We start from the raw sequence: 56,713 nt of genomic DNA, 5'->3' as shown, positions 1-56,713 counted from the left end.
CCTGATTTGCCTGAGAACTCGCGAGAGCCGGTGACCCGGCTCTCCGTTTTATCTACTCAGTTACCGATTAGCCGCGGAACAGCGACAGGATCGACTGGTTCGACGAGTTGGCAATCGACAGAGCCTGAACGCCGAGCTGCTGCTGAACCTGGAGAGCCGACAGACGTGCCGATTCCTTGTTCATGTCAGCGTCAACGAGCGTGCCAACGCCCTTTTCGATGGAGTCCTGAAGACCGGACAGGAAGCTCTTCTGGCTGTCGATCTGCGACTTCGCTGCACCGAGCGTTGCTGCACCGGTTGCAAGGCTCGCGAGAGCCGTTTCAACCGTGCCCAGAGCCGTCGTGATAGCAGCGTCGTCCGTAGTGGACGTGAAGAAGCCCGCGGCAACGATCGAGGCAACCATGGTCTTCGCATCGGTGTCGCCAGAAGCGACGGTGATCTTGTCAACCGTAACGGTGGCGCCGGAACGGTTGTACGAAGCAACAACTTCGAGATCGTCCGTCGGTCCGTTCAGCAGGTTGGAACCAGCGTAGTTGGCGTTGCTCAGAGCCGAGTTGATGTTGGCAACGATCGACTTGATTTCGGTTTCGATCTTGCCCTTGTCTTCTTCGCTTGCACCAAGAGCCGAAACCAGCTTAGTCTTGATATCGTCAACGGATTCACGGATCTTGTTGATCGCGGAATAAGCGGTGTCAACCTTGCCAGCGCCGAGGCCGAGAGCGTCCTGAACGGCCGAGTTGGCCTTGTTGTCGGACTTCATCGACGTAGCGATGGACCAGTACGAAGCGTTGTCGGAAGCTTCACCGATACGCAGGCCAGTCGAAATGCGGTTCTGCGTTGCTTCCAGCGACTTGTTGGTCGAAGAAAGGGTCTGAAGAGCAGTCAGAGCTGCCGAGTTGGTCAGAATGCTAGCCATTATTTTGCCCCTTGGGAAAAATCATACAGAGGGACAGGCCGGACTTACCGGCATAGTGGAGCGGCATCATGCCTGTCTCCGCTCTCGCAGAGACCCACCATGTGCCGACGTTTAAAACCCAAATATTAAAGTAATGCTAATTTATTTTGCCGAATTTTACCGATCTCTCAGATTTTGACGCCGAATTTTGCCGGACGCTTTGGCAACTGTTCCAAATCGGGTCAGGAGAACGAGCGAATCAGGCTTCCGACCAGAATATTCCAGCCGTCGATCAGCACGAAGAACAGAATCTTGAACGGCAGCGAAATCACTGTCGGCGGCAGCATCATCATGCCCATGGACATGGTGAGCGTGGCCACGACCAGATCGATCACCAGAAACGGCAGCACGATCAGGAAGCCGATTTCAAAGCCGCGACGAAGCTCCGAAATCATGAAGGCCGGGACCAGCACGCGGAAATCCACAACACCGTCCTCGCCGGTGCGGAAAGACGGATCGGCAAGGTCTTCGAACAGGCGCAGATCCTTGTCACGCACCTGACCCATCATGAATTCGCGAAAGGGCTGCGAAATCTCGGTCAAGGCTGCCTGTTGCGTTATCTCGTTACGCATCAGCGGCTGCAAGCCATTGTTCCAGGCGCGGTCGAAGGCGGGCGCCATGACATAGAAGGTCATGAACAGAGCGAGCGAGATCATCACCATGCTGGCAGGCGCGGTCTGGAGACCAAGACCCGAGCGAAGCAGGGAAAAGGCTATGGCGAAGCGCGTAAAGCTCGTCACCATGATCAAAAGGCCGGGCGCGATGGACAGTACGGTCAAAAGACCGAAGAGCTGGACAATCTGGCCGCTGGCCGCACCGCTGCCTGCGGGTAGCAGATTATCCAGCGTCAAGGCCTGTTGGGCCTGTGCCGAAACGGTGAGTGCGAGCGTCAGGAGAACGCTTGTACCAAGGAGTTTTTTCATTCTACGACCAGTGCCGAAATAAAGACCCGGTCCACCGCGCCTTCCGAGCGCAGGCGGGCGCGTTCTTCGAGATCGGCGCGCAGATAGGCAAGCCCTGCCGCGCCTTGCAATTGCATGAGATTGACACTGCGCAGGAAGCTCAGAAAATCATCGCCGACACTGGCCGCCATGGCCGCCGGTATTTCATGACCGGGCTTGGCGACCAGCGAAGCTTCCAGCCGTACCCAAGTGTTCTGCGGAATGCCGAGATTGGTGATGATCGGCTTTAGCGGCACAACCGCGCCGATGGAGCGCGATTCGAAATCGCCCGGCTTCGGCTTGTCTTCCTTGGCCGTGGTCTTGGCAAGCGCCTGCTGGTCGGCGGAAATCATACCGCCCAGATACCAGCCGCCACCGGCGGCGATAGCGGTAAGAGCAACGACCGCCGCCAAAAGCCCCATCATGGAGCCTTTGGCCTTGCCGTCTTTCTTGTCCAGTGCCGTGTCGCTCATCGATGCTCAGCTTTAAAAAGGAGAAACCTGATCGAGAATTTGCTGGCCGTATGGCGGCTGCTGCACCTCGCTCAACCGTCCACGACCACCATAGGAAATGCGGGCTTCGGCGATCTTGTCGTAGGAAATGGTGTTGGAACCGGAAATATCCCGCGGACGCACGACACCGGCGACATTCAGCACACGCAACTCATTGTTCACGCGCACCTCCTGCGAGCCGCGAATGATCATGTTGCCGTTCGGGAGCGTGTTGGTGACGATGGCCGCAACCTGTAGGCTGATATCCTCGCTGCGCTTGATTGTGCCCTTGCCCTTGGACGAGCTGTCCGAATGGGTGTTGATGGAACCGTCCATGTCGCCGCCAGCACCGGCGCCCGTGCTGCTGCTGGTCGCGAACGAGCCGCCCGCGCCATAAATGCCTTTCGACACCCGCTCGCGATCGGTCTTGTTGTCGAGATTGGCGCGGTCATTGATGGAAATGATGACGGTGAGCACATCACCCGGCTCGGCCGCGCGCGGGTCCTTGAAGAAATTGGTCGAGCGCTGGTTCCAGAGCGAATAATCCGGCTTGGCCGGACGCGACGGATAACCATTATATTGCGGATTGTTGTTCATGCCGAGATTGGCGGCAACCGGCGACAGGTCCGGCGCACGACCGATTTCTTCCGGCTTCATGGCGCAACCGGCCAGAAGCGCCAGAGCGGTGGCGGCGAAAATGGTCTTGTTCATGCGTCCTGTCATTGCACCGTATTCCCGGTTTGCGCCTGAGCGCGCTGGTCCTTCACCGCCGGTGGCGTTGCGCCCGTGCGCTGCGATCCGACGATGATGCGTGCGAGCTTTGCTGCCTTTTCCGGCGGCATTTCATTCAGAATGATGCTCGAAACACGCGGGTTGAGCTTGAGGATCAGGGCTGCCGCCGCCTCATCGCCGATCATGGCCATCTGGGCTGCCGCTGCATCCGGCTTCATCTTGGAAATGATGTCGACCAGCGAATCCTGCGCCTTGCTGACGAACTCGTCGCGGCGCTTCAGCCACATCTCGTATTCCTTGCGCTTTTCTTCCAGCGCCTGCATCCGCTCGTCCACCTCGGCCTTGAGGTCGGTGAGCTGCTTGGCCTGCAACGAATAGCGGGCGTCTGCGGCCTGATTGTCGATATTGCCGCAGAACTTGCGGATTTCATCCAGATTGCCGAGGTTCGCAGGTGGCGCGGAAACAGGAACCGCCGCCGTTGGGGCCACAGTTGGCGCTTGCGGTGCAGGCGATGCCACCTCCTGCGCCAATCCCGGCAAGGCGCTGGCAAAAAGCAGCGCCAAAGCCGAACCGGTGCGGATTGCCAGTTTCACGATCATGTCTGCTGTCATCCCCGGCCTCATCATTGCACTACCAGTTCTGCGTGAAGCGCGCCGGAAGATTTGATCGCCTGCAGGATGGCGATGATGCCGGTCGGCTTCACACCCATCTGGTTGAGGCCCTTGACCAGATTTTCCAGGTTGGCGCCGGTCAGAATCCCGATCTTGGCATTGGGCTGGTTGACGGCGATATCGGTGTTCGGCTCCATCGCCGTCACGCCGTCACTGAACGGTTCAGGCTGCACGACCATCGGCGTTTCCGTCACGCGCACCGTCAGGCTGCCATGGCTGATTGCCACTTTGGAAATGCGTACTTTCGAACCGATGACCACCGTGCCGGTACGCTCATCCACCACCACGCGCGCCACCTCATCCGTGATGATCGGAAGGCCCTCCAGCTCCGCGAGAAAGCGGGCGGCGGGCACATTTTTCGGACGGGACAGGCGGATGGTCTTGGCATCGCGGGCAATCGCCACACCGCGCCCATAGCGGCGCTTGGCGAAGATATTGATCGTATCGGCGGTACGCACGGCAGTCGTGAAATCGGGATCGCGCAGCTCCACGATCATCTCGCTGTCCTTGCCGAAGTTTCCGGCAACCTCGCGCTCGACCAGCGCACCGTTTGGAATGCGGCCCGATGTCGGCACACCCTGCGTCACGGTGGCTGCATCGCCTTCGGCGGTAAAGCCGGACACAATCATATTGCCCTGCGCAACTGCATAAATCTGGTTGTCGGCGCCCATCAGCTGCGTCATGACCAGCGTGCCACCCTGCAAGGAGGTGGCGTCGCCGATGGACGAAACCGTCACATCGATGCGTGAGCCGGAACCGGCAAAGGCGGGCAGATTGGCGGTCACGATGACCGCTGCCGTGTTCTTCGAACGCGTGGAATTGCGCGGCGCATTGATGCCGAGATTATCGAGCATGGCGCGCATGGACTGTTCGGTGAAAGGCGAGTTGCGCAGGCTGTCACCCGTGCCCTTAAGGCCGATCACCAGACCGTAACCAACGAGCTGGTTTTCACGCACGCCCTGAATGGTCGCGATATCCTTGAGGCGTGCCACAGCGCTGCCACGACCAAGCTCAGCATAGGCCATCTTGGACGGATCGCCGCCTGCACCCAGCCAGTCGGCGTCCGCTTCGACGGCGGTGCCGAAATCCTTCACATTCTTGGCCGACTCATCCGCCAGAACCGCAACAGGTTGAAGCGCGAGAGCCAGAACGGTGATCAGCGTTGCCCAGGTTTTTCTCACCGCATCCCCACTTGAACACGGCCATCGGCCAGTATCGTGCCGGGCACGATGACGCCGCTGTCGCTGTTGCGTACCTTGATGAAATCGCCTGCCGCCCCGGACTCGAGCGGTATGCCGACGGCTGTGATCGTCATGACACCGGTGGAGAACACCATCGTCACCGGCTCGCCACGCTTGACCAGCGACGGCTCCGAGAGGGCGGCGACGAGGATCGGCTTACCCGCGATCAGCGTCTTGCGCGCGACCTTGCCGTCAGCCTGATCCACCGACAGCACATATTGCTGCGCGGCGGGCGCACTGATGTAGAACTTCTTCTCGACCAGCGCGACATTGCTGACGACCTGTCCGGGATAAACGGTCGCCGAAGGCACAACGAAAGCGATGCGGTCGGTGGCCGAAGCCCCCGAGACCGCAGCAGTGGCAAAACCGGCCACTGCGGCAGCAGCCAGTGCGGCGCGTCTGAACCGTGAACGGGCTTTGATGTCGTTTCCTTGGGCGCGTTTCATGGCGATCACCGTCAGCGCATGTTCTTCGATACGGTCGCCGCCATTTCGTCGGCGGCCTGAATGACCTTGGAATTCATTTCATAGGCGCGCTGCGCCGTAATCAGATCGGTGATTTCTTTCACCGGATCGACATTTGATGCTTCGAGATAGCCCTGCTTGACCGAACCGAAACCTGGATCGCCCGGATCGCCGACCAGCGGCCCGCCGGAGGCTTCCGTTTCGCGATAGAGATTGTCGCCCAGCGGTTCGAGACCGGCTTCATTGGTGAAATTCGCAAGCTGAAGCTGGCCGAGCGGGGTGATCTGGATGCCGTTCTGTTCCTGAATCTTTGCAAAGACCTGCCCGGTATCGCTGACGGTTACTTCAAGCGCATTTTCAGGAACCACGATGCCCGGCTGGACAATATTTCCGTCGAGCGTCACCAGCTGGCCATCGGCATTCTTGTTGAATGCGCCAGCGCGGGTATAGAGCGTTTCGCCGGTCGGGCTCTGGATCTGGAACCAGCCCTGCCCGGTCAGCGCCAGATCGAATGGATTTCCGGTCTGGTTGAAGCTGCCCTGAATATGCAGGTTGCGCACCGCCGCCGTCTGGACGCCAAGGCCGACCAGCGCGCCTTCGGGCACAATGCTCTCATTGGCCTGATTGGGAACGCCTGCCGTGCGCTCGGACTGATAGAGTAGGTCCGAAAACTCGGCACGCGCGCGCTTGAAGCCCGTTGTATTGATATTGGCAATATTGTTGGCGATCACTTCCAGATTGAGCTGCTGGGCGTTCATGCCGGTTGCGGCAATCGTCAGGGCTTTCATGGCGCTTCCTTGATCTGCTGGGCGTATGCGGGATGAGAGCGGCTCAGTTAAAACGGTATTGTCGAAGCCGCTCTAACCATTTGTTTTTGCGCATTATCCTACGCAAAACCACTTCGCACTTTTGCTGGAAATGCTTTAAATCGACATGCGGCTGATCTCGAGATACGCTTGCACGATCTTGTCGCGGATCGCGATTGCGGTCTGGAGCGACTGTTCAGCTTCCATGACGGAGCTGACCACCTCATTCACCGGCGCATCGCCCTTGATGCCCTGAATGGAGGTGGCTTCCGCCGCCTGCAATTTCTGGCCGACCGAATCCGTCATCTGCGACAGGACTTCACCAAAGGATGCGCCCGGCGTTGCGGGAACAGCCTGTGGAGCCGCCGTGGAAGCGGCAGAACCGACGCCATTCCCGGCGACGGTTTCGGAAAGGCGCGACAGCGCATTGCGCGCCGAAATGCTCATGATCGAGTCGTACATTATGTGCTCCTCAGGAGATCGATGGTCATCGAGATCAGCTCACGCGCCTGCCTGACGACCTGCAAATTGGCTTCATAAGAACGGTTGGCTTCACGCATGTCCGCCATTTCGACGACCATGTTGACGTTCGGGTAACGGACATAGCCGCGCGCGTCGGCGGCGGGGTGGCTCGGATCATATTGCTCGACGAAGGGCGAGGTATCCTTGCCCACTTCGGCCACGCGCACTTCTGCGGCACCCGTGCCATGCTCCAGCTCGGTGCGGAAGGAAACGGTCTTGCGGCGATAGGGATCGTCGGTCGCCGTCTGGCCCGTCGACTGGGCATTGGCGATGTTTTCCGAAACGATACGCAGACGTGTCGATTGGGCCGAAAGGCCGGAGGCTGCGATCTTCAGGGAATTCTGCAAGGCGTCGGAAGACATGGATTATCCCTTCGCGACCGACAGCATCATGCGGTGGAACGCTTTGACGATGCTGGTGTTGAGCGAATATTCGCGGGAAATCTCGCCTGCCTTCATCATTTCCTGTTCGACATCGACGGTATTGCCGGAATGGGTTTGCTCGGTGATGTCGTCGGGACGCAGGCGTGCGCCTGCGATGCCGTTTGCCTCGAATTCCAGATGCTGCGGACTCGTCGCAGCCATGGTGAGCTGCGTCTTGTCCAGCACATCGGTGAAGGGTTGAACGTCGCGCGCCTTGAAATCCGGCGTGTTCGCATTGGCGACATTGCCAGCGACGGTGGCCTGTCGGACCGACAGCCACTGCACTTGCCTTGCGGCCAGATCGAAAAGATGAATGGAGCTCATGGAGTTTCCCGCCTTTACCGTTGGTTAACTTACGGGGCGGAACTTGCGTCAAGCTTGCGAAGGTTAAGGGAGTAGGGGAATAGGGCAGTAAGGGAATATGTTTTTGGGGAATGGTATATCGTAGTTTCCAAGAGAGCGCTGATCGCGCAAGGCCAACATACTCCCCTATTCCCTTACTGCCCTACTCCCCTATCTCCGCATTTCAATCACGTCGCCTGACGACGTGGTCAATTGCCAGGTTCCCGACCCCCGACCGATGGAAACAAGGCGACTGCCATCGGGCAACAGAGATCCTTTTTCCACGAACCAGTAGCCGGACGTATCCTCGATCATTGCCATCCCGCCGACGACCTCGCGCAGCGCGAAGACCGGCTTCGGGAAAGCCTGTCCATCGCCGCCGCCTGCGCCGCCAGTGCCAGCGCCAGTTCCCGGCAGGCCCTTGCCGTTGGACATGACCGAACCGGTCATGGTGTTATCGATATCCGCACTGGGGGAAACGCGATCCGACGGGCGGAAGGACGGAAAGCGGCGCACCGTTTTCTGCTCCGAACGGTCCAGCGGATCGATGATCTTGCGTTCCGCCTTTTCGGCAGGCGCAAGCTCCATGCGCTGGAGATAGGTGATGAAGGGCAGCATCGCGCAGCCAGCCGCCAGCGTGACCGCCGCAATCTTCAGATAGCGGTCAACCTTGCTGTGGGGTTTCTTGCCACCTTCCTGTGCGGCGGCGGCGCTCACTTCCGCTTCCAGATCGGCCAATAGCTTTTCTTCGGCGTTTTTGCGTCGGTTCTTGTTGCCCGTCATCATGGATTGGATGCCTGTTTTTCCCCGCGCAAGGCGGCGGCGAGTTTCTGATAGGGATCGTCTGAACGCGGTGTCTCTGGGGACTGCTGCAAGGCATCATAGATGCGCGGAACGAGATCCACCGCCTGATCCAGAATCCCGTCATGCCCCTTTTGATACGCGCCGATGGCGCGCAGATCGCGCGTTTCCTCGAAGCGGGCCACCATGCTGCGAAGCTGGCTGACAAGCTTGCGCTGTTCCGCCGTCCAGTTGTGCTTGGCGAGGCGTGAAACCGAACCCGGAACATCGACCGCCGGAAAGCGCCCCAGCGCCGCAATCGTCCGGTCGAGCACGATGTGCCCGTCCAGCGTGCCGCGAATGGTGTCGGAAACCGGGTCATTGTGGTCATCGCCATCGACGAGCACCGAGTAGATGCCGGTAATACTGCCGCCTGAATCGGCGCTGCCCGGCCCCGCCCGCTCCAGAAGGCGTGGCAACTGGCTGAACACGCTCGGCGGATAACCGCGCGAAACCGGCGGCTCTTCCGCCGCAATCGCCACCTCGCGCGCCGCATGGGCAAAGCGCGTGACGGAATCGACAATCAGCAGCACATTCTGGCCGAGATCGCGGAAATATTCCGCAATGGCCGTCGCGGTATTGGGCGCAAGACGGCGCATCATCGGGCTTTCATCGCCGGTTGCAACGACAGTGATGGTCTTGTCGAGATGGCCAACCATGGTTTCTTCCAGCATCTCGCGCACTTCACGTCCGCGCTCGCCGGTCAGCGCCAGCACCACCGTGTCGAAATCGGCGGCGCGCGTCATCATGGCGAGCAGCGTGGATTTGCCGACGCCGGAACCGGCAAAAATGCCGATGCGCTGGCCAAAGCAGAGCGGCGTGAAAATGTCGATCACGTCAACGCCGGTGCGAAGCCCGCGATCCACGCGCCCCCGGCGCAGCGCGGCTGGTGCCAGATTTTCGGATGCCATCGGGCGTGGACCGGGCAAAAGCGCACCCCTGCCGTCAATCGGCTGCCCCAGCGCATTGATCACCCGCCCGCGCCATTCGAGCGCCGGACGGATGCTGAGCGGTCCTTCTTCGAAGACCGCTGCACCCAATGAGGGAATGATCCGGTCGTCGAAAGGTTTGACGAGAACCTGCCTGTCGGCAACGCGAATGATTTCCGCCAGACTGGTGCCGCCCACAGCCCTTATCGCCACCGCATCGCCAAGCCGCGCATCGCGTGACAGCCCGCGCACGGCAATCGCCGAGCGCGACACGTCGCTGACCGTGCCGCCGATACCGGACACGGGCTTCGGCTCTACGGCCTGTTGACGGGCAAAGGCGGCAAGCCGCGCGAGCGGTAGGTCTGGCGTCATCCGTTTTTGGAGCCCAGCGTCTTGATCGCTTCAGACACGGTCGCTTCCTGCTGGGTCAAAAGATTATTGACCTGCTCAAAGGCCCGGCTGACGCTGATGAGACGCGTCATCTCGGTCATGGCGTCGACATTCGAGCCTTCGATCATGCCCTGCACAACGCCGATGCTGTTATCGTCGAAGATCGGCGCCGCAGCCTTGTTTGGGATCACACCGGAATTGCCTGCATATTTCAGCTCGGCATCGGCGGGAATGGAGTAAAGCCCGAGAGCGCCGATCTGCGCGCCATTCTGATAGACCGCGCCATCGGCGGAAATCTTCGGCGCGCCACCATCCGGATTGAGCATGATCGGCGCGCCGCCGACATCGAGCACCGAATAGCCCATCATTGAAACCAGCTCGCCGGTCGCCAGCATCTTCATACGCCCGTCGCGGGTGAAAATTTGACCCTGCGGTGTGTTGAGCGACAGCCACGCATCGCCCTTGACCGCAATATCAAGCGGGTTGTCCGTCTTGACCAGCGGGCCGGGTTCGGTGCGGATATAGCTCTTGCCGGCGCTGGCAAAGCTCACATCGTCGCTTGCCTTTTTAGAGACAATCGAATCGAACTTGGTGCCCTCGCCCCGGAAACCGACCGTCGAGACATTGGCGACATTCTGGGCAATCGAATCCATTCGCCGTTCAAGCGTAATGAGCGAGGAAAGCCCGACATAGATCGAATTATTCTGCATGGATCAGCGACCGCCCGGCTTGAAGCTTTGCAAGGTGGTAAGAATATCGGTCGAGATGCCAACCGAAGACGCGCTGCCGAGCAGCAGCGAGGCGATGGATGCCGGGCTGCTTGAGGTCGGGTTGTTCATTTCATACATGGCCGTGAAACGCGAAATGAGTTTCGAGACATAATCGGGATCGGACATTTTGGAAAAGTCGATCTTGGCCTCAAGCATCTTGGCCTGCTTGTCCACATCGGCATTGGACATGGCCGCAGGCCAGCTGAATATCGTCTGCACCGTGGTCAGCAAGGCCTTGTCGCCGAGGATTTCATAGGCATTGGTGATCTTCGAAGCCTTGCGCTCGAAATAGAGCGCCAGACGCACGCCTTCGTTCTGGCCACCGGCTTCGGTTTCCAGCGTCTGGCGCAAATATTTGTCCACCACACCCTGCTGCGCCTCGGTGCTTTGGGTAGCCTCGGCGCCCTTGCCCGCAAAGTCGAAGACGGTCGCGAATTCCTTGTAGCGCTTGTCGGTCAGCTTGTTGGCCATGGCGTCGTCGCTCGTGACGCCTTCCGTCAGAATCTTGCGCACGAAAGCCTTTGCATAGGCCATGTCTTCCAGACCGAACGCCTTCATCGCATAATTGTAAAGGCGGCTGTCGGACATGAAATCGTCAATCGATTTCACATTGCCGATGTTTTCCTGGAAATAGGCCGTTTCGCGCGACACCAAAGGTTCTTTCGAAACGCGCTGCAAAGACCGCGTCATATCCGACGCGATCAGGCGATAGCTCGTCATCGTATCGACCATAGGCATGACCCCCTGCTGATAGTTGCGCCCTTTATGCGCGATCAAGCTTGTCCGAAGCTGATGGCGCCCAATAGTCCTCGGGCGACCTCGGCAAGCTTCGCGCAAGCCGCGCTGCCTATGTTCGGCTCAAAGAACTATTCTGCGGGAGTCTCGGGCTTTGGGCATTATCATCGGTCTCGCCATCACACTGGGCTGTATGCTGGGCGGTTTCATCGCCATGGGCGGACATGTGAGCGTGCTCATCCAGCCTTGGGAATTCGTCATCATTCTGGGCGCAGCGCTTGGCACGTTCTTCGTCGCCAATCCGTTTTCGCTGGTGAAGGATACCGGTCGCGCCTGCATGGAGGCGTTCAGCAACGCCGTGCCCAAGCAGCGCGATTATCTCGATCTTCTGGGCCTGCTCTACAGCCTGATGCGCGAATTGCGCGCCAAGTCGCGCAATGAAGTCGAAGTCCATATCGACAATCCCAAGGAATCGCCGATCTTTCAGGCCTATCCGAGCGTTCTGAAAAACGAAGACCTCACCCATTTCATCTGCGATTACTGCCGCCTCATCATCGTCGGCAATGTGCGCTCGCACGAGATCGAAGCGCTGATGGACGAGGAAATCCACACCATCGCCCGCGACAAGCTGAAGCCCTATCAGGCCATGGTCACCATTTCGGAAGCCCTGCCTGCGCTCGGGATCGTCGCCGCTGTTCTCGGCGTGATCAAGGCCATGGGCGCGCTGGACCAGTCGCCGGAAGTGCTCGGTCATCTGATCGGTGCAGCCCTTGTCGGCACCTTCGCCGGTATCTTCTTTTCCTATGGCGTTGTCGGTCCCATCGCGACCAAGATCAAATCGACCCGCGAAAAGAAGAACCGTCTCTATGTCGTCGTGAAGCAGACGCTGCTTGCCTATATGAACGGCTCGCTGCCGCAGATCGCCGTGGAATATGGGCGCAAGACCATCTCCGCTTATGACCGCCCGACCATCGATGTGGTGGAGCAGGAAACCATGGCCAGCGCGCCCACGCAGCAGGCCGCATAAGATGACGACGCCCGAAACCACCCCTGAAACGTCGGTTGAAACGACCATGGCGGAACAACACCGCAAGAATAACGTGCTGGCCGACAATCTGCTGCGCGCAGCCGGATTGTCCGGCGACGATCTGAAGTCGCTTGCCCATGTGTTCAAGGATGCCTCCACGCATTTCTGCGAGCGGCTGAAACATGGTTGCGCGGCGGCTTTCGAAGTGGAAGCCGGTGCGGTGGAAAGCACCGATGACGCGGGTTTCGCCGCCATTCTCGACAGCGCCGCCATCATCGCGCCGCTTAAAGTCGAACGCTGGGGCTCGACGCTTTATCTGACCGTCGATGCGCCGCTGGTCTTCTTGATCATCGAGGCCATGTATGGCGCGCAGGGTAATCTGGGCCAAGTCGATGTCGAGCGCCCGTTCGGCATGGTCGAACACAAGATTTCCGCCCTTCTTTCCGGCCATCTCGCCGGTGCGCTGGATCAGGTTTTCAACGCCGGTTCCCTATCGGGCTGGGTGGCAAATGCGCAGTCGATGTTCGTTGCCGGTGAATGCATCGATATCGCCGAATTCGACCGCACCGATTTCGAACGGTCGCGGCTTTTCGCTTGCCGGATCGATGTGACGGCGGCGGGCAAGACCGGACAAGTCCACCTTCTGCTGCCCCGCAGCACCCATAAGCCAATGCAGGATGCCGTCGCCGCTTTTCTGCGCCGCCCCATGAACCAGGCCGATCCGAGCTGGGCCAAGAAGCTGCGTCAGGAAGTCAGCCGCGCCCGTATCGAGCTTGAAGGCTTCATCCAGCAAGGTTCGATGACGCTGGATGCGCTGTCGAAACTCGAGATCGGACAGGTGTTGAAGCTGCCTGCCGACGCCATGGAGCAGGTGCGTCTGCGCTCGGGCAACCAGCAGCTTTTCAAATGCTCGCTCGGCAAGTCGGGCATTCATTTCACCGTCAAGGTCGGCGACCCGGTCAATCAGGAAGAGGATTTTATCGATGAGCTTGTTGCTGGCTAATATTCTTTCCACGCTGATGGCCCTTGTTTCGCTGGGCGCGCTGATCGTGGTCGGGCGCAAGGCCAACGAAACGATCAAGCTTGGCAAGGTGCTTGCGCTGCGCGTCGCGGCTGCCTCCAACGGTCTGGAACGCGCCGTGAAGGCGATCCAGAGCGAGCGCACCGATCTTGTCGATGAAAATGTAAAACTCGAAGCCCGCCTTGGCGAAACCCAGCGCGTGCGCCGCGAGATGGAAGAAGCCATCGAGGAACTGAACCGCTTGCGCAAGGCGCTGACCCGCGACATGCGCGAAGCGCGCACCGTTGCCGACAGTGCCGTTCGCACCCGCGAACCGATTGTCGAGCAGAAAGAAAAGAATGCGCTGCCGGTGTTCGTGCATCGCGCGGTCCGCAAGGCAACCGTTGATATTGCGGGGCAGGCATGAGCGCTGACAACAAGGACAAGAACATGCAGCAGGAACTGGACGAAGCCATCGAGGAACTGCGCGAGGAAAAGCCGCGCAGCGCGCAGAAAGGCGCTTCCAAGCCTAATCTCGAACTCATCATGGGCATTCCCGTCGATGTGCAGGTGGTTCTCGGCGGCACGACTATGCCGGTGGCCAATCTGATGAAGCTCGGTCGCGGCGCGGTTATCACCCTCGACAAGCAGATCGGCGATCCGGTCGATATCGTCGTCAACGGTCGCGTGATCGCTCGCGGCGAAGTCATCGTACTCGAAGATGATTCTTCGCGTTTCGGCGTCAGCCTCACCGAAATCATCGGCAAATAACGGATCGGCCCGGATATCTCCATGACCGAAAAAGAGCAGCAGGCCATCACTGAAGAAAGCGCGAGCGGCATCATCGATACGCTGAGCGGCGCACAAAAGGCGGCAGCCATTCTCGTGGCTATTGGCCGTCCGGCTGCGTCACGCCTTCTCAAGCATTTCAGCGCCGAGGACCTGCGCAAGCTTGCCGGTCATTCCCGCACGCTGGACCCGATCTCGCCGCTCGATTTCGAACAGCTGGTGAAGGAATTCGAGGATTCATTTGCCGAGGGCGCGCCCGTTTCGGAAGCCGCCCAGCGCTTCGAAGGTCTGCTGCGCGATACGCTGCCGCAGGAAGAAGTGGATGCCGTGTTCGAAGAACGCGTGCAGCCGCAGCTGGTGCAGGAATCGGTCTGGGTGCAGCTCGGTCGCCTGCCGGTTGACAGCCTGCAAGCCTATCTGGCCGACCAGCATCCGCAGATCATCGCCTATATCGTCTCCAAACTGCCGTCGGACCTTGCCGCGCGCCTGTTCGTCGCCCTGCCGCCGCAGCTGCGCAATGCCGTCGTGCAGCGCTCGCTGCATATCGGCAATGTCGCGCCCGCCGCAGCCGAACTGCTGGAAGATGTGCTGCGCCGCGATCTGCTTGGCCGCAGCGATTCCGGCCCGGTCAAAGCCCATCACGGCCAGATTGCCAATATCTTCAACCAGCTCGACAAGAACGAGATGGAAGAACTGATGGCGAGCCTTGAAGATCTCAATCGCGACGACCTCAACCGCATCAAGGCCAAGCTCTTCACCTTCGAAGATATCGAGCGCCTGTCGCAGCGCGCGCGTCTGCTGCTCTTCGATGAAGTGCAGACCGAACAGATCGCAACCGCGCTGCGTGGTGCAGACGCCAGGCTTCAGGAACTCGTTTTGTCCTCGCTCTCCACCCGTGGCCGCCGCATGGTGGAAACGGAGCTTGGCGCCGAGCAGGGCAATATCACCGCCCAGAATATCGCAGACGCACGCCGCACGATTTCGCGCATCGCCATCGACCTTTCCGAGCGGGGCATCATCACCCTCGACGCCAACGAAGCCTCTGCGTGAGTGCGCGTGTGACGCATGGCGGACGATACCGATAAGGAAAGCAAAACAGAAGAAGCGACCGAGCAGAAGATCCGCGACGCCTTGGAAAAGGGCAATATGCCTTTCTCCCGCGAAACGCCGATACTCGCTGGCGTCGCCTCGTTTCTGGTCATCGCCGTGTTTGTCGCCGCACCCGCCACGACAAAGCTCGCAGTCTTCCTGCGCGAACTGATCGACCGTCCCGAGGACTGGGTTCTCAACAGCGCCGAGGATGCTAGCCGCCTGTTCAGCGTGCTGGCGCTGGCGGTTGGCGCAGCCCTTGTGCCGGTCTTCATCATCATTCCGCTGGCAGGCATAGCCTCGTCCGCCTTCCAGAACGCGCCGCGCATTGTGGGCGAGCGCATTCGTCCACAGGCTTCGCGCATTTCGCCGCTCAAGGGGTGGCAGCGCATTTTCGGGCGCTCAGGTCAGGTGGAATTCCTGAAATCGGTGGCGAAGTTTCTCGCCGCCAGCCTCATCGTCTTCATCGTGTTCTTTCAGGGCAACAGCCTGTTCACGGATGCAATTGCGACCGAGCCGAGCGCGCTGCCGGAATTTCTGCGCGAGAACATGGTGCGCCTTCTGGTCGCCAATGTGCTGGCGATCACCGCCATCGCGGCTTTCGACCTTGCCTGGTCGCGCATCCACTGGCGTCAGGAACTGCGCATGACGCGGCAGGAAGTCAAAGACGAGCTGAAGCAATCGGAAGGCGATCCGCTGGTCAAATCGCGCCTGCGCTCGCTCGGACGTGACCGCGCGCGCCGCCGCATGATCAGCGCCGTGCCGACCGCCACCCTGATTGTCGCAAATCCGACTCATTTCTCCGTAGCACTGCGTTACAAGCCGAATGAAGACGCCGCTCCGGTCGTCGTTGCGAAGGGACAGGATCTGATCGCGCTCAAGATAAGAGAAGTCGCCGCCCAGCACTCGATACCAGTCTTCGAGGACGTGCCCCTGGCACGTGCACTTTATAAGCAGGTGAATGTCGACCAGATGATCGCACCGGAATTCTATAAAGCCGTTGCCGAACTCATCCGCATCATCAATACGCGGCATGCGGTACACTAATGGTACAACTATGACTTTGCCCTATTCCCAAATATTATTGGCCCGTTCTTATGGATCGATGGTGACACGATGAAGAGCCTGCAATTTTCGAACGAACGCGAAGCGATCATCGCCGAGAACCTGCATGAAGTGGTGGCGGAGCTGCGTCTCGTCGATCCGGCTGACTATATCGCCTTCATCCGCTGCGAGCTGTTTGCCAATATTGCCGATGTCGTGAGCTCCGCGACCGAGCTTTATTTCTTCCCCGGCACACTGGAGTTGGGCCATGGCGGCGACTATCGCTGCGACTGGCAATCGCCTCCATCGGTCGTGCTGGATATGGAATTCCGCAATCAGGGTGTTTACGCCTATTTCCGCTTGATCCTCAGCGACAAGACGGCGGGTGTGGAGTTGAACCACATCACCTTCGAAGACGCCGATCAGGACCCGGCGAAGAACACGGCGCGTTTGCGAGCCGCTTTCAGCGCCGCGAGAATGCCATTGAAAAAAAGAGCCTGAATACAAAACACCGGACGCGAGCGAACGCATCCGGTGTCATGCAAGCAGTTCAAGCGGCTAGTGTATTTTCCAGCAGGGCTGGAACGCCCTGCGTTCTAAAATGCAATCAATAAACACAATAAATAAAGTAGCCTGCGCTTCCTTTTTACCCGGAAGCGCCATGTCTGGCTCGCCAACGAGCCGCGTTTGCCTGAATTACATGAGATGCTCGGTGCCCGGCATTTCGATGATGCCGAGCGACAGAGCCGTCGCCACCGCCGAAGTGCGGTTGGAGCAATTCAGCTTGATTTTGGCGTTCTGCAGATAGGTCACCACTGTCCAGCGGGCGATGCTGAGAATATCGGCAATCTCGCCATCGGTCTTGCCATTGGCCGCCCAACGCAGGCAATCCACCTCGCGCGGAGTGAGCAGGCTTGCCACTGAGCTGGCGTCCTTATGGCCGCACAGCGCGTTGTGAATGACGCCCGAGACGCTCAACAGACGCGGACGCATCTTCGCCACGAACTGTTCGCGATCCTCGTCCTTGTCGATCTCGAACGAGAACAGCGTGCAGCCGGACGCGCCTTTCGGATTGCGCGCGGAAACGGCAATGAAAATATTGCCGAGCCCGTGCTTTTCAGCGTCCTGCAACAGTTCCGCAACCGCCGGGCAGATGGCGGCATCTTCCTGCAAATCGCGCACGATGCCGCTGCCATCGTTTGAGAAATAGGGCGCATCCTCCTGGAAGATCGGGTCGATGGCGAAGTAGTTCTTCGTCGAATAGCGCGCCGACCAGGCGGTCGGAACGGTCATCACCAACGTCAGATCGGAGGAATTCAGCTTGGCACACTCGTTCATGCGGCCACGATAGGCGTGCATGATGTGCCGGCAGCCGACTTCATCGCGGATGCGGGTCAGAAGTGTGAGCGTGTCGCTCTGAAATGCCGCTCCAAAAAACGTTTTCTTGAAATTAGGAAAATGAATCAGGTCAAGTGTCATGCGAAATATCCTTAAGAATCAAGCCGCTTAAGCTTTCGTTCTGTCGCCTTATGTCCTGCTGGCGACTATGTTTCGAATCGCGCCCGACAAACTGCTTAATTGTTTATAAGTGACAAAAAAAAATACGCCTCATGGCAACTCGCAATTATTGTGCCGCAAGTTGTTACACACAAGAACAGAGTGAAAATAAGGCACAGTTTCGAAAAGCATGTTCCCTATTGGTACAAATACGTGATGTCAGCTTCTCTTGCCGTATGCTCTGAAGAAGAAATCGACCGCTGTTTCGACATTCTTGCGGATAGCTTCTTCTGTTGGCTCGTCAGCAATCACGCCGAACAGACGCGGACGATAAAGCCCGGCAAGGAAAAGATCGGAGAGCTGATAGGCAACCCGGTCAACCTCGAACGGCTCCAAAACGCCGTTCTCGATCATCTTTTCCAGATATTCGGCCATGGCGACCAGACTGCGCTTCGGACCCCGATCATAAAACCGCGCCGACAGTTCCGGCTTGCGCTCGCTCACGCCTAAAACGATGCGCTGGGCGCGAATGGCGGTCGATGAGGTTATTAACGTCACCAGCGCAATACCGAACTCCGTCAGTTCCTCACGATTGGAGAAACCATTGTCCAGCTTGCCGATCAGGGCGCTGAACATGGTATGGCGGTAATGCTCGCACAAGGCGACGAACAGGTCTTCTTTGCTGTTGAAATAGACGTAGATCGTGCCCTTCGACACGCCCGCCTCACGGGTGATGTCGTTCATGCTGGCGGCGTCGAAACCCATGCGCAGGAACACGCTTTGCGCGCCTTCCAGTATCTGGCTGCGCTTTGCCGGATCTTGGCCAGCGCCAAGCCTCGTGCGTCCGCATTCGGTTTCAGGCGCGCATGCAAATGAACCGGCTTTCAACTTTTCCGATTTTGGCAGCTTTTCCGACTTTTTGCCCGTTCCGGCGAAATTGGCCGCAGCTCCGCCCGCATCATGCCGATCAAGATCAGGCGTGGTAAGCGTGTCGGGGCTTTCTTTGGTATGCCGTTCGGGCTTCATATCACAAAACTCTTACATATTTTTCGAACCGAGCGGTTCGATATCGCTTGATATGCGCATCTTATTGGATTATGTCAACATCGAACCGAGCGGTTCAATCCACTGGATGTGCAGAAAGTTTCACCTATGACTGCCAAGAAGTCTGTAGATCAGGCCGATATTCGCCAGTTTCCCACGGCCCAACTTCCCACGGCCAAGACCTTTGCGCCGGGTGATGCACCCGAGACCAACGAGGCGCCACAGAATGAGAGAACGCAGCCTCATGCTGTTCCCAATGCGCGCCCGCAGGAAGCGCCGCATAAGGATACCGCAAAAGGTGGCGGGAAAAAGAGTTTCGGCAAGCGCGTGGTGCTGCCGGGCGTTTTGATCGTGGCTGTGGCCGCAGGCCTCTGGTATGGCTATGATTATTGGACCGTTGGCCGCTTCATGGTTTCGACCGACGACGCCTATGTGCAGGGCGACATTGCGTCCATCGCACCGAAGGTGACGGGCTATATCGACAATATTCCGGTTGCCGCAAACCAGCGCGTCAAGGCTGGCGATGTGATCTTCCAGCTTGATCCTGGCGATTACCAGATCGCGCTTGATGAAGCAGAAGCCAAGCTTTCCACGCAAAGGAAACGCTGGCCCGCATCGTCGCGCAGACGACGGCAGCCCAGGCAACCCAACAGCAGGCGGAAGCCCAGAAGCAGGCGGCAAGCGCCGTTCTGACCAATGCGCAGTCCACCCTGACGCGCGTGCAGAAACTGCACGAAACGCGTTTTGTCGCCCAGGCCGATCTCGACACGGCGCAGTCGTCGCTCGACCAGGCACGCGCCAATGTCGCCAATGCCGATGCGCAGATCGCTTCCGCCAAGGCGAATATCGACGTTCTCAAAGCCCAATATAAAGAAACGGACAGCGGCACGAAATCGCTAGAACTTGCTCGTGATAAAGCTGCCCGTGATTTGGCTTTCACTACATTACGCGCGCCGTTCGATGGCGTGGTTGGCAATCTGTCCGGCAAGAAAGGCGACCTCGTGTCTCCCGGCCAGAAGATCGCGGCGCTGGTCCCGGTTGGTGAGCTTTATATCGATGCCAACTACAAGGAAACGCAGCTCGCCGAGATCAAGACCGGCGAGACGGCGCACATCTATGTCGATGCCATTGATGGCACCAAGTTCGACGGCAAGGTCGTTTCGGTGGCCCCGGCCTCGGGCGCGGTGTTCTCGCTTCTGCCGCCGGAAAACGCCACAGGCAACTTTACCAAGGTGGTGCAGCGCGTGCCTGTTCGTATCGCCATCCCGCAGGATGCGCTGGACTCCGGCAAGATCCGCGCCGGCCTGAGCGTCATCGTGGACATCGATACGCGCACCGCCCCTGAAGACAAGGCGAACTAACCGTTCGGCTATACGACTGTCGCAAGAATAAGCAGCGGCGCGGCTTTTAACTCTGCGCCGTCTTCTCTTTCATTCCGGAGTGCGCCGTTATGGCCGCAGACACCACGATGGGGCCTATGACCCCGGCAGACGACCGTATCGACCCCAAAAAGGCCGTCGCCTTTCTGGCCATGGTCTTCGGCATGTTCATGGCGATCCTCGACATCCAGATCGTCTCGGCATCGCTTTCCGAAATTCAGGCAGGCCTGAGCGCCAGTTCCGACGAAATCTCGTGGGTGCAGACATCCTACCTGATCGCGGAAGTCATCATGATCCCGCTGTCCGGTTTCCTCGGGCGGCTTTTGTCGACGCGCGTGCTGTTTACGCTGTCGGCAGCGGGTTTCACGCTGGCCAGCATGCTCTGCGCCACCGCGACGAATATCGATCAGATGATCGTCTATCGTGCCATCCAGGGCTTCATCGGCGGCGGCATGATCCCCAGCGTGTTCGCGGCAGCCTTCACCATCTTCCCGCCGTCCAAGCGCTCCATCGTCTCGCCGATGATCGGTCTTGTGGCGACGCTTGCGCCCACCATCGGCCCGACAGTCGGCGGTTATCTCAGCCACGCTTTTTCCTGGCACTGGCTGTTTCTGGTCAATGTCGGACCCGGCATTCTCGTCACCATCGCCGCCTGGAACCTGATCGACTTCGATGAAGGCGACAGCTCGCTTTTGAGCAAGTTCGACTGGTGGGGTCTTGTAGGCATGGCAGCCTTCCTCGGCTCGATGGAATATGTGCTGGAAGAAGGCCCGCGCAACGACTGGCTGCAGGATGAAGCCATCTTCATCCTGTCCATCGTCATGACCGTCGGCGGCATTCTCTTCTTCTATCGCGCCTTCACATCCGAAGAACCAATCGTGGATTTGCGCGCCTTCAAGAATGTCAATTTCGCGTTTGGATCGCTGTTTTCCTTCGTGATGGGCGTCGGGCTTTACGGCCTCACCTATCTCTATCCGCTCTATCTCGCCAGCGTGCGCGGCTATGATGCGTTGCAGATCGGCGAAGCGCTGTTCGTCAGCGGTCTGGCCATGTTCATGACGGCGCCGGTTGCGGGTTTCCTGTCCAATCGCATGGACCCGCGTTTGATGATGATGATCGGCTTCCTCGGCTTTGCTGCCGGAACGTGGATGGTCACCGGCCTGACCGCCGACTGGGATTTCCACGAGTTGCTGCTCCCGCAGATCCTGCGCGGCTGTTCGCTGATGCTCTGCATGGTGCCGATCAACAATCTGGCGCTGGGCACGCTGCCGCCTGCCTTGTTGAAAAACGCCTCGGGCCTTTTCAACCTGACGCGTAACCTCGGCGGTGCTGTCGGCCTTGCGGTCATCAACACCATCCTGACGCGCCGCGGCGATATGCATTACGACCGGCTTGCCGAACATGTGCGCTGGGGCAATGCGGAAGCCGAGCAGATGGTGGCCAATCTGACGGCGAAGTACAACGCCGCCGGTCTCGACGGCCCGACCATCGCCCTTTCCAAACTTTCCGGCATGGTCCGGCAGCAGGCAACGCTCCTGTCCTTCATCGACGTGTTTTTCATTCTGACGATGATGTTCTGCACGCTGGCCGTCTGCGCCATCCTGTTGCGCAAGCCAAAGCAGGTCGCCGGTGGTGGCGGCGGGCATTAACCCTCGAAAGCATCCTCCCAGGCTTTCATACGAAACCCGAAAGGTTCAAACACCTTTCGGGTTTTTTCGTTTTTCGCGGAGAAAAATACAACCGCGCCGCGAGCAGGCAAATCCTTGTCGTAGCGGGAACAGCTTCCGTTTAAAATGTGACAACCGCGAAAGCTCTGTCACATTTCTTGTCATAAAAATGTTCCTCCCCCACAGGGATGAATTGCTAAGTCACTGAAAACGTGTTTCACTTTCTGTTGTTGGCAATTTGTGACAAGCAGCAAACTGTCATCCAACCGTCATGTCGGGCGGGTAACGGGTAGGCGCGGGCTCCGGAATTGGCCGGGGCTTTCGCCGACCTAATATTAGGGGAGTCAAACAATGCTTAGCTATACAGCGCGTCTGCTGTCGCTTTCGACCGCTATCGCCGTTGCCGGAGTTTCCATCGCCGCTGCCGAGCCGTCAGCCGAACTGATCGCTGCAGCCAAGGCAGAAGGCGAACTGACCACCATCGCCCTCCCGCATGACTGGTGCGGCTATGGCGAAGTCATCCAGAGCTTCAAGGACAAGTACGGAATCAAGGTCAACGAACTGAACCCGGATGCCGGTTCGGGCGATGAAATTGAAGCCATTAAGGCCAACAAGGACAATAAGGGCCCGCAGGCTCCGGACGTCATCGACGTCGGCTTTGCTTTCGGCACCTCGGCCAAGAAAGACGGCCTGATCCAGCCATACAAGGTTTCGACCTGGGACGAAATTCCGGATAGCGCCAAGGACCCTGAAGGATACTGGTACGGCGACTATTACGGCGTTCTGGCCTTCGAGGTGAACAAGGACATCATCAAGGATGTGCCGCAGGACTGGGCTGACCTCCTGAAGAGCGACTATGCCAACTCCGTTTCGCTCGCTGGCGATCCGCGCGTTTCGGCACAGGCTATTCTCGGCGTTCATGCTGCCGGTATCGCAGCCGGTGCAGAGCCAGGCGAAGCCGCGGGCAAGAAGGGTCTGGAATTCTTCAAGGACCTGAACGCGAAGGGCAACTTCGTGCCGGTCATCGGCAAGGCCGCGTCGCTGGCGCAGGGCTCGACCCCGATCATCATCCGCTGGGACTACAACGCGCTCGCGGACCGCGACACGCTGAAGGGCAACCCGGAAGTTGAAACCATCATCCCGAAGACGGGCGTGATTGCTGGCGTCTATGTGCAGGCCATCAGCGCCTACGCACCGCATCCGAACGCTGCGAAGCTGTGGATGGAGCACATCTATTCGGATGAAGGCCAGATTGGCTATCTGAAGGGCTATTGCCACCCGATTCGCTTCAACGCGATGAGCAAGGCTGGCAAGATCCCGCAGGATCTGCTGGACAAGCTGCCGGACGCAGCCGCCTATGAAAAGGCAATCTTCCCGACCCTGGAACAGATCGACGCCGCGCAGGCAACGATCACCAAGGAATGGGATAGCGTCGTCGGCGCCAACGTCAAGTAAGCGACTTCGTTCGTTTCTGACGATGGTTCTATGAAAAGGGCGTTGGGCTGAACGGGGATTTCCCCAATCGGTCCAACGCCGATTTTCCCTTTTTGTGGCCTCTACTCGACCGATCTGTCGTGTATCTTGCCTGTTTCCGCACGCTTCGCGCCACAAGCCGAAATGCAGTGCGAAACGAACAGCCGAAGAAAGAGCGCATGAGTTCAGTAGCCGATACAGCAGCCCCAGCCAGTCCGGTCGGTAGCGTGCGCAAACGCCGACTACCGCTGACATGGCTTGGCGTGGCGCCGTTTTTCCTCTTCGCCATTCTCTTCCTGATCTGGCCGACGATGTATCTCATCATCGGCGCGTTTCAGGACCCGGCGGGCAATCTCACGCTCCAGAACATCAATGATCTGTTCCAGCCGCAGATCATGAGCGCCTACTGGATTTCGATCAAGGTCAGCCTTGCATCGGCCATTGGCGGCGCGATCATCGGTTTCTTTCTGGCCTGGGCGGTGGTTCTAGGCAATCTGCCGTCCTGGCTGCGCCCGACCGTGCTGACCTTCTCCGGCGTCGCGTCCAATTTTGCCGGCGTGCCGCTCGCCTTCGCCTTTCTGGCGACGCTGGGGCGCACCGGCTTCGTGACGATCCTGCTGCGCGAATGGTTCGGCTTCAATCTCTACGCGACCGGCTTCAACCTTTTGAGCTTCTTTGGCCTGACGCTGACCTATCTCTTCTTCCAGATTCCGCTGATGGTATTGATCCTCACGCCGGCGCTGGACGGTCTGAAGAAGGAATGGCGCGAGGCCTCCTCGATCCTCGGTGCAACCAATGCGCAATATTGGCGCATGGTGGCCTTTCCGATCCTGTGGCCAAGCCTGCTCGGCACCACACTGCTGCTTTTCGCCAATGCGTTTGGCGCTATTGCAACCGCCTATGCGCTGACCGGCTCGTCGCTCAACATCGTGCCGATCCTGCTTTATGCGCAGATCCGCGGCGACGTTCTGCATAACCAAAACCTTGGTTATGCACTGGCGCTCGGCATGATCGTCATCACCGGCATTTCCAATCTGATCTATATCTGGCTGCGTATGCGTGCCGAAAGGTGGCAGCGATGAAAGGCTCGACAGCCCAGAAAATTGGAGCGTGGATCGCCTTTTTCATTGGCGCGGTCTACTTCCTCGTCCCGCTCATTGGCACGTTCGAATTCTCGCTGCGCATGCGGCGCGGCGAATATTCCTTCGACGCCTATCGTGTCGTGTTCACCGATCCGAATTTCCAGGCAACCTTCGGCTATTCGATCCTGCTCGGCATCCTGACCATCATCTTCGGTGTGCTGCTGGTGGTGCCGACCGCCTATTGGGTGCGTCTGCGCCTGCCGCAGTTGCGCCCGGTGATGGAATTCATCACGCTGATGCCGCTGGTCATCCCGGCCATCGTCATCGTGTTCGGCTATCTGCGCATCTATAATTCGTCGTCATGGCTGCCATTTACGGCGTCCACCCGCGCGACCGACCTGCTTTTGATGTTCGGCTATATGACCTTGTCGCTGCCTTACATGTATCGCGCCGTCGATACGGCGATGCGCACCATCGACGTCAACACGCTGACCGAAGCCGCCCAGAGCCTTGGCGCAAGCTGGCCCACCATCATGTTCAAGGTCATCTTCCCGAATGTGATTTCGGGTGTGATGAGCGGCGCTTTCATCACCTTTGCCATCGTCATCGGCGAATTCACGCTGGCTTCGCTTTTGAACCGTCCGGCTTTCGGGCCTTATCTCCAGCTGGTCGGCGCCAACCGCGCTTACGAACCGTCCGCGCTGGCGATCATCTCGTTTGGCATTACGTGGCTCGCTATCATCATGTTGCAGCTCGTTTCGCGCCTCAATAAATTCAAGACAACCGCCGGGTAACGTTCATGGCTTTTCTCAATATCAAGAACCTGAAAAAAGAGCTTCGGCGCCAATACCGTCGTCCACGATTTCAACCTCGCCGTGGAAAAGGGCGAATTCGTCTCCTTCCTCGGACCGTCGGGCTGCGGCAAGACCACCGTTCTGCGCATGATCGCCGGTTTCGAAGACCCGGATAGCGGCTCCATCGAGATCAACGGCACCGACGTGGTGGACCTTAAGCCCAACCAGCGCAATATCGGCATGGTGTTTCAGGCCTATGCGCTGTTTCCCAACATGACGGTTGCGCAGAATGTCTCGTTCGGCCTGCGCGTTGCGGGCAAGCCGAAGGCGGAAATCGATGCCACGGTGAAGGAAATGCTCGGCCTCATCCGCCTCGACCATCTGGCGGACCGCTATCCCTACCAGATGTCCGGCGGCCAGCAGCAGCGTGTTGCATTGGCCCGCGCGCTCGCCACCAAGCCGCAGGTGCTGCTGCTTGATGAACCGCTCTCGGCGCTTGATGCCAAGATCCGCATCAGTCTGCGCGAGGAAATCCGCACCATCCAGCAAAAGCTCGGCATCACCACGGTTTTCGTGACGCATGATCAGGAAGAAGCGCTGTCGATTTCCGACCGCATCGTGGTCATGCATGAAGGCCGCGCCGACCAGATCGGATCGCCTTTCGACATTTACAACCGCCCGGCCTCGCGCTTCGTCGCCTCCTTCGTGGGCACGCTCAACATGCTGGAAGCTTCGGTCAGCGAACCGGACAAGAACGGCATCGACCTTGACGGGCGCATGATCACCGTGCGCGACACGCTCGGCCATCATCCGAAGGGCAAGCCGGTCACGCTGGCGCTGCGCCCGGAAGCTGTCAGCCTCGAAGCGCGCAAGAGCCACGACACGTCGCTGGATGCGACCATCGAGGATGTGCATTTCCTCGGTTCCGTCATCCGCACACGCGTGGCGCTCGGCAAGAACCGCCTGTCCTTCGATACGTTCAACGACCCGACACAACCACCGCCGCAGCGCGGGGATAAGGTGACGGTGCATTTCGCCTCGCACGATCTTCTGGTCCTGGCGGACTGAACCACAAAACCCCGCGCAAGCGGGGTTTTTTGCATTCTGACGGTGCAATCACAGCCTGTCATACACGCGTCATGCAATCCGAATAGAAGCGGCGAAACCGTTTTGATTGCAGGCAAATGTTACATAGCCGTCCAGTTTCCGCAGATATTGCCGTTGAGACGGCAGGTCTCAGCCTTGCCTATGGCCCGGCGACCATTCTGAACCACATCAGCCTGACGCTTCCCAAGGGAAAGACCCTTGCCCTGCTCGGGCCATCGGGTTGCGGAAAGACGACACTCCTGCGCCTTGTCGCGGGCCTGCTCGCACCGACCAAAGGTTCCGTCACGATCAATGGCGTCACGGTTGCAGATGCGGCCAGCCGCAGTTTCGTGCCCCCGGAAAAGCGCCATCTCGGCATGGTGTTTCAGGATTATGCGCTCTGGCCGCATATGACGGTTTTCGGCAATGTGTCTTTTCCACTCGAAATGCGCGGAATCAACCGCGCCGACCGTGAAAAGCGCGTCACCGCCGCGCTGGATCGCGTCGGGCTGACTGGCTTCGGCAATCGCTCCATCAGCGACATGTCCGGCGGGCAACAGCAGCGCGTGGCGATTGCCCGCGCCATCGTCGCCGAACCGGGACTGGTGCTGTTCGACGAACCGCTTTCCAATCTCGACCGTGAACTGCGCGAAAACATGGTCACGGAAATCGGCCAGCTCGTTTCCAATCTCGGCCTGACCGCCATCTATGTTACCCACGACCAGAGCGAGGCTTTCTCGCTGGCCGATCAGGTTGCCGTGATGCGAGGCGGCGTGATCGAGCAGCTTGCCGCACCCGAACTGCTGGTGGCCCAGCCGAAATCGCCGGAAGTCGCCGATTTTCTGCGTCTGGGCTGCGTCGTGCCGGTCGAACGGTATAACGATGCCTATCGCATCACCCAAACCGATATCCGCATCGCCCATACTGAAACCCCGGATGGGGTAACGCATGTGCTTTTGCCGTCGCGTTCCGTGCGCAGCGTACCACTCAATGACACGGCGATCCCGGCCACGGTTTTGCGCAGCCAGTTTCGCGGTGACGGCCATCTGACGACGGTTCGTATCGGCGACCAGAATGCCGGGCATGACCTGACCTATCTCGATGCCGTCCGCCTGTCGCCGGGTGTTCCTGTCGGCATCGCCATCGATCCGGGCCAGCTGCGCTGGTTCTCAAAATAAGACCATCACAGGCAATATCTCAGGAGGCACACATGACGAAATCCATTCTCGGCGCAGGCGTTGCGCTTATGACCGCATTGCTCGCCAGCACGGCGGCTTATGCCGACATCACCGTCTATTCGGCAGGCCCGGGCAGCCTCATCGAAAAGCTTGCCACCGGCTTTACCGCCAAGACCGGCGCCAAGGTCAATGTGTTTCAGGCCACGACCGGCAAGGTTATGGCCCGCATCGAAGCCGAGGCCGCCAATCCGGTGGTGGACGTGCTGATCTCGGCATCCTGGGACACGGCAACCGATTTCACCAAGCGTGACTGGCTGGTTGCCTATACCAGCCCCAATGCCGAAAAAGTGCCAGCGTTCCTGAAAACCGAAACCGCCGTCGCACAGGGCGTTTCGGCGCTTGGCATCGCGTGGAACCCGGCCAGCAAAACGCCGAAGCCAACCGAATGGGCCGATCTCGCCAAGCCTGAATACAAGGATCTGGTGAACCTGCCCGATCCGGCCCAGTCGGGCGCAAGCTTCGAACTGGTCGCCGCCCTTCAGTCGCAGCAGGGCTGGGATTTGTTCAAGAACCTGCGCGCCAATGGCGCGACCGTCGCCGGTGCCAATGCCGAAGCGTTGAACCCGGTGCTTCAGGGTGCTAAGGCCGCCGTTTTCGGCGCGGTCGATTACATCTCGCTTGCAGGCAAGGCCAAGGGCGAATCCATCGACGTGATCTTCCCGACTTCCGGCACGGTTGTCGCGCCGCGTCCGGCCATGATCCTGAAATGGTCGAAGAACCAGGACGAGGCCAAGCAGTTCATTGATTACATGCTGTCCGACGAAGGCCAGAAACTGGTTGCCGCAACCTATCTGATGCCATCGCGCACCGATATTCCGGCCAATCGTCCGCTGATCAACGACCTGAAAATCCTGACCATCGACGCCAAGGAAGTCTATGGCAAGCGCAATGAAACGCTGAAGGAATTCGGCGCGATCTTCGCAGCCAGCAATTAAGAAGCATCGTCATGAAGACAAATAGCAGCGCTGGCGCCAACCCGCTCGGACTTGTCGCCACCGCCGGACTGGCGCTGGTTGTGGCCGTGCCTTTTGTCTTCATCGTGCTTCAGGCTGTCTTTCCAAAACTGGGACAGGGCTCGCTGGCCGAGCCCTTCCTGCATCTTCCGGCCTTGTTCGGTGATCCGAAGCTTCTACGCATGAGCGCCAATACGGTGCTGCTTGGCCTTTGCGTGGTCGTGCTGTCAGCGCTGATCGCGTTGCCGCTCGCGGTGTTTCGCGCGCTTTACAAAGTGCCCTTTGCTGTTGTCTGGGACGTGCTGATGCTCGTTCCCTTCATGATCCCGCCTTATATTGCGACGCTTGGCTGGATCATGACCTTGCAGCCGCGCGGCTATCTCGAACAGCTTGCCGGATTCCATCTGGCACCGTTCCTATTTTCGCTCGCGGGCATGAGTTTCGTTATGGCGCTCAACACTTTTCCGCTGGTCTATTTCGCGGTATCGCGCACCATCGAAGCGGTTGGTGCGCGATACTCCGATGTGGGGCGTGTCTTCGGCGCCTCGCCATGGCGGTCCTTCTTCCGCATCACCCTGCCGCTCGCCACACCGGGACTGGCGGCAAGCCTGCTGCTCGTCTTCGCGGCAGCCATCGAGGAATATGGCACGCCAGCAGCGCTTGGACGCCGCTCGGGCTTTGAAGTGCTGGTGACGGAGATCGACCTGCGCATTTCCGACTGGCCGATTGATCTGGCCGGGGCCTCGGTCTTTTCGCTCACGCTGGTCTGCCTGTCACTAGCGGCTTTCCTCATCCAGCGCTGGATTTTGACCCGCCGCTCCTATGTGACCACGGGTGGCAAGCCGCAATCGAAGGACAAGCGCCCGCTGGGCGCCATGACCGCGCCGGTGGTGGCGCTGTTTGCGCTGGTCGCTTTTGCGGCCACCGGCATTCCATTGCTGGCGATCCTCGCCACGGCTTTGTCCAAAACCGTCTCCGGCGGACTGACGCCCGCCAATCTCGGCTTCGACAATTTCGCAGCCATCGCCGAAAACAGTGCTGGCGGCATGCGCGCACTGTTCAACAGCCTGTCGCTCGGCCTCGGCAGCGCGCTGTTGACCGGGTTCCTTGGTGCCGTCGCCGCCTATGCGGTGGTGAAACTGCGGTTTCGCGGGCGCTTCTGGCTTGATGTGCTGACCGTCCTGCCCAACGCCCTGCCCGGCGTCGTGGTGGCGGTTGGTCTCATTCTGGCATGGAACCAGCCATCGCTGCCGGTCTCGCCCTACAACACGCCGCTCATATTGCTACTCGCTTATTGTTGCATCCTGCTGCCGCAGCCGATCCGCTATGCCACCGCCGCCTTTCACCAGATCGGCGATAATCTGGAAGCCGCCGCCCGCGTTTGCGGTGCCAACAGTTTTATGGCTTTCCGCCGCATCATGCTGCCGCTGATCGCACCAAGCCTGATTACCGCCATGCTGCTGGTGTTTGCGGTCGCAACGCGTGAACTGGTCGCCTCGGTTCTGGTCGCGCCTGTCGGCATGCAGACCATATCCATCTTCATCTGGCGTCAGTTCGAACAGGGTTCGGTCGGCCTTGGCATGGCGATGGCCTTCATCGCCATCGTGATTACGACATTCGTGCCGTTGTTGCTGCTGGGTGTGCTCAAGCGCTTCGAGCGATAGCAGCAACTTCGCCAAGTCCGCCGCGCACGCGCTTGATCACTGTCACGGCCAGCAGCAGGCACAGCAGCGGTTGAACCCAGAACGCCCAGCCCGGCAACCCGCCGTCAACGGCGATCCACGCGCCAAGAACTCCGAAGACCACCGCGCGGTCGCTCTTGCCCATCGGGCCGTCATAACGGCGGCTTGCGCCCAACGATGCGCCGGTAACGCCCACGAACTCCGTCAGAACCGCAAGCAGGACGATGGCGAACATCCATGCGCCGGAAAAGGGTGCGACAATGGCGAATGGCGCATAAAGCGCGGCATCGGAAACGACGTCGCCAACCTCGTTCAGATAAGCGCCGAGTATACTCTTCTGGTTGTGCTCCCGCGCCAGCATGCCGTCCACCGCATTGAGCGCCATGCGCAGGAAAAGCCAGACAGGCACCAGCGCGAACCAAAGCGCACCGCCGCTGCAGAAAAGCAGCGCACCAAGTATGACCGACCCGAGTGCTGCGCCTATTGTGACCTGATTGGCCGTCATGCCCGCACGGGCAAGTCGCACCACCAAAGGCCGCAGTAAATTCTGGAATTGTGACTTTAGCTGATAGACGGACATCGAGAATCTCTTGGGAAATGAACAATATCGGACAAACAGCTATTTGCGGTTCGCATTTGCTCGTTTATTCAAACATTCTACTGCACTCAATACTAATTGGGGTTAATTGATTGCGGGCAGCTTGAATTAAGCAATTGGGAGGGACCGGATGAGCCAGCATGCAGAAATGCCGACGCACAAGACGGCGCATCGCGAAGCGACGGAAGCCCGGTTTACAACCCATGACGGTACATCGCTGTTCTACCGTGTCTGGCCCGCTGCCTCCGCCAAGCCAAAGGGTGTGATCGTCCTATTGCATCGCGGCCACGAACATAGCGGGCGCGTTGCGCATCTGGTCGATGAACTGGGCCTCGATGATTTCGCCTTCTATGCATGGGATGCACGCGGCCACGGAAAGTCCCCCGGCGAGCGCGGTTTCTCGCCGTCCTTCGGCGCATCGATCCGCGATCTCGACAGCTTTGTCGCGCATATACGTGAAGAAACCGGCGTGGCCATTGAAGACGTCGCCATCATCGCGCAGAGCGTGGGCGCAGTGCTTGCCGCCGCATGGGTGCACGACTATGCGCCGAATATCCGGGCGCTGGTGCTGGCGTCGCTTGCCTTCGACATCAAGCTCTATGTGCCTTTCGCCAAGGAAGGCATTGCACTGTGGCAGAAGCTGAAGGGCACGTTCTACGTCAATTCCTACGTCAAGCCGCAGTTTTTGACCCATGATCCCGAACGGATCGAATCCTATCGCACCGACCCGCTGATCACCCGCCCCATCGCCTCGCATATTCTGCTGCAACTTTATGAAGCGGCAAAGCGCGTGGTGGATGATGCACGCGCCATCACCGTGCCGACACAGCTTCTGATTTCCGGCAGCGATTTTGTGGTGCGCCCCACGCCCCAGCATCGCTTTTTCGAAAATCTCGGCAGCCGCATCAAGGAACGGCACGTGCTGAAGGGTTTCTATCACGATACGCTGGGCGAGAAGGATCGCAAGCAGGCTATCGACAAGATCAAGACCTTCATCGACCAGCGCTTTGCCGAAGCGCCGCAGCGCGCCGACCTGACCGAAGCGCATATTGCGGGCTATACACGCGACGAAGCCGACAGGCTTTCCAGTCCGTTGCCGCTGTTGTCGCCGCGCGGGCTTTACTGGGCCTCGACCCGCTCGTCCATCGCCTTTGGCGCGCTTTTTCCGAAGGGCTGAAAGTGGGGCGGCGCACCGGTTTCGATTCCGGCTCGACACTCGATTATGTCTATGAAAACGAAACGCGCGGGTTTGGCCCTGGCGGCAAGCTGATCGACCGGCAGTTTCTCGACGCCATTGGCTGGCGTGGCATCCGTCAGCGCAAGGTGCATCTGGAAGAGCTGATCGGCAAGGCGCTGGCCCGCCTGAAAAGCGAAGGCCGCCCCACCAATATCCTCGATATTGCCTGCGGCCATGGCCGCTATGTGATCGATGCGGTGGCGCGCGCGGGCATCATGCCCGACAGCATATATTTGCGCGATTATTCGCCGATCAATGTGGTTGCCGGGCGCAAGCTGATCGCCGATCGCGGGCTGGAAACCATTGCCCGCATGGAAGAAGGCGACGCCTTCGATGCGGATAGCCTCGCCGCCATCGAGCCACGGCCAAATCTGGCAATCGTATCCGGCCTCTATGAGCTTTTTGCCGACAATGCGCTGATCGAGCGCTCGCTGTCGGGGCTGGCGCGGGCGCAAAAGCCCGGCTCTCTGCTGATTTACACCAACCAGCCATGGCATCCGCAGCTTGAAATGATCGCCCGCGCGCTGACGTCACATCGCGGCGGCGAAGCCTGGATAATGCGTCGCCGCACGCAAGGGGAAATGGATCAGTTGGTGGAAAAGGCCGGTTATCGCAAGCTAGAACAGCGCGTCGACCAGTGGGGCATTTTCACCGTTTCCATCGCCGAGCGCATCGGAGAGCCGGAAGCGTGACAGCAGCATTGGGCGGGATCGACGGTTCACCACGGCGGCCGGTCATCCGGCGCGCCATTCTATGGCTGTTGTTTCTCGGTCCCTTTTTCTACCTGACCTATGGCACCGCCAATTGGCTCGCTTCGCTGCGCGTCGAAGTTCCCAATCTGGCATTTGGCTGGGAAAGCCGAGTCCCGTTCATCGCGTGGAGCATCGTGCCCTACTGGTCGGTGAACCTGTTCTATGCCATTGCGCTTTTCGTCAATGAAAGCCCCGAACAGGTGGACCGTCTCGCAAAGCGCTATCTGACGGCGCAGATCATCGCCGTTATCTGCTTCGTCGCCTTTCCGCTGACCGCGACTTTCGTGAAGCCCGAGACCTCCGGCCTGCCGGGCTTCATGTTCGATGTGCTGGGCGGCTTCGACAAGCCGTTCAATCAGGCGCCTTCGCTGCATATCGCGCTGTTGATCGTCATCTGGGATCAGATGCGCCGCATCATGCGCGGCGGCACCCGCACCGTCTGGCATATCTGGTGCCTGCTGATCGGACTGTCGGTGCTGACAACCTATCAGCACCATGCAGTCGATATTCCGGCAGGGGCACTGCTTGGCTTTTTCGTGCTCTGGCTGTTTCCGCGTACCGGCCCATCGCCACTTGCCGGTTTTCGTCTGACGGATAATGCAAAAGCACGGCGTCTCGGCAGTTATTATCTGGCGGGTGCGCTATTGTTGCTGGCACTTGGCATTCATGGCCTGACGCTGACCGGCTATGCGATTTTCTGGTTCTGGCCAGCCCTTGCTCTCGCCATCGTGGCGGCGGGCTATTTCGGGGCCGGTCCCGACGTTTTCCAGAAACGGACAGACGGCACAGTCAGCCTTGCAAGCCGGTGGCTGCTCGCACCATACCGGCTGTTTGCGCGCCTCAATATCCTTTTCTGGACACGGAAATTACCGCCTTACATTGCTCTGACCGACACTGTGTTTCTCGGTCGCTTCCCGTCGAAAGCGAAGCCCGCACCTTCTCAACCGTCATCGACTTAACTGCCGAACTGGTTGCGCCGCGCGGTGCGGAAGACTGGAAAAGCTTCTGCTGCATGGACCTGCTGCCGCCATCGCCGGAGAAGGTTCGGCTCGCCGCCGATACGGTGGAAGCGGCCTGCCACGCAGGCCCGGTCCTGATCTGCTGTGCGCTTGGCTTCCAGCGAAGCGCAACCGTTGCCGTCGACTGGCTGGTGCAATCCGGGCATGCGACCAGCGCCCGTGAGGCCGAAAACCTCATCCGCGCCAAAGGCTGGCCGCTCCGGCTGCACGCCCATGAGGTGCCCGAATGATCTCTCCAGCCGCACATAGTGCCAAAGCCTTGCGCCGCCGCGCCTTTATCGGGCTTGGTATTGCGATTGTGCTGGTCGGTGTCGCGCCGTTTGCGCGCGCGCAGCACGACCTCGCCTTCTGGCTGATATGGCCGGTGCTACTGGCAAGCACCCTGATTGGGCTGGGCATTGCCGCGCATCTCCTGTTCGACGCCGCCTTGTTTCGGATGATCGCCGCTGGCGACGATGAAACAGTAGCCCTTGCCGAAGTCGATTCCGTTCTGGAACGGATGGGCCTGCGGGCAAAACAACCGGCCGTGCGCCCGCTCTCCGACCGTATTGCGGGAACGCGCCGCATTGTCCGCCGTCTAAATCTTTCTCTCGGACTGGCTATCATCTTGTTCAGCCTGCTGGCGCTTCTGCCACCGGGCGCGGAGTTCTGACATGCGCACCATCATTCGTCATCAGGTGCAATCTTTGTTCGGCTCGTTGCTCGCCATCCTGTCACGCGGCATCACCGGCGTGCGACCGATCTGGAGCGGCACGGGGCCATCGCGCAACCAGCGCATCTATTATGCCAACCACACCAGTCATGGCGATTTCATCCTGCTCGCCTCCTGTCTCAATCAGGAAGAACGGGCGCGCACCCGCGCCGTGGCGGGCGCAGACTACTGGCGCGCCAATCGCGTGCGGCAATTCATGGCCGAAGTGCTGCTGCGCACCGTGCTGGTTGAACGCAACTGGGTGGAGCGAACGCAGGACCCGATGGAAGTGATGCTGACCGCGTTGGCCGATGGGCATTCGCTGATCATCTTCCCGGAAGGCACACGCAACATGACGGATGAGCCGCTGCTGCGTTTTCGCTCCGGTCTCTACAATCTCGCGCTGGCGCGGCCCGATGTCGAACTTGTCCCCTGCTGGATCGAGAACATGTCGCGCGTGCTGCCGAAAGGCGCTGCCCTGCCGGTGCCATTGCTGTGCCGCGTCGTGTTCGGTGCGCCGGTGCAACTTGGCGACGGCGAGGACCGCAAGGAATTTCTGACGCGAGCGCGCCAACAACTTCTCGATATTCAGCCCAGAAACGGGAACCGCCCATGAGCGAAACCACCCAATTATTCATCGGCCTCATGGGCGTTCTGGGGACAGCAAGCCTTGTCGCCGCCATACTGTCCTGGCGCGCGCCAAAACCGCTTTCATCCACACTGGTCAACCTCAATGCCCGCATCAAGGCATGGTGGATCATGGTCGCGGCCATGTGCATCGCCTTCCTGTTCGGCAAAGGCGGCGTGATCGTGCTGTTCGCGCTCGTATCCTTCGCATCGCTGCGCGAATATGTAACGCTGACCCAGACCCGCCGCAGCGATCACCGTATCCTGCTCGGCATGTTTCTGCTGGTCATTCCGGTGCAGTATTATCTGATCTGGATCGAATGGTATGGGCTCTATTCGATCTTCATTCCGGTCTATTGCTTCCTCGCAATGCCGGTGCTGACCGCCCTTTCCGGCGATACATCGCGCTTTCTCGAACGCATCAGCGAACAGCAATGGGGCATCATGCTGTCGGTCTATTGCATCAGCCATGTTCCGGCGCTGATGACGCTGGATATCCCCGGCTATGACAGTGAAAAACTGCTGCTGATCGCCTTTCTGGTCGCGACCGTTCAGGGCAGCGACGTGCTGCAATATGTGTTCGGCAAACTGTTCGGCAAGCATCGCATCGCGCCGAATATCTCGCCTTCCAAGACCTGGGAAGGCTTTGTTGGCGGCGTGGCCAGCGCATCCTTGCTGGGTGCGGGGCTTGCCTGGCTTACGCCTTTCTCACCGCTTCAGGCGGGCGCGCTGGCGGCGGTCTCTTGCGTCATGGGCTTTTTCGGCGGGCTGGTGGCTTCGGCCATCAAGCGCGACCGGGGCGTCAAGGATTGGGGCCACATGATCGAAGGCCATGGCGGCATGCTCGACCGCGCCGACAGCCTCGTCTTTTCAGCGCCGGTGTTCTTTCACTTCGTGCGTTATTTCTGGACGTAATCGGCGCTAAGCGGATTGCCGGCTCAACCATTCGTTGAGTTCGGCTTCTGCGCGCTCCAGTGCGCTGTAATTCAACAATTTGCGCAACAGCGCCACGGTCACGGCGCGGGCGCGAAAATTGAACCGTCCCTCGTCGCTATCGCTTTTTTCCTGATAGACGCCGAGCTTTTCATAAAGCTGCTGCAAGCGGTTTTGAACACTGCGCAGCGACAGATTGCGTCGGCGCGCAATCGTCTTGTCCGTCAGGCCGAGCGCGATATCAATCAGGATTTCATATTCGCTCTCGGTAAAGCCGCTGGCATGGCTGAGGCTCTTCTGCTGCAAGCCGCGCACTTCCCGGTCGACGACGCATTGCGCCTCGACGAAAATGCTGCGCAGCGCCAGCCGCAGTTTGTCGTCGGAGGCCGATTTCAGCACATAGCCATAGGCCGCACCTTCCGGCACAATGCGCGACACGCCGCGCACATAGGCCTCATCGGCATAGTTCGACCAGAACAGGATGCGGGTTTCGGGATTTTCCTTCCAGATGGTACGCGCCGCCTCGATGCCGTTGCGACCATTCATCTGCAAGTCCATCACGATATGCGCATCGCGATGCTGGCGCGCCAGTTTCTCGCCCGCCGACCCGTTTCCGGCCTCGAATATATCGCTGCATTCCGGCAGTGCTGCGCGCACCGCCTCGCTGAGATAAGTGCGATGCAGCGGGTCATCCTCAACGATCAGAACCTGCATCGCTCTCTCCATTCATCGGTTTGCACATTTCCGGCGGCAAAAGCACCGTTACGCTTGTCCCCGGGCCTGTCGCATTTTTGCGGATGGCGAAACCTGCCGAAATCAGCCGCGCGCGCGTGCGCATATTGTCGATGCCATGGCCCAATGTGAGTTCGGGCGTTAATTCGGCAGCCGAACCGGGGCGCTGGACCGGGCGGTCGGTCCCGATACCATTATCGATCACTTCCACCAGAAGCCGCCCGCCCCGGTCGCTCAGCTTCACCCGCAATTCGCTGGCATGGGCATGGCGGATGACATTGTTGATCGCTTCCTGAACGATGCGAAACAGCGAGGTCGCGACCGTTTCTTCCAGCCTGTCGGCCATGCCGTCGCTCTGGTCATCCAGCGTCCACTCAATCGCCGCATCACTATCGCGCACCGACCGGTCGAGATGGTTTTCCGTTGCCTGCACGAAACCGAACAGCTGTAGAATGGAGGGCTTGGCCTCCTCGATGATCTGCCGCAGATCGCGCATGCAATGCTGGAGACCGCGAAACAGCGGCTCCAGCTGTTCACCGGAAAGATCGGGCGCACGGGTGAGCCGCTCGACATGACGGGCAAGCCGGGTGAGATCAGCCAGCGTCTGGTCATGCAAATCCATGCCGATGCGGTGCCGCTCGGTTTCCAGCGCCTCGGTCAGTTTCAGCGCGCCGGACCGCAAGCCCTCCTCGCGGGCACGGGCTTCCGTTTCCACGATGGCCGAACGCTTGGCCTGCTCGGCGGCGCGAATGGCAAAAAAGTAAGGCGCGAGAAGATCGGCAATCGATTGCCCGTTCTCTACGTCGCGCATGGAATAGCAGGCAGGCGTCAAGCTGGAACAGCTCAGCGCGCCGATGATATCGCCCTGCGCCTTGAGTGGAACATGAACCCGGCCCTTGAGATCGTGCTCGATGATGGGGCTGGAAAAAGAGCCTTCGAAATGAAAGCGCGGATCGGTGCGGGCATCGTCGGTCAGGAGATAACCCGCCTCGCCGGACAACAGGGTGCGGATTGGACTGCCAGACAGAAGCGCTGGCGGATTGCGGCTCCAGGCGGTCGCGATACCGGCCTCATAGGCAATGTGGAACTTGCCGTCCAGCATCTTGATGCAGACGTCGAGATGGTCATAGGGCAGAATGCAGGCGATCTCCGCCGCCACCGCCTGTATGATGGAATCAAAATCGAGCTGCCCCGCCAGAAGCCGGGAAATATTCAGGTAGTGATCAAGGAGGCGCTCAGCCTGCCCGTGATCGTGCTTGCTATCCTGCCGTCCGGGCGCGAGTTCGGCCAAGCGTTTCTCCTCCAAACGCAAGTTACGCTCATAACCATGAGACTTATAATAAGCTGCGCCCTCCTCGGCGCGTCCTGCGGGAAACCGCAATTTTGCTGCGGGAACCCGCAGCTCAGTTGCTGCATTCGGCCTTCACAGACCGCGCCGCTTCTTTCATCTTCGCTTCACCAGAAAATTGCCCGCAAGACAAGAGTGGAAATCACGTCAATTGCGGTTGGTGCCGTTGAGGAGCGGCGGTGCGGGAGGCTTCGCACCAATTTTGAGTTTAAACGAACCGAAGCGCCGGGGCGCTGCGGGGCGGAATATTTGCAACCGGGAGGAAAAAATGAAGCTTGGGAAAATCCTTTTTGCGTCTGCGGCACTGGCAGGCGTTCTTGCGGCGGGCAGCGCGCTTGCCGACACGTCATCGAAGAAGATTGCATTCTCGAACAATTATGCAGGCAATTCCTGGCGTCAGGCCATGCTGCAAAGCTGGGACAAGATCACCAAGGAAGCCGTGAAGGCGGGTGTGGTGGCTGCCGCCGACCCGTTCACGACCGCTGAAAATCAGGCGACGGAACAGGCAGCCCAGATCCAGAACATGATCCTGCAAGGCTATGACGCCATCGTCATCAACGCCGCTTCGCCGACCGCCCTGAACGGCGCTGTGAAGGAAGCCTGCGATGCGGGCATCACCGTCGTTTCCTTCGACGGCATTGTCACCGAGCCTTGCGCCTGGCGCATCGCGGTCGATTTCAAGGCCATGGGCGAAGGCCAGATCGACTATCTGGCAAAGCGTTTCCCCGATGGCGGCAACCTGCTTGAAATCCGCGGCCTCGCTGGTGTTTCGGTCGATGACAACATCCATGCCGGTATCGAAGAAGGCGTTAAGAAACATCCGAAGTTCAAGATCGTCGGTTCCGTCAACGGTGACTGGGCTGCCGACGTTGCGCAGCGCGCCGTGGCGGGTATCCTGCCGAGCCTGCCGAAAATCGACGCTGTCGTGACGCAAGGCGGCGACGGTTATGGCGCCGCACAGGCCTTTGCGGCTGCCAAGCGCGAAACGCCGACCATCATCATGGGCAACCGTGAAGACGAACTGCAGTGGTGGAAGCAGCAGAAAGACGCCAATGGCTATGAAACCATGTCGGTTTCGATTGCACCGGGCGTGTCCACGCTGGCTTTCTGGGTCGCCCAGCAGATTCTCGACGGCAAGGACGTGAAGAAGGACCTCGTGGTTCCGTTCCTCAGCGTCAGCCAGAATCACTCGACAAGGATCTGGCCAACACCCAGAAGGGTGGCGTCGCCAATGTCGAATATTCGCTGGAAGACGCGCAGAAGGTCATCGACGCCGCAAAGTAAGCGGATCGTCCTGCAACGTGAGGGGCGAGTTCATCCTCGCCCCTTCTTTGTCCCTTTTCTTTGACGCCTTTCCGACAGCCGCGCCCTTTGCTGGCTTCGCCGGAAAACGTCCAATCGTTAGTTGAGCGTATGACAGAAACAGCAGAGAAACAGGAGGTCGTCGCCGCGCGCAATATTCGCGTGCAGTTCGGTGCGGTAAAAGCACTGGATGGCGCCGAACTCGTGATCCGCGAAGGCGAATGTGTGGGGCTGGTCGGCCATAATGGCGCAGGCAAATCCACCATCGTCAATGTCATCAATGGCGGGCTTTCCCCACATGAAGGCAGCATTTCCTATCACGGCGAACCGGGGCATGGCGTTGTGACCGCGCGCAAGCACGGCGTGCGCTGCGTGTTTCAGGAATTGTCGCTGTTTCCAAACCTCACCATTGCGGAAAATGTCCGCATCATGCAACGCGACCTGACCGGCGCGAACTGGCGCGGTAAGGCCGTTGAACTGATCGCCAAGAAGCTCGACGAGATTTTCCCCGGCCACAAGATCGACTGCACTTCCACCATCGATGAGCTTTCCATCGCCGAGCGGCAGATGGTCGAAATCGCCATCAACTTCACCGCGCCCGGCACCGCACCGAAGCTCGTCATTCTGGACGAACCGACCTCCTCGCTCGACGCAGGCATTGCCGCGCAGCTGATGGCCTATGTGCGCCGTTTTGTCGGCACGGGCGGCTCCGTTATCCTGATTTCGCACATGCTGGGCGAAATTCTCTCCACCTCCGACCGCATCGTGGTGATGAAGGACGGCAAGGTGGTCGCCAACCGCGCGGCAAAAGATTTCACCAATCGCAGCCTCGTTGAAGCCATGGGAAGCGTCGAGCGCGAAAAGGCAGCGCGCCGCGTTGCAAAGACCGATGCGAGCGGCACGCCCGTTCTGTCCTTTGCCAAGCGCGCCAGCGACATCAAGCCGTTTCAGGCGTTCAAGGGCGAAGTCATCGGCCTTGCCGGTCTCGCCGGACACGGGCAGACCAAGATGCTGCTCGACCTTTACTATGCGCGGCGGCCAAACTGGGTTCCGGCCCGCACATGCGAAATCGCATTCGTGGCGGGCGACCGCAGCCTCAACGGCACTTTCCCGCTGTGGAGCATTCTGCACAATCTCACCATCGGCTCGCTGGACCGGCTGTCGTCGGCAAAGCTCGTTGACCAAAAGCGCGAAGACACGCTGGGCGGCCAGTGGAAAGACCGTATCCAGATCCGCACGCCGGATATGGGCAACCGCATCCTGTCGCTTTCGGGCGGCAACCAGCAGAAGGTGCTTTTTGCCCGCGCGCTGGCAACCAGCGCCAACGCCATTTTGATGGACGATCCGATGCGCGGCGTCGATGTGGGCACCAAGCAGGAGGTCTATGAAATCCTGCGCCATGAGGCCGAGAACGGGCGCACCTTCGTCTGGTATTCCACCGAAATGGACGAAATCGAACTTTGTGACCGCGTCTATGTTTTCCGCGACGGCGCTATCGTCGCGGAACTGACTGGCGAAGACATTACGGAAAAGAACGTGCTTGCAGCATCCTTTGAGGGAGGACACGAATAATGCGCCTTTCCTCTTCCTCCATCCGCCTGCTGACGCCGGTATTCTCGCTGATTTTGCTCCTTGCTGCCGTCTTCTACATGCAGCCTCGCGCCATGAGCTATACGGGGTTGAACCTGCTGTTCAATCTGGCTGTGCCTATCGCTCTGGCAACCATCGCGCAGATGCTCATCATGGCCGTCAACGATCTTGACCTTTCGATGGGAACCTTTGTGAGCTTTGTCGTCTGCGTCGCGGCGACCTGGCTCAACACGGCTCCCCTCATCGGTGTGCTGATCCTCGCAGCCGCAATCGCCGCTTATGCGGCGCTGGGCGCAATCATTCATTTGCGCAATTTGCCTTCCATCGTCGTAACGCTCGGCATGAGCTTCGTCTGGGGCGGCCTCGCCGTGCTTCTCTTGCCCTCGCCCGGCGGACAGGCACCGGACTGGGCGCGCTGGATCATGACAGCCAAGCCGCCATTCATCCCGATGGCCATCGTCGCCAGCATCGTGATTGCCGTCGTCACGCATTTCATCGTCATGCGCTCGACCTTCGGCGTGCTGATGCGCGGTGCGGGCGGCAATACCCGCTCCATCGAGCGCGCAGGCTGGTCGGTCACGGCCATCCGCGCTGCGACCTATGCGCTGGCCGCCTTTTTTGCCGTGCTGGCCGGGATCGCGCTCGTCGGCCTCACCACCTCGGCGGATGCCAATATCGCGTTACGTTATACGCTGCTTTCCATCGCGGGCGTCATTCTGGGCGGCGGTGAGTTCGTTGGCGGGCGCGTCTCGCCCATTGGCGCGGTGATCGGCGCGCTGACGCTGACACTCGCCGGCTCGTTCCTCTCCTTCATGCGCATCTCGCCGGACTGGCAGATCGGCGCGCAGGGCGGCATTCTCATCGTGGTGCTGGCCTTGCGCCTCTTCCTCAATCGCCTCGAAAAGAGGGAGAAAAAGCAATGAACGGCCTTGCCATTCTCACCAGTCGTCCGTGGATATGGTCGTTTATCGCGACCGCTGCGGTGTGGATTATCACCATTCTCTTCACCGGCGGCACGGGCGCACAAGGCCTGTCGCATGCAGCCTTCACTTTCGCGTCCTTTTCGGTGATCGTTGGTCTCGGGCAGATGTTCGTCATCACGCTCGGCCCCGGCAATATCGACCTGTCGGTGCCTGCCAACATGACGCTTGCCGCCACGCTGGCGCTGAAACTCATGGATACGCAGGACGGCATGATTCTGGCAGGCCTTGCCGTGGCGCTGCTGATCGGACTTGCCATCGGCATCTGCAACTATGCGCTGATCAAGCTCCTGCGCATTCCGCCCATTATTGCCACCCTGTCGATGAGCTTCCTGATCCAGTCCACCGCCATCTGGAGCAATCGCGGACTGCGCGTGAAGCCGCCGGAAAGCCTTGCGCAGTTTACCACCGCCTCCACGCTCGGCATTCCCAATGTCGCCATCGTGGCGCTGATCCTGTCGCTGATCGGCTGGGTGCTTTTGAAGAAGAGCATCTATGGACGCTGGATTTCGGCAATCGGCCAGAACCCCTTCGCAGCCCGCATGGCAGGCGTTCCGGTCGATGGCACACGCTTCGTCACCTATCTGCTCTGCGCGGTGCTGGCCTCGCTCTGCGGCTTTCTGCTGGCCTGCTTTTCCGGCGGCGCGGCGCTAAACATGGGCGCGGAATATCTGCTGATGTCGATTGCCGTGGTCATCATCGGCGGTACGGCGGTTGCGGGCGGCGATTCCAACATCCCTGGTATTTGGGGTGCCGCGCTCTTCATGTTCCTCATAGTCTCGATGCTCAACACCTACGGCTTTGGCGCCGGTGTTCGCCTCGTGCTGACTGGCCTCACCATCATCGCGGTGATCTTCCTTGCCAGCAGTCGCCGGGCAGAGCGTTAAAATTTCTCGGAGTACCTCCCTTGTCTCAGACTGTTTCGATCTACGAAATCCACGACGAACGTTTCAAGCAGATGATCGTGCCGAGCGCCGATCTGGACGAACTTTATAGCGGCTGCCGCTGGGCGGAAGGCCCAGTCTGGTTCAACGACCTGAACTGCCTCTTGTGGAGCGATATCCCGAACCAGCGCATCCTGCGCTGGGTGTCGGGCAGCGAAGTTGGCGGTGGCGTTTCGGTGTTCCGCAATCCGTCCAATTTCTCCAACGGCAATACGCGCGACCGCGAGGGACGCCTCGTCACTTGCGAGCATGGCGGTCGTCGCGTCACGCGCACGGAGCCAGATGGCAGCATCACCGTGCTAGCCGACAGCTATCAGGGCAAAAAGCTGAATGCGCCAAACGATGTCATCGTGCGCTCGGACGGAACGGTGTGGTTCACCGATCCGACCTACGGCATTCTGGCGGATTATGAAGGCTACAAGTCCGACCCGGAACAGCCGACGCGCAATGTCTATCGCCTCGACCCGAAGACCGGCGAAATCGACTCCGTCGTCACCGATTTCCACCAGCCGAATGGCCTTGCTTTCTCGCCGGACGAGACGAAGCTTTATGTTGCCGACAGCGCCTACAGCCACGACGAGAATGCGCCGCGCCATATCCGCGTTTTCGACGTTGTGGATGGCGGCAAGCGCGTGACGGGCGGCGGCATATTCTGCACCATCGACAACGGCCTGCCGGACGGCTTCCGCTTCGATACGGATGGCAATCTGTGGACCAGCGCGGGCGACGGCGTGCATTGCTTCTCGCCGGAAGGCACGCTGCTCGGCAAGATCAAGACGCCGCAGACGGTCGCCAATGTGACCTTCGGCGGCGCCCGCCGCAACCGCCTGTTCATCACGGCCACGAAGTCGCTTTATGCGGTTTATCTCACCGTGACCGGCGCGCAATATCCCTGAACAGTTGTTATGAACCTCACAAAACAAAACCGCCGGAGTTTTGAACTCCGGCGGTTTTGTTTTGGACTATTGCGGGATTATTCCCACTCGATGGTGCCGGGCGGCTTCGAGGTCACGTCGTAGACGACGCGGTTGATGCCGCGGACTTCATTGATGATGCGGGTGGCCGCATTGCCAAGGAAGTTCATGTCATAGTGGTAGAAATCCGCAGTCATGCCGTCCACCGAAGTGACTGCGCGCAGTGCGCAGACGAATTCATAAGTGCGGCCATCGCCCATCACGCCGACGGTCTGCACCGGCAGCAGAACGGCGAAAGCCTGCCAGATGGCATCATAGAGGCCAGCCTTGCGGATTTCATCGAGATAGATCGCATCGGCTTCGCGCAGGATTTCCAGCTTGTCGCGAGTAATGCCGCCCGGGCAGCGGATGGCAAGGCCCGGACCCGGGAACGGGTGGCGACCGATGAAGCTGTCCGGCAGGCCGAGTTCCTTGCCGAGCAGGCGAACTTCATCCTTGAACAATTCGCGCAGCGGCTCAACGAGCTGCATCTTCATGCGCTCGGGCAGGCCACCCACATTGTGGTGCGACTTGATCGTGACCGAAGGGCCGCCTGTGAACGAAACGCTTTCGATGACGTCCGGATAAAGCGTGCCCTGCACGAGGAAATCCGCGCCGCCGAGCTTCTTGGCTTCTTCTTCGAACACTTCGATAAAGAGACGGCCAATCGTCTTGCGCTTCTTTTCCGGATCGCTTTCGCCTTCCAGCGCGCCGATGAAGCGGTCGGATGCGTCCACGAGGATCAGCGGAAGGTTATAATGTTCGCGGAACATTTCCACGACTTGGCTCGCCTCGTTTTTGCGCATCAGACCGTGATCAACGAGGATACAGGTGAGCTGATCGCCAATGGCTTCATGCGCCAGAAGGGCTGCGACAGACGAATCCACGCCGCCGGAGAGAGCGCAGATAACCTTGCCGCTGCCGACCTGCTTGCGGATCGCCTCGACGGCCTGCTCGCGATAGGCGCCCATCGTCCAGCCCGGCTTCACGCCGACAATACGATGAACGAAATTTTGCAACAGCTTGGCGCCATCCGGCGTATGCACGACTTCCGGGTGAAACTGCACGCCGTAATATTTGCGCTTTTCATCGGCAATGGCCGCGAAAGGTGCATTCGGCGAGGTGCCGATGATGGTGAAACCGTCCGGGAGTGCGGTGACGCGGTCGCCGTGGCTCATCCAGACCTGATGGCGGGTGCCCTTGGCCCAGATACCGGCGAAAAGCGGGCTGTCTTCCTGCACGTCGAGGAAGGCGCGACCGAATTCGCGGTCATGGCCGCTTTCGACATTGCCGCCCAGCTGGGCGCACATGGTCTGTTCGCCGTAGCATATGCCGAGAACCGGAATGCCTTCGTCGAAGACCGCCTGCGGCGCGCGCGGCGAGCCGATGTCGGTCGTCGAATGCGGGCTGCCCGAGAGGATGACGCCTTTTGGCTTCAACCGCTGGAATGCCTCTTCCGCAGACTGGAACGGGACGATTTCGCAATAGACATTGGCTTCGCGTACACGTCGCGCAATCAGCTGCGTGACCTGGCTGCCAAAGTCGATGATCAGGATTGTGTCAGGATGTGCCGTGGTGCTCATGTGCAGCATCTATTTAAAAAGTGGTGAGGATGCAATGTTTATGTGGTGGGCATATACGGATTATATGCACTTCCCTCAACAGCGCAGTGACAGGAATGGGGCCTATCCTGACACACCATTGTCAGGAGGTGGCAAAAGTCCACCGGCAATAGCTGCTTCCAGTTCTTCCACTGCGACAGCCATTTTCTCGTCGATGATATGCAGATATTGCGTCCAGTCACCGACATGATGCAGCTCGTCCGCGCCGTCCGAAATGCCGCGCAGGCCATAGAGCGGTACGCCATGAATCTGGCAGGCGCGCAGGCAGGCGAATGTTTCCATGTCCACCATATCCGCGTCGATGGTCTCATAGACATTGCCGGAAACGATATTGGCGCCGGTCGATAGCGTGGCGCTGGCAACACCTTCCACCTGAAACGGCAGCTTGATCATCTTCGGCAGATCGAGAAATGGCGTCAGCCCCTTTTCGAAGCCGAGCGGCGAGGCGTCCATGTCGCGATAGGAGACGGCGGAGACCTGAAACACTTCCGCCTGCGGTAGTTTTGCCGACCCCGCCGAGCCGAGCGAAATCACCAGATCGGGCTGCTCACCGTCGATTTCCATGCGGAACAGCGCGCGGGACAGATTGATCGCCGCCTCGACCGGGCCGACGCCGATCATCAGCGGATCGAAGAGCTTGGCCAGATGACGCCCATATTCGGCGTCGGCAGCCATGACATAAAGCAGGCGTCGTCCGGCAACAGTCTTCAGCATGCGCGCCAACCCCTATCCTTGCAAACCCTTGCGATCCTGCACGACCATCATCGTGCCTGTCATTGTGGCGATGAGCCGAACTTCCGTATCGGTAACGGCAAAAGCCTGCCCGTCGCTGACCATGATCGTGCGGCCGGGCTTGGTGACCTCGCCGCGAAACAGGAAGCGCTCGCCCTTGCCGGGCGCAAGCAGATTGACTTTGAATTCAATCGTCAGCACCGCCGCGTCGGCGGGCATCAGGGTCAGCGCCGCATAGCCGCAGGCGAGATCGAGCGCCGCGGAAATCATGCCCGCATGCAGAATGCCGTGCTGCTGGGTGAGTTCCTCGCGGAACGGCATTTCCACTTCGACAATACCGGGTTCGCATCGCGTCAGCTCTGCGCCGATCAGTTTCATGGCGGCCTGCCGCCCGAAACTCTCCTCGACGCGTTCCTTGAAATCCGGTTCGGCTATGCGATGCGCTGACATTTGTTCCCCGATTTATGAAGCTTTCTTCATCACACTTACATAAAACCCGTCCGTGCCGGTGGACAATGGCGAAAACACACTGCCATGCGACGGAAACACCGGTTCCGCGCCATCGGCATCCGTTACGACAGACTGCCACAGCGCTTGCGCGGGCATTTCGGTAAAATCAGGATTGTCGGCCAGAAAGCGCGCAACCTGCCGCGTGTTTTCTTCTGCAAACAACGAACAGGTGACATAGGCCAGACGACCGCCCGGTTTCACATAATGCCTGGCCGCTTCCAGCACTTCCTGTTGATCCTGAACCCGACGCTCAAGCTGCTGGTCATTCAGCCGCCATTTTGCATCCGGCCTGCGCCGCCAGGTGCCGGAGCCGGTGCAAGGCGCATCGGTCAGAACGAGGTCCATATGGCCGGTGAGGGGGTCCAGCGCATCCAGATTGCCATGCACCTGCGTATTGCGCACGCCAGCCCGCTGCAAGCGTTCATGCATCGGCGAAAGCCGCGCCCGCTCCGCATCATAGGCGTGCACCTGCCCCTTGTTTTGCATGGCTGCTGCCAAGGCCAGCGTCTTGCCACCAGCGCCCGCGCAATAATCGAGAACCTGTTCGCCGGGTTTGGCTCCGGCAAAAAGTGCGGCGAGCTGTGAACCCAGATCCTGCACTTCGAACCAGCCATCGAGAAAGGCCTGTTCGCCCTGCACATTCGGGTGACGGCCCAGCGCTTCGATCGGCGGAATGCGTAATGCCTGCGCCAGAAATGGCGCGGGAGCAGCACCTGCTTTTTCCAGCGCTGCGAGTGTCTGTTCCGGCTTTGCCTTCAGGCTGTTGACGCGCAGATCGACCGGCGGGCGGGTGGCAAGCGCCTTGCCTTCTTCCACCCAGCGTTCGCCGAAAAGCTCTTGAAGCGAGGCGGCACACCATTCCGGCACATCGGCCTGAACATAATCGGGTGCGGCAGCGCTATCGCGGCTTTCCCAGGCGATACGGCGTGCCTGTTCCAGCGTTTCAGGTGCGAACTTGTCGCCATCCAGCGCTGCGTCGATGGCAGCAATATCCATGCCACCATCGGCCAGCAAAGCGCCAAAGGCCAGAGCGCGCGCATCGTCGGCATCCATGCGCCATGCGATGGAGAGTTTGCGGCGCAGTGCGTCATAGACAATGTTGCCAATCACCGCGCGGTCGCCCGCGCCTGCGAAACGATGAGCGGAACCCCAGTCCTTCAGCACATCAGAAGCCGGGCGTTTGCCCGCTTCGATATCGCCCAGAACCTCGATTGCCGCCTGCAGGCGTCCACCAAGCCGCATTGCTTCTCCTTACTAACTAACTGTCACGGCATAGCCTTCCTTGCAGGCAAAAGGCAATCGCCAAATCAAAACAAAAGCCGGAGCGCGAGGCTCCGGCTTTCATGCGCTTCAATACGAAGCGAGTTTGCCTTACATGCCGCCCGGATAGTTCGGGCTTTCACGGGTAATGGCGACGCCGTGCGAATGGCTTTCGCGCAGGCCCGCATTGGAAATGCGGACGAAGGTTGCCTTTTCGCGGAATTCTTCCAGTGTCTTCGCGCCGACATAGCCCATCGAGGCGCGCAGGCCACCGGCAAGCTGGTGCAACACAGCCGAGATCGGCCCCTTGTAAGCGACCTGACCTTCGATGCCTTCCGGCACGAGCTTCAGCTCGTCGCGCACTTCCGCCTGGAAGTAACGGTCTGCCGAACCGCGGGCCATAGCGCCGACCGAGCCCATGCCGCGATAGGATTTGAACGAACGGCCCTGATGCAGATAGACCTCGCCCGGGCTTTCTTCCGTACCGGCCAGAAGCGAACCGGCCATGGCGGCGACAGCACCGGCAGCAAGTGCCTTGGCGAAATCGCCCGAGAACTTGATGCCGCCATCGGCGATGACCGGAATGTTCTGCTTATGCGCTGCTTCCACCGCCGACATGATGGCCGAAAGCTGCGGCACGCCGACACCGGCAACGATACGCGTCGTGCAGATCGAGCCCGGTCCGATACCGACCTTGACGGCATCCGCACCGGCATCGATCAATGCCTGCGTACCGCCCGCGGTGGCGACATTCCCAGCCAGAATGGCGACATTGGGATAGGCCTTCTTGATGCGTGCGACAGCATCGAGAACGCGCTGCGAATGACCATGCGCTGTATCGACCACCAGAAGATCGACGCCTGCTTCGATCAGGCGTTCGGCGCGTTCATAACCGTCTTCGCCAACGCTGGTTGCAGCGGCTGCACGCAGACGGCCCTGCGCATCCTTGGCGGCATTCGGGTTGAGCTGCGACTTTTCGATGTCCTTGACGGTGATCAAACCAACGCAACGGCCCTTGTCGTCAACGACGAGCAGCTTTTCGATACGGTGAGCATGCAGAAGACGCTTGGCTTCTTCCTGATTGACGTTTTCGCGCACCGTGATGAGGTTTTCGCGGGTCATCAATTCATAGATCTTCTGAGCCGGATCGGAGGCAAAACGCACGTCACGGTTGGTCAGAATGCCGACGAGACGGCCCGGACCCTTGGTGGCGTTTTCAACGACCGGAATGCCGGAAATGCCATGCGCCTTCATCAGCGCCTGCGCATCGGCCAGTGTCGCATCCGGGCCGATGGTGACCGGGTTGACGACCATGCCGGATTCGAATTTTTTCACCTGACGGACTTCTTCGGCCTGACGTTCCGGCGTGAGATTGCGGTGAATGACGCCGATGCCGCCTGCCTGCGCCATGGCGATGGCGAGACGCGATTCCGTCACCGTGTCCATGGCGGCGGAGAGAAGCGGCAGATTGAGTTCGATATCCTTGGCGATGCGGGTGCGCAGGTCCACCTGACCCGGCATGACTTCGGAATGGCCCGGCTGCAGGAGCACATCGTCGAATGTGAGAGCGAGAGCGCCGGTGGGCGATTCCACGATTTTTGCCATTGCCAATTCCTTTGAATAAGAAAAAGCCGCCTCTCCGGGAAATGTCCGGGAGCAGCGACAATCAGGGTTTACTTGGTTGAATTGGCACCGGCTGGTAACACGGTTATGACCAAATGGAAAGCCTTTTGCTTACAAGTTTCAGTTACCGCTAAGAATTAGCGTGATAGACCGCATAGGACATGTACCCGTCCCGAGGGGAGATAATGCGAAAGTCGTATAAGCGCGTTCCGTTGATCCGCCGTTCCAGAGCGATGTGGATGTCGCCACGGCTTTGGAAACCAAGGCTCGTTTTCTGGTGCGGCGCGCTCGCCATCGGCATCATCAGCGTCGGTTTTGCAGAAGCCGCCGATATCGCGCAGGATTGGTTCAAGGCGTTGACGGACGGCACCGGCGGCAATGTCTGGCGCGCATGGCTGCCGCTTGTGATCACGCCGCTCGGCTTCATGGCTTGCTCATGGATCGCCATTGCCTGGTTTCCGAATTCCGGCGGCAGCGGTATTCCCCAAGCCATCGCGGCGCGGCATCTCGACGATCATCAGGACCGGTCCCTGCTTCTCTCCATTCGCGTTGCAGTCGGCAAAATACTGCTGACCGTCGCCGGTCTTTTCTGCGGCGCATCCATCGGGCGCGAAGGCCCGACGGTACAGATCGGCGCATCGATCATGCTGCAATCGGCGCGGATCGGCGGCATGGAACAGGCGCGCGGGCTTATCCTTGCCGGATCGGCCGCCGGTATCGCCGCCGCCTTCAACACGCCGCTGGCCGGGATTGTCTTCGCGATTGAGGAAATGGGCCGCGCCTATGCGGCGCGCACCAACGGGCTGGTGCTGTCCGCCGTCATTCTGGCTGGTCTCGCCTCGCTCGGTCTGGTCGGCAACTACAATTATTTCGGCATGACCACCGTTACGGCAACGACCGCCCGCGACTGGGTTCTGGTCGTCGCCTGCGGCGTGATAGGCGGCGCTTTCGGCGCGGTTTTCAGCGCGCTTGCGCTCAATCTGGGGCGGCGTGTGCGCCGCCATGTGCAGAAGGTGCCGCTGCGCAACGCTGTGTTGTTCGCCGGTATTTGCGGTCTTCTGGTCGCGATTATCGGCATCGCTTCAGGCGGCGCGACGTTCGGCACCGGCTATGATCAGGCGCGCGGCGCGGTCGAGGGCGCGGCCTTGCCGCCATTCTATTTCGTTGAAAAATTCGTCGCCGGTTTGCTTTCGATGATTTCGGGCATTCCGGGCGGCATTTTCGCCCCGTCGCTTTCGGTCGGCGCAGGTCTCGGCAGCACCATCGGCCTTGTGCTCGGCACCAGCGCGAGCCTTGCCGCCGTGCTGGGCATGGCGGGTTATTTTGCCGGCGTCGTGCAGGCCCCGATGACGGCTTTCGTCATCATTCTCGAAATGACCGGCAATCATAACAATGTCATTCCGCTGATGTGCGCCTCAATGCTCGGTTACGGTACGGCGCGGCTCATCTCCAACGAGCCGCTCTATCATGCCCTGTCGCGCACCTTCGTGGCGGATGTGCTGCGCCAACGTCGCGCACGCGAAAAGAATGCGCTTTCGGAGTAAAGCGTTCAATGGAGGAGAAAACTGTTTATGGATCGCAGAACATTCGGCAAATCGCTTGCGGGGCTGGGAGCAATGCCCTTTGTCGTCAGCGCGGCATCGGCAGCGAGCACGGGAGGAAAGAGCATGCTTGAACTTATGGGCGGAAGCATTTCGGATGTACCAGGGATCAAGCTTGGCCATCACACGCTGACCAAGCGCCCGACCGGCTGCACCGTTCTCTTATGTGAAGAAGGCGCTTCGGCTGGCGTCGATGTGCGCGGCTCCGCGCCCGGCACACGCGAAACGGACCTGCTCGATCCGATCAATTATGTGCAGCAGGTGCAGGCCATTCTCCTGTCCGGCGGCAGCGCCTACGGTCTGAGTGCGGCGACCGGCGTCATGCGCTATCTGGAAGAAAACAAGCTCGGTTTCAAGATCGGCAGCGGCGTGGTGCCGATTGTGCCAGCCGCCATCCTGATGGATCTCGGCGTCGGCGATTTTTCGATCCGCCCCGATGAGGAAGCCGGCTATCTCGCCTGCAAGGCGGCCAAGGCGGAAGCCTCCGGTGAAGGCAATATCGGCGCTGGCGCTGGCGCGACGGTCGGCAAGATGTTCGGCAAGGATTTCGCCATGAAGGGCGGCCTTGGCACGGCAAGCTACACGGTGCCGGGCACAGAAATCGTGGTTGGCGCAATCGTTGCCGTCAACGCGGTCGGCGATGTCTATGCGCCCAGTTCGCGCCAGATTCTGGCCGGTGCGCGCACCGAGGACGGCAAGGGTTTCCGCGATACGATGCAGGCCATCATGCAAGGCCACGGCGTCGTCAAATCCGGCGGGGCCAACACGACCATCGGGGCGATTGCCACCAATGTGCCGTTCAACAAGGCGGAACTGAAGAAGATTGCAGGCATGGCCCATGACGGCTTTGCGCGCACCATCAATCCGATCCACACCATGTGGGACGGCGACACGATTTTCGCCCTCTCGACAGGCAAGGCCAAGGATGTGGAAGCGGACGTGACCGCCATCGGCGCCATCGCTGCAACGGTCATGGCGGATGCTGTCGCGCGGGCGATCGTTAACGCTGAAAGCCTTAACGATTTGAATTTACCCGCCTATAAGGATTATCACCCGCAATAGGGTAGATAACTTTGCACCATTGAGGGGATCGGTCCTGTATCGAAATAAGGTTATAAGATATCTGGCCATGCTCGATGGTGCAGTTTCGCAAGAAGGCAGAGTGAAGGCATGAGTGGCAGTTCCCTTAAATTTGGCACCAGCGGTCTCAGGGGATTGGCGGATGAGCTGAACGGCTTGCCCGCCTATGCCTATTCGCTCGCCTTTGTGCGAATGCTCGCCGAAAGCGGCAAGCTAAAAAAAGGTGCGGAGGTTTTCGTCGGACGTGACCTTCGCCCGTCCAGCCCCGACATTGCCGCGCTTTGCATGGCAGCCATTGAAGACGCTGGCTTTACGCCGGTGAATTGCGGTGTGCTGCCCACCCCGGCACTCAGCTTTTACGCCATGGCGAAACAGGCACCCTCCATCATGGTGACGGGAAGCCATATTCCCGACGACCGCAATGGCCTGAAATTCTATCGCGCCGATGGCGAAATCGACAAGACCGACGAACAGGGATCAGCGCGGCCTATGCCGCCCTGCCCGCAGACCTGACCGCCCGTCATTTCAGCAATGATGCACAAAGTGATGCCGCGACCAGCGCCTACGAGAAACGTTATATCGATTATCTGGGCCGCGGCGCGCTCAAGGGCCTGCGCGTCGGCGTCTACCAGCACTCGTCGGTCGCCCGCGATGTTATAACGGATATTCTGACCGCGCTTGGCGCGGAAACCATTGCCATTGGGCGCTCCAACACTTTTGTGCCCGTCGATACCGAGGCATTGCGCCCGGAAGATATCCGGCTTCTCGACCAGTGGGCCAAGGAAAACCGCCTTGACGCCATCGTTTCCACGGATGGCGATGCGGACAGGCCGCTGATTGCCGATGCAAGCGGCCAGTTCGTGCGCGGCGATCTCGTCGGCGCAATCACCGCAAGCTGGATCGGCGCGGATACAATCGTCACGCCGGTCACGTCCAATGCGGCACTGGAAGAATGCGGGCGTTTCGCCCGCGTTGTCAGAACCCGCGTCGGCTCGCCCTATGTCATCGAAGGCATGCACCGTGCCAAGTCCGAGGGTGCAAAGATCACCGTCGGTTTCGAAGCCAATGGCGGCGTGCTTTTGGGCAGCGACAGTACCCGCAAAAGCCACACGCTGTCCGCGCTGCCAACCCGCGACGCACTTTTGCCGATCCTCGCCTGCCTAAGCGCGATCAAGGAGCAGGGCAAGCCGCTTGCGGAAATCGGCGCGGCTTTCAACTTTCGCATTGCGCTTAGCGACCGTCTGCAAAATGTTCCGCAGGAAAAGAGCGGCGCGTTTCTCGCCATCCTCAAGGATGAAGCGGGGCGCAAGGCGCTGTTTCCGTCCAATGATGCGATCATCCGGTCTGAAGCCATTGATGGCGTCAAACTGTTCTTCCATTCCGGCAATGCCGTCCATTATCGCGCTTCCGGCAATGCGCCGGAATTACGCTGCTATGTGGAAGCGGCCAATGAAAACCAGGCCGCCGAACTTCTGGCCATGGGCCTCGATATCGCCCGCAACGCAACAAAGGATGCCTGAGCAATGAGCTTTATTCCTGTCATCATCAGCGGCGGTTCCGGTTCAAGGCTCTGGCCGCTTTCGCGCGATGCTCACCCCAAGCCCTTCATCGAATTGCCCGACGGCAGCACGCTGATCGGTAAGACCTATAACCGGGCGGCACGGCTTGAAGGCGTCGATCACATCCTGACTGTCACCAATCGCGATTTTCTGTTTTTGACGCTCGACGCCTATGCGGACGCCAAGGCACCCAAGACCGATAATGCGTTTCTGCTGGAGCCGCTGGGTCGCGATACCGCGCCTGCGGTAGCACTCGCCGCCATGCATGCCGCCGCGACATACGGCCCCGATGCCACGCTTCTGGTGATGCCTGCCGATCATCTGATCGAAAACGAGCCCGCCTTTGCGGAAGCCGTCCAAAAAGCACAACAGCTTGCCGAAACCGGTCGCATCGTGACATTCGGCATTGTGCCGGATCACCCGGAAACGGGTTTTGGCTATATCGAGGCGGACGGCGTGGACGTGCTGCGCTTTGTCGAAAAGCCGGATGCGCAAACCGCGCAGGCCTATGTCGAGAGCGGACGCTATTTCTGGAATTCGGGCATGTTCTGCTTTACCGCGAGAACCATGCTGGAAGCGATGCGCGCCCACGCGCCGGAGATTTTCAACGGCGTGCAGGCCTCGCTTGAAAATGCGCGACGCGGCGTCAATGGCGACACCAAGACAATCGAAATTCCAAAGGACGAGTTTGCCGCGACCCCGGCCATTTCCATCGATTATGCCATCATGGAGAAGGCCGACAATATTGCCTGCATTCCGGTTTCCTGCGGCTGGTCGGATATCGGCTCCTGGGCGGCCATGGCCGACCTGATAAATCCGGACGCGGACGGAAACCGCCTGCGCGGCGAAACCGTTCTGGAAGACACGACCAATAGTTTCGTGCTGTCGGAGACCCGGCTGGTCAGCCTTGTCGGCGTGCACGACCTTTTAGTCGTCGATACACCGGACGCGCTGCTCGTCGCCCATCGCGACAAGGCGCAGGATGTGCGCAAGGTTTTCAACCGTCTGCGCGCCGATGGCCACGAAGCCGCCAAGCTGCACCGCACCGCCCATCGCCCATGGGGCACCTACACCGTGCTGGAAGAGGGCGACGGCTTCAAGATCAAGCGCATCGAGGTGAAGCCCGGACGCCGCCTCAGCCTTCAGGCGCATCATCACCGTTCTGAACACTGGATCGTCGTGTCCGGCACCGCCAAGGTGACCAATGGCGACCGGGAAATTCTGCTGACCAACAACCAATCGACCTATATTCCCTGCGGCTTCAAGCACCGTCTGGAAAATCCTGGCATTCTGCCCCTGGTGTTGATCGAAGTGCAGAGCGGCGAATATCTCGGCGAAGACGATATCGTGCGGTTCGACGATATTTACGGTCGGGTATAAAAGACCAGCGCCGACGAAGTTTTCTCCGTCGGCGCTTGTTTGAATTCAATCAGTTGAAAGCGCCGCTGTCGCTTTTGCTTTCCGGGCGTTCCGCCGCGACCTTCTGGCGATAACCGCTGGCGCGATAGGCGGCAATCGGTTCGATCGCCCCGCCGGTGCGGCGGCGCGCTTCGGCCAAAATCGGCTCGACATCGGTGCGATAAGCGCGTTTCAGCGTATCCGACGCCATCAGCGCATCGTTTTCCTGCTGATAGGTTTCCAGCGCCTCGCGGTCTACCAGCAGCGCTTGCGCATAGGCGCGGCGGATTTCATTTGCCGACGAAATAAGGCTCTCCAGCGGATCGGTCACATTGTGCGACTGGTCGATCATATGGGCCGGATTGAAATCCTTCACGCCGCGATAATCGGCATCGACCAGCTCGTTGAACACCAGAAACAGCCGATAGGGATCGATGGAACCGGCGTCGAGATCGTCATCGCCATATTTGCTGTCGTTGAAATGGAAACCGCCGAGTTTGCCGAACTGCATCAGCCGCGCCACGATCATTTCGATATTGGTGTTGGGCGCATGATGGCCAAGATCGACCAGACATTGCGCTTTGGGACCAAGCGTCGAGGCGATCAGATAGTTTGTGCCCCAGTCCTGAACCACCGTCGAATAGAAGGCCGGTTCATACATCTTGTGTTCGGAAAACAGCCGCCAGTCGTCGGGCAGAGCCTTGTAGATTTCGCCCATCGAAGCCAGATAGCGCTCGAAAGCACGGGTGAAATTCTGCTGGCCGGGGGAAGTGGACCCGTCGCCGAGCCACACCGTCAGCGCCTTGGAGCCGATGGTATTGCCGATCTCGATACATTCGAGATTGTGCTCGACCGCCTGCGCCCGCACCGCCGGATCGACATGGGTGAGCGATCCGTATTTGTAGGACAGTTTTTGGTCAGCCGAATCCGAAAACGTGTTGGAGTTCATCGCGTCGAAGCCGAGACCAAGCGCTTCGGCATGGGCTTTCAGCTTCTTCGGATCGGTCTTGTCCCACGGGATATGCAGCGAAACATTCGGCGTCGCACGCGAAAGCTCGTTGATGACGGCGCAATCGTCCAGCTTGTCGAAAATGCCGCGCGGCTCGCCCTTGCCTGGAAAACGACCGAAACGGGTGCCGCCCGTGCCCGTACCCCATGACGGCACGGCGACGAAATAGCTTGCCACCTTGTCGGTGATGGTGTCGATCTCGATGCCGCGGCGCGAAAGCTGTTCGCCCAGCGCCTGATAATCGCTTTTCAGCGCATTTTCGAAACCGGAATTATGCTCGGCGATAAAATCCGCCGAAATACGTTGATCGGACATGGTTCCTCCCAGAATGTCCTCATTATACGGTCAGCGCGGAAAGCTCTGCTGGTTCCCGGCATCGACATTGATGATGTTACCGGTTGATTTTGCCGAAGCGTCGCTGGCGAGGAAATAGATCGCCTCGGCAATATCTTCCGGCAGCACATTGAGCTTCAACAGCGACCGCTTGCGATAATGCTCCTCCAGCTCCGAAACGTCGA

General features: G+C 59.5%; 51 protein-coding genes and 6 pseudogenes (1 of these 57 only partly in view). 30 read left to right on the top strand and 27 right to left on the bottom strand.

Translation table 11 applies throughout. The features are described 5' to 3' along the window. Positions 1–67: 67 nt before the first annotated feature. From QLQ11_RS17300 to QLQ11_RS17230, 15 genes are all read right to left on the bottom strand, one after another. Positions 68–916 carry a flagellin gene (locus QLQ11_RS17300; RefSeq protein WP_109367887.1) on the bottom strand — a complete coding sequence of 283 codons (849 nt, stop codon included), beginning with the start codon at positions 914–916 and terminating at the stop codon, positions 68–70. Positions 917–1,137: 221 nt separating this feature from the next. After that, positions 1,138–1,878 carry a flagellar type III secretion system pore protein FliP gene (fliP, locus tag QLQ11_RS17295; RefSeq protein ID WP_109367888.1) on the bottom strand — a complete coding sequence of 247 codons (741 nt, stop codon included), beginning with the start codon at positions 1,876–1,878 and terminating at the stop codon, positions 1,138–1,140. Then, positions 1,875–2,369: a flagellar basal body-associated FliL family protein gene (locus tag QLQ11_RS17290; RefSeq protein ID WP_124915240.1), complete on the bottom strand. Its 495-nt coding sequence runs from the start codon at positions 2,367–2,369 to the stop codon at positions 1,875–1,877. The genes fliP and QLQ11_RS17290 overlap by 4 nt, the downstream gene beginning before the upstream one ends. Positions 2,370–2,381: 12 nt before the next feature. Further along, positions 2,382–3,110 carry a flagellar basal body L-ring protein FlgH gene (gene flgH / locus QLQ11_RS17285; protein WP_371831102.1) on the bottom strand — a complete coding sequence of 243 codons (729 nt, stop codon included), beginning with the start codon at positions 3,108–3,110 and terminating at the stop codon, positions 2,382–2,384. Continuing rightward, the gene (locus QLQ11_RS17280; RefSeq protein WP_235858966.1) at positions 3,107–3,730 is read right to left on the bottom strand and encodes a MotE family protein; all 624 of its coding nucleotides are present in this window, start codon (positions 3,728–3,730) and stop codon (positions 3,107–3,109) included. The genes flgH and QLQ11_RS17280 overlap by 4 nt, the downstream gene beginning before the upstream one ends. Positions 3,731–3,741: 11 nt before the next feature. Then, positions 3,742–4,971: a flagellar basal body P-ring protein FlgI gene (locus tag QLQ11_RS17275; protein WP_109367890.1), complete on the bottom strand. Its 1,230-nt coding sequence runs from the start codon at positions 4,969–4,971 to the stop codon at positions 3,742–3,744. Beyond that, entirely contained in the window at positions 4,968–5,492 is a 525-nt protein-coding gene (flgA, locus tag QLQ11_RS17270; RefSeq protein WP_371830823.1) for a flagellar basal body P-ring formation chaperone FlgA, read from the bottom strand. Before flgA ends, QLQ11_RS17275 begins: the two co-directional genes overlap by 4 nt. Beyond that, positions 5,489–6,283: a flagellar basal-body rod protein FlgG gene (gene flgG / locus QLQ11_RS17265; RefSeq protein ID WP_109367891.1), complete on the bottom strand. Its 795-nt coding sequence runs from the start codon at positions 6,281–6,283 to the stop codon at positions 5,489–5,491. Before flgG ends, flgA begins: the two co-directional genes overlap by 4 nt. A 135-nt stretch (positions 6,284–6,418) precedes the next feature. Beyond that, positions 6,419–6,763 (bottom strand): flagellar hook-basal body complex protein FliE, encoded by a 345-nt coding sequence (locus tag QLQ11_RS17260; RefSeq protein ID WP_109367892.1) that lies wholly within the window; start codon positions 6,761–6,763, stop codon positions 6,419–6,421. Further along, the gene (flgC, locus tag QLQ11_RS17255; protein ID WP_109367893.1) at positions 6,763–7,185 is read right to left on the bottom strand and encodes a flagellar basal body rod protein FlgC; all 423 of its coding nucleotides are present in this window, start codon (positions 7,183–7,185) and stop codon (positions 6,763–6,765) included. The genes QLQ11_RS17260 and flgC overlap by 1 nt, the downstream gene beginning before the upstream one ends. 3 nt (positions 7,186–7,188) lie before the next feature. After that, on the bottom strand, positions 7,189–7,569 hold the full coding sequence (flgB, locus tag QLQ11_RS17250) for a flagellar basal body rod protein FlgB (RefSeq protein ID WP_109367894.1): 381 nt from the start codon (positions 7,567–7,569) through the stop codon (positions 7,189–7,191). Positions 7,570–7,758: 189 nt separating this feature from the next. After that, on the bottom strand, positions 7,759–8,373 hold the full coding sequence (locus QLQ11_RS17245) for a hypothetical protein (protein ID WP_109367895.1): 615 nt from the start codon (positions 8,371–8,373) through the stop codon (positions 7,759–7,761). Beyond that, a complete protein-coding gene (gene fliI / locus QLQ11_RS17240) occupies positions 8,370–9,728 on the bottom strand; it encodes a flagellar protein export ATPase FliI (protein ID WP_109367896.1) in 1,359 nt (452 codons plus the stop codon). Before fliI ends, QLQ11_RS17245 begins: the two co-directional genes overlap by 4 nt. Beyond that, the gene (gene flgF / locus QLQ11_RS17235; RefSeq protein WP_121538384.1) at positions 9,725–10,456 is read right to left on the bottom strand and encodes a flagellar basal-body rod protein FlgF; all 732 of its coding nucleotides are present in this window, start codon (positions 10,454–10,456) and stop codon (positions 9,725–9,727) included. Before flgF ends, fliI begins: the two co-directional genes overlap by 4 nt. Before the next feature lie 3 nt (positions 10,457–10,459). Then, a complete protein-coding gene (locus QLQ11_RS17230) occupies positions 10,460–11,248 on the bottom strand; it encodes a DUF1217 domain-containing protein (RefSeq protein ID WP_109367898.1) in 789 nt (262 codons plus the stop codon). Between the two features lie 157 nt (positions 11,249–11,405). Here QLQ11_RS17230 and motA point away from each other — a divergent pair, with 157 nt between their 5' ends. From motA to QLQ11_RS17195, 7 genes are all read left to right on the top strand, one after another. Beyond that, positions 11,406–12,278 (top strand): flagellar motor stator protein MotA, encoded by an 873-nt coding sequence (motA, locus tag QLQ11_RS17225; protein ID WP_109367899.1) that lies wholly within the window; start codon positions 11,406–11,408, stop codon positions 12,276–12,278. 46 nt (positions 12,279–12,324) lie between these two features. Beyond that, positions 12,325–13,281, top strand: a complete 957-nt coding sequence (locus QLQ11_RS17220) for a FliM/FliN family flagellar motor switch protein (protein WP_109368049.1) — start codon at positions 12,325–12,327, stop codon at positions 13,279–13,281. Beyond that, positions 13,262–13,705, top strand: a complete 444-nt coding sequence (locus QLQ11_RS17215) for a BAB2_0123 family type IV secretion system effector (protein WP_109367900.1) — start codon at positions 13,262–13,264, stop codon at positions 13,703–13,705. The genes QLQ11_RS17220 and QLQ11_RS17215 overlap by 20 nt, the downstream gene beginning before the upstream one ends. Beyond that, entirely contained in the window at positions 13,702–14,049 is a 348-nt protein-coding gene (gene fliN, locus QLQ11_RS17210; protein ID WP_109367901.1) for a flagellar motor switch protein FliN, read from the top strand. Before QLQ11_RS17215 ends, fliN begins: the two co-directional genes overlap by 4 nt. Before the next feature lie 21 nt (positions 14,050–14,070). Beyond that, a complete protein-coding gene (locus QLQ11_RS17205) occupies positions 14,071–15,117 on the top strand; it encodes a flagellar motor switch protein FliG (RefSeq protein ID WP_109367902.1) in 1,047 nt (348 codons plus the stop codon). Positions 15,118–15,132: 15 nt separating this feature from the next. Next, positions 15,133–16,203 carry a flagellar biosynthesis protein FlhB gene (gene flhB, locus QLQ11_RS17200; RefSeq protein WP_109367903.1) on the top strand — a complete coding sequence of 357 codons (1,071 nt, stop codon included), beginning with the start codon at positions 15,133–15,135 and terminating at the stop codon, positions 16,201–16,203. Between the two features lie 69 nt (positions 16,204–16,272). Then, complete coding sequence (locus tag QLQ11_RS17195; RefSeq protein ID WP_109367904.1) at positions 16,273–16,701, top strand: hypothetical protein; 429 nt, start codon at positions 16,273–16,275, stop codon at positions 16,699–16,701. Positions 16,702–16,896: 195 nt separating this feature from the next. Here the strand turns inward: QLQ11_RS17195 and QLQ11_RS17190 are convergent, their stop codons facing one another. Both QLQ11_RS17190 and QLQ11_RS17185 read right to left on the bottom strand, forming a co-directional pair. Further along, positions 16,897–17,679, bottom strand: a complete 783-nt coding sequence (locus QLQ11_RS17190) for a LuxR family transcriptional regulator (protein ID WP_109367905.1) — start codon at positions 17,677–17,679, stop codon at positions 16,897–16,899. 237 nt (positions 17,680–17,916) lie between these two features. Continuing rightward, positions 17,917–18,723 carry a TetR/AcrR family transcriptional regulator gene (locus tag QLQ11_RS17185; protein WP_109367906.1) on the bottom strand — a complete coding sequence of 269 codons (807 nt, stop codon included), beginning with the start codon at positions 18,721–18,723 and terminating at the stop codon, positions 17,917–17,919. A gap of 126 nt (positions 18,724–18,849) precedes the next feature. Here QLQ11_RS17185 and QLQ11_RS17180 point away from each other — a divergent pair. The 9 genes and pseudogenes from QLQ11_RS17180 to QLQ11_RS17140 all read left to right on the top strand — a co-directional run bounded on the left by QLQ11_RS17180 (position 18,850) and on the right by QLQ11_RS17140 (position 30,077). Beyond that, positions 18,850–20,102, top strand: a pseudogene (locus QLQ11_RS17180) (HlyD family secretion protein). Between the two features lie 89 nt (positions 20,103–20,191). Then, the gene (locus tag QLQ11_RS17175; RefSeq protein ID WP_109367908.1) at positions 20,192–21,769 is read left to right on the top strand and encodes a DHA2 family efflux MFS transporter permease subunit; all 1,578 of its coding nucleotides are present in this window, start codon (positions 20,192–20,194) and stop codon (positions 21,767–21,769) included. Between the two features lie 369 nt (positions 21,770–22,138). Then, positions 22,139–23,242, top strand: coding sequence for an ABC transporter substrate-binding protein (locus QLQ11_RS17170; protein WP_109367909.1), 1,104 nt, complete (start codon positions 22,139–22,141; stop codon positions 23,240–23,242). A gap of 197 nt (positions 23,243–23,439) precedes the next feature. Then, complete coding sequence (locus QLQ11_RS17165) at positions 23,440–24,342, top strand: ABC transporter permease subunit (RefSeq protein ID WP_109367910.1); 903 nt, start codon at positions 23,440–23,442, stop codon at positions 24,340–24,342. Further along, the gene (locus QLQ11_RS17160) at positions 24,339–25,136 is read left to right on the top strand and encodes an ABC transporter permease (RefSeq protein WP_109367911.1); all 798 of its coding nucleotides are present in this window, start codon (positions 24,339–24,341) and stop codon (positions 25,134–25,136) included. Before QLQ11_RS17165 ends, QLQ11_RS17160 begins: the two co-directional genes overlap by 4 nt. Positions 25,137–25,141: 5 nt before the next feature. Continuing rightward, a pseudogene (locus tag QLQ11_RS17155) lies at positions 25,142–26,204 on the top strand (ABC transporter ATP-binding protein). A gap of 116 nt (positions 26,205–26,320) precedes the next feature. Beyond that, positions 26,321–27,400: an ABC transporter ATP-binding protein gene (locus QLQ11_RS17150; RefSeq protein WP_109367913.1), complete on the top strand. Its 1,080-nt coding sequence runs from the start codon at positions 26,321–26,323 to the stop codon at positions 27,398–27,400. Positions 27,401–27,432: 32 nt separating this feature from the next. Continuing rightward, positions 27,433–28,395, top strand: coding sequence for an ABC transporter substrate-binding protein (locus tag QLQ11_RS17145; RefSeq protein ID WP_109367914.1), 963 nt, complete (start codon positions 27,433–27,435; stop codon positions 28,393–28,395). An 11-nt stretch (positions 28,396–28,406) separates the two neighbouring features. Beyond that, the gene (locus QLQ11_RS17140; protein ID WP_109367915.1) at positions 28,407–30,077 is read left to right on the top strand and encodes an iron ABC transporter permease; all 1,671 of its coding nucleotides are present in this window, start codon (positions 28,407–28,409) and stop codon (positions 30,075–30,077) included. On the opposite strand, the gene QLQ11_RS17135 is transcribed toward QLQ11_RS17140, so the two are convergent. Then, a complete protein-coding gene (locus QLQ11_RS17135) occupies positions 30,058–30,675 on the bottom strand; it encodes a CDP-alcohol phosphatidyltransferase family protein (RefSeq protein ID WP_109367916.1) in 618 nt (205 codons plus the stop codon). The two genes, QLQ11_RS17140 and QLQ11_RS17135, sit on opposite strands and share 20 nt — an antisense overlap. Positions 30,676–30,841: 166 nt before the next feature. Between QLQ11_RS17135 and QLQ11_RS17130 the strand changes: the two are divergent. The 5 genes and pseudogenes from QLQ11_RS17130 (at position 30,842) to QLQ11_RS17110 (ending at position 35,934) form a co-directional block, all read left to right on the top strand. Next, a pseudogene (locus QLQ11_RS17130) lies at positions 30,842–32,622 on the top strand (bifunctional alpha/beta hydrolase/class I SAM-dependent methyltransferase). Continuing rightward, positions 32,619–33,931: pseudogene (locus QLQ11_RS17125) on the top strand (phosphatase PAP2/dual specificity phosphatase family protein). Before QLQ11_RS17130 ends, QLQ11_RS17125 begins: the two co-directional pseudogenes overlap by 4 nt. After that, complete coding sequence (locus QLQ11_RS17120) at positions 33,928–34,353, top strand: hypothetical protein (RefSeq protein ID WP_109367919.1); 426 nt, start codon at positions 33,928–33,930, stop codon at positions 34,351–34,353. The pseudogene QLQ11_RS17125 and the gene QLQ11_RS17120 overlap by 4 nt, the downstream one beginning before the upstream one ends. Before the next feature lies 1 nt (position 34,354). Beyond that, positions 34,355–35,008 (top strand): lysophospholipid acyltransferase family protein, encoded by a 654-nt coding sequence (locus QLQ11_RS17115; protein ID WP_109367920.1) that lies wholly within the window; start codon positions 34,355–34,357, stop codon positions 35,006–35,008. Beyond that, positions 35,005–35,934: a phosphatidate cytidylyltransferase gene (locus tag QLQ11_RS17110; protein WP_109367921.1), complete on the top strand. Its 930-nt coding sequence runs from the start codon at positions 35,005–35,007 to the stop codon at positions 35,932–35,934. The genes QLQ11_RS17115 and QLQ11_RS17110 overlap by 4 nt, the downstream gene beginning before the upstream one ends. Positions 35,935–35,940: 6 nt before the next feature. On the opposite strand, the gene QLQ11_RS17105 is transcribed toward QLQ11_RS17110, so the two are convergent. Together QLQ11_RS17105 and QLQ11_RS17100 are read right to left on the bottom strand one after the other, a co-directional pair. Further along, complete coding sequence (locus QLQ11_RS17105; protein WP_109367922.1) at positions 35,941–36,666, bottom strand: response regulator transcription factor; 726 nt, start codon at positions 36,664–36,666, stop codon at positions 35,941–35,943. Beyond that, positions 36,647–37,975, bottom strand: coding sequence for a GAF domain-containing sensor histidine kinase (locus QLQ11_RS17100; protein WP_109367923.1), 1,329 nt, complete (start codon positions 37,973–37,975; stop codon positions 36,647–36,649). The genes QLQ11_RS17105 and QLQ11_RS17100 overlap by 20 nt, the downstream gene beginning before the upstream one ends. Positions 37,976–38,300: 325 nt before the next feature. Between QLQ11_RS17100 and QLQ11_RS17095 the strand changes: the two are divergent. The 5 genes and pseudogenes from QLQ11_RS17095 to QLQ11_RS17075 all read left to right on the top strand — a co-directional run bounded on the left by QLQ11_RS17095 (position 38,301) and on the right by QLQ11_RS17075 (position 43,744). Continuing rightward, positions 38,301–39,316 (top strand): annotated as a pseudogene (locus tag QLQ11_RS17095) (ABC transporter substrate-binding protein). Between the two features lie 129 nt (positions 39,317–39,445). Further along, positions 39,446–40,906 carry a sugar ABC transporter ATP-binding protein gene (locus QLQ11_RS17090; protein WP_109367925.1) on the top strand — a complete coding sequence of 487 codons (1,461 nt, stop codon included), beginning with the start codon at positions 39,446–39,448 and terminating at the stop codon, positions 40,904–40,906. Continuing rightward, positions 40,906–41,847 (top strand): ABC transporter permease, encoded by a 942-nt coding sequence (locus QLQ11_RS17085; protein ID WP_121538390.1) that lies wholly within the window; start codon positions 40,906–40,908, stop codon positions 41,845–41,847. The genes QLQ11_RS17090 and QLQ11_RS17085 overlap by 1 nt, the downstream gene beginning before the upstream one ends. After that, positions 41,844–42,791, top strand: a complete 948-nt coding sequence (locus tag QLQ11_RS17080; protein WP_109367927.1) for an ABC transporter permease — start codon at positions 41,844–41,846, stop codon at positions 42,789–42,791. Before QLQ11_RS17085 ends, QLQ11_RS17080 begins: the two co-directional genes overlap by 4 nt. Positions 42,792–42,862: 71 nt before the next feature. Continuing rightward, positions 42,863–43,744: an SMP-30/gluconolactonase/LRE family protein gene (locus QLQ11_RS17075; protein WP_109368050.1), complete on the top strand. Its 882-nt coding sequence runs from the start codon at positions 42,863–42,865 to the stop codon at positions 43,742–43,744. 77 nt (positions 43,745–43,821) lie between these two features. On the opposite strand, the gene guaA is transcribed toward QLQ11_RS17075, so the two are convergent. From guaA to guaB, 5 genes are all read right to left on the bottom strand, one after another. After that, positions 43,822–45,384 carry a glutamine-hydrolyzing GMP synthase gene (gene guaA, locus QLQ11_RS17070; RefSeq protein WP_109368051.1) on the bottom strand — a complete coding sequence of 521 codons (1,563 nt, stop codon included), beginning with the start codon at positions 45,382–45,384 and terminating at the stop codon, positions 43,822–43,824. 102 nt (positions 45,385–45,486) lie between these two features. Beyond that, positions 45,487–46,137 carry a 5'-methylthioadenosine/S-adenosylhomocysteine nucleosidase gene (locus QLQ11_RS17065; protein ID WP_109368052.1) on the bottom strand — a complete coding sequence of 217 codons (651 nt, stop codon included), beginning with the start codon at positions 46,135–46,137 and terminating at the stop codon, positions 45,487–45,489. A 12-nt stretch (positions 46,138–46,149) separates the two neighbouring features. Then, positions 46,150–46,605 (bottom strand): PaaI family thioesterase, encoded by a 456-nt coding sequence (locus tag QLQ11_RS17060; protein ID WP_371835975.1) that lies wholly within the window; start codon positions 46,603–46,605, stop codon positions 46,150–46,152. A 12-nt stretch (positions 46,606–46,617) separates the two neighbouring features. Then, positions 46,618–47,907, bottom strand: a complete 1,290-nt coding sequence (locus QLQ11_RS17055; protein ID WP_109367929.1) for an RsmB/NOP family class I SAM-dependent RNA methyltransferase — start codon at positions 47,905–47,907, stop codon at positions 46,618–46,620. Positions 47,908–48,036: 129 nt separating this feature from the next. Next, the gene (gene guaB / locus QLQ11_RS17050; RefSeq protein ID WP_109367930.1) at positions 48,037–49,530 is read right to left on the bottom strand and encodes an IMP dehydrogenase; all 1,494 of its coding nucleotides are present in this window, start codon (positions 49,528–49,530) and stop codon (positions 48,037–48,039) included. Between the two features lie 203 nt (positions 49,531–49,733). On the opposite strand from guaB, the gene QLQ11_RS17045 reads away from it, so the two are divergent. The 4 genes and pseudogenes from QLQ11_RS17045 (at position 49,734) to QLQ11_RS17030 (ending at position 55,168) form a co-directional block, all read left to right on the top strand. Continuing rightward, positions 49,734–51,092, top strand: coding sequence for a chloride channel protein (locus tag QLQ11_RS17045; RefSeq protein WP_109367931.1), 1,359 nt, complete (start codon positions 49,734–49,736; stop codon positions 51,090–51,092). Positions 51,093–51,119: 27 nt separating this feature from the next. Then, a complete protein-coding gene (locus QLQ11_RS17040; RefSeq protein ID WP_109367932.1) occupies positions 51,120–52,211 on the top strand; it encodes a P1 family peptidase in 1,092 nt (363 codons plus the stop codon). 108 nt (positions 52,212–52,319) lie between these two features. After that, positions 52,320–53,749 (top strand): annotated as a pseudogene (locus QLQ11_RS17035) (phosphomannomutase). 3 nt (positions 53,750–53,752) lie between these two features. Continuing rightward, positions 53,753–55,168, top strand: coding sequence for a mannose-1-phosphate guanylyltransferase/mannose-6-phosphate isomerase (locus QLQ11_RS17030; RefSeq protein ID WP_109367934.1), 1,416 nt, complete (start codon positions 53,753–53,755; stop codon positions 55,166–55,168). 49 nt (positions 55,169–55,217) lie between these two features. On the opposite strand, the gene rhaI is transcribed toward QLQ11_RS17030, so the two are convergent. Then, positions 55,218–56,510 carry an L-rhamnose catabolism isomerase gene (gene rhaI / locus QLQ11_RS17025; RefSeq protein ID WP_371835974.1) on the bottom strand — a complete coding sequence of 431 codons (1,293 nt, stop codon included), beginning with the start codon at positions 56,508–56,510 and terminating at the stop codon, positions 55,218–55,220. Between the two features lie 30 nt (positions 56,511–56,540). Beyond that, positions 56,541–56,713, bottom strand: partial view of a bifunctional rhamnulose-1-phosphate aldolase/short-chain dehydrogenase gene (locus QLQ11_RS17020; protein ID WP_109366810.1) — the end only. It continues 1,924 nt past the right edge of the window; 173 of the gene's 2,097 nt are visible here — the last part of the coding sequence; its start codon lies beyond the right edge, outside the window; the stop codon is at positions 56,541–56,543.

It is taken from the genome of Ochrobactrum sp. SSR (assembly GCF_030067775.1).
Classification (GTDB): domain Bacteria; phylum Pseudomonadota; class Alphaproteobacteria; order Rhizobiales; family Rhizobiaceae; genus Brucella; species Brucella teleogrylli.
This window is presented reverse-complemented; position numbering and strand designations above follow the sequence as displayed.

What these genes read in the sequence shown, in the direction of transcription:
- QLQ11_RS17030 (WP_109367934.1), top strand. Translation starts at nt 53,753, where the DNA reads ATGAGCTTTATTCCTGTCATCATCAGCGGCGGTTCCGGTTCAAGGCTC.
- QLQ11_RS17075 (WP_109368050.1), top strand. Translation starts at nt 42,863, where the DNA reads ATGATCGTGCCGAGCGCCGATCTGGACGAACTTTATAGCGGCTGCCGC.
- QLQ11_RS17045 (WP_109367931.1), top strand. Translation starts at nt 49,734, where the DNA reads ATGCGAAAGTCGTATAAGCGCGTTCCGTTGATCCGCCGTTCCAGAGCG.
- guaA (WP_109368051.1), bottom strand. Translation starts at nt 45,384, where the DNA reads ATGAGCACCACGGCACATCCTGACACAATCCTGATCATCGACTTTGGC.
- QLQ11_RS17090 (WP_109367925.1), top strand. Translation starts at nt 39,446, where the DNA reads ATGACAGAAACAGCAGAGAAACAGGAGGTCGTCGCCGCGCGCAATATT.
- flgG (WP_109367891.1), bottom strand. Translation starts at nt 6,283, where the DNA reads ATGAAAGCCCTGACGATTGCCGCAACCGGCATGAACGCCCAGCAGCTC.
- QLQ11_RS17170 (WP_109367909.1), top strand. Translation starts at nt 22,139, where the DNA reads ATGCTTAGCTATACAGCGCGTCTGCTGTCGCTTTCGACCGCTATCGCC.
- QLQ11_RS17245 (WP_109367895.1), bottom strand. Translation starts at nt 8,373, where the DNA reads ATGATGACGGGCAACAAGAACCGACGCAAAAACGCCGAAGAAAAGCTA.
- QLQ11_RS17080 (WP_109367927.1), top strand. Translation starts at nt 41,844, where the DNA reads ATGAACGGCCTTGCCATTCTCACCAGTCGTCCGTGGATATGGTCGTTT.
- QLQ11_RS17105 (WP_109367922.1), bottom strand. Translation starts at nt 36,666, where the DNA reads ATGCAGGTTCTGATCGTTGAGGATGACCCGCTGCATCGCACTTATCTC.
- QLQ11_RS17055 (WP_109367929.1), bottom strand. Translation starts at nt 47,907, where the DNA reads ATGCGGCTTGGTGGACGCCTGCAGGCGGCAATCGAGGTTCTGGGCGAT.
- guaB (WP_109367930.1), bottom strand. Translation starts at nt 49,530, where the DNA reads ATGGCAAAAATCGTGGAATCGCCCACCGGCGCTCTCGCTCTCACATTC.
- QLQ11_RS17290 (WP_124915240.1), bottom strand. Translation starts at nt 2,369, where the DNA reads ATGAGCGACACGGCACTGGACAAGAAAGACGGCAAGGCCAAAGGCTCC.
- flgH (WP_371831102.1), bottom strand. Translation starts at nt 3,110, where the DNA reads ATGACAGGACGCATGAACAAGACCATTTTCGCCGCCACCGCTCTGGCG.
- QLQ11_RS17185 (WP_109367906.1), bottom strand. Translation starts at nt 18,723, where the DNA reads ATGAAGCCCGAACGGCATACCAAAGAAAGCCCCGACACGCTTACCACG.
- QLQ11_RS17280 (WP_235858966.1), bottom strand. Translation starts at nt 3,730, where the DNA reads ATGACAGCAGACATGATCGTGAAACTGGCAATCCGCACCGGTTCGGCT.
- flgC (WP_109367893.1), bottom strand. Translation starts at nt 7,185, where the DNA reads ATGTCTTCCGACGCCTTGCAGAATTCCCTGAAGATCGCAGCCTCCGGC.
- fliI (WP_109367896.1), bottom strand. Translation starts at nt 9,728, where the DNA reads ATGACGCCAGACCTACCGCTCGCGCGGCTTGCCGCCTTTGCCCGTCAA.
- flhB (WP_109367903.1), top strand. Translation starts at nt 15,133, where the DNA reads ATGGCGGACGATACCGATAAGGAAAGCAAAACAGAAGAAGCGACCGAG.
- fliP (WP_109367888.1), bottom strand. Translation starts at nt 1,878, where the DNA reads ATGAAAAAACTCCTTGGTACAAGCGTTCTCCTGACGCTCGCACTCACC.
- QLQ11_RS17175 (WP_109367908.1), top strand. Translation starts at nt 20,192, where the DNA reads ATGGCCGCAGACACCACGATGGGGCCTATGACCCCGGCAGACGACCGT.
- rhaI (WP_371835974.1), bottom strand. Translation starts at nt 56,510, where the DNA reads ATGTCCGATCAACGTATTTCGGCGGATTTTATCGCCGAGCATAATTCC.
- QLQ11_RS17190 (WP_109367905.1), bottom strand. Translation starts at nt 17,679, where the DNA reads ATGACACTTGACCTGATTCATTTTCCTAATTTCAAGAAAACGTTTTTT.
- QLQ11_RS17215 (WP_109367900.1), top strand. Translation starts at nt 13,262, where the DNA reads ATGAGCTTGTTGCTGGCTAATATTCTTTCCACGCTGATGGCCCTTGTT.
- QLQ11_RS17220 (WP_109368049.1), top strand. Translation starts at nt 12,325, where the DNA reads ATGGCGGAACAACACCGCAAGAATAACGTGCTGGCCGACAATCTGCTG.
- flgF (WP_121538384.1), bottom strand. Translation starts at nt 10,456, where the DNA reads ATGCAGAATAATTCGATCTATGTCGGGCTTTCCTCGCTCATTACGCTT.
- QLQ11_RS17060 (WP_371835975.1), bottom strand. Translation starts at nt 46,605, where the DNA reads ATGTCAGCGCATCGCATAGCCGAACCGGATTTCAAGGAACGCGTCGAG.
- QLQ11_RS17145 (WP_109367914.1), top strand. Translation starts at nt 27,433, where the DNA reads ATGACGAAATCCATTCTCGGCGCAGGCGTTGCGCTTATGACCGCATTG.
- QLQ11_RS17065 (WP_109368052.1), bottom strand. Translation starts at nt 46,137, where the DNA reads ATGCTGAAGACTGTTGCCGGACGACGCCTGCTTTATGTCATGGCTGCC.
- QLQ11_RS17300 (WP_109367887.1), bottom strand. Translation starts at nt 916, where the DNA reads ATGGCTAGCATTCTGACCAACTCGGCAGCTCTGACTGCTCTTCAGACC.
- QLQ11_RS17085 (WP_121538390.1), top strand. Translation starts at nt 40,906, where the DNA reads ATGCGCCTTTCCTCTTCCTCCATCCGCCTGCTGACGCCGGTATTCTCG.
- QLQ11_RS17140 (WP_109367915.1), top strand. Translation starts at nt 28,407, where the DNA reads ATGAAGACAAATAGCAGCGCTGGCGCCAACCCGCTCGGACTTGTCGCC.
- QLQ11_RS17195 (WP_109367904.1), top strand. Translation starts at nt 16,273, where the DNA reads ATGAAGAGCCTGCAATTTTCGAACGAACGCGAAGCGATCATCGCCGAG.
- QLQ11_RS17115 (WP_109367920.1), top strand. Translation starts at nt 34,355, where the DNA reads ATGCGCACCATCATTCGTCATCAGGTGCAATCTTTGTTCGGCTCGTTG.
- QLQ11_RS17205 (WP_109367902.1), top strand. Translation starts at nt 14,071, where the DNA reads ATGACCGAAAAAGAGCAGCAGGCCATCACTGAAGAAAGCGCGAGCGGC.
- QLQ11_RS17040 (WP_109367932.1), top strand. Translation starts at nt 51,120, where the DNA reads ATGGATCGCAGAACATTCGGCAAATCGCTTGCGGGGCTGGGAGCAATG.
- QLQ11_RS17150 (WP_109367913.1), top strand. Translation starts at nt 26,321, where the DNA reads ATGTTACATAGCCGTCCAGTTTCCGCAGATATTGCCGTTGAGACGGCA.
- QLQ11_RS17260 (WP_109367892.1), bottom strand. Translation starts at nt 6,763, where the DNA reads ATGTACGACTCGATCATGAGCATTTCGGCGCGCAATGCGCTGTCGCGC.
- flgB (WP_109367894.1), bottom strand. Translation starts at nt 7,569, where the DNA reads ATGAGCTCCATTCATCTTTTCGATCTGGCCGCAAGGCAAGTGCAGTGG.
- QLQ11_RS17160 (WP_109367911.1), top strand. Translation starts at nt 24,339, where the DNA reads ATGAAAGGCTCGACAGCCCAGAAAATTGGAGCGTGGATCGCCTTTTTC.
- QLQ11_RS17120 (WP_109367919.1), top strand. Translation starts at nt 33,928, where the DNA reads ATGATCTCTCCAGCCGCACATAGTGCCAAAGCCTTGCGCCGCCGCGCC.
- fliN (WP_109367901.1), top strand. Translation starts at nt 13,702, where the DNA reads ATGAGCGCTGACAACAAGGACAAGAACATGCAGCAGGAACTGGACGAA.
- QLQ11_RS17110 (WP_109367921.1), top strand. Translation starts at nt 35,005, where the DNA reads ATGAGCGAAACCACCCAATTATTCATCGGCCTCATGGGCGTTCTGGGG.
- QLQ11_RS17165 (WP_109367910.1), top strand. Translation starts at nt 23,440, where the DNA reads ATGAGTTCAGTAGCCGATACAGCAGCCCCAGCCAGTCCGGTCGGTAGC.
- QLQ11_RS17230 (WP_109367898.1), bottom strand. Translation starts at nt 11,248, where the DNA reads ATGGTCGATACGATGACGAGCTATCGCCTGATCGCGTCGGATATGACG.
- QLQ11_RS17135 (WP_109367916.1), bottom strand. Translation starts at nt 30,675, where the DNA reads ATGTCCGTCTATCAGCTAAAGTCACAATTCCAGAATTTACTGCGGCCT.